The 53664-nt window shown below is 70.1% G+C and carries 31 protein-coding genes and 2 pseudogenes; 7 read left to right on the plus strand and 26 right to left on the minus strand.

Annotation, left to right across the window (positions count from 1 at the left end; translation table 11 throughout):
• Positions 1-51: 51 nt before the first annotated feature.
• Both ACJ6WD_RS36615 and ACJ6WD_RS36620 read left to right on the plus strand, forming a co-directional pair.
• Positions 52-573, plus strand: a complete 522-nt coding sequence (locus tag ACJ6WD_RS36615; protein ID WP_407617386.1) for a CGNR zinc finger domain-containing protein — start codon at positions 52-54, stop codon at positions 571-573.
• 652 nt (positions 574-1225) lie between these two features.
• Entirely contained in the window at positions 1226-1516 is a 291-nt protein-coding gene (locus tag ACJ6WD_RS36620) for a hypothetical protein (protein WP_407617387.1), read from the plus strand.
• Here the strand turns inward: ACJ6WD_RS36620 and ACJ6WD_RS36625 are convergent.
• From ACJ6WD_RS36625 to ACJ6WD_RS36665, 9 genes are all read right to left on the minus strand, one after another.
• Positions 1467-2051 (minus strand): hypothetical protein, encoded by a 585-nt coding sequence (locus ACJ6WD_RS36625; RefSeq protein ID WP_331246255.1) that lies wholly within the window; start codon positions 2049-2051, stop codon positions 1467-1469. The two genes, ACJ6WD_RS36620 and ACJ6WD_RS36625, sit on opposite strands and share 50 nt — an antisense overlap.
• 112 nt (positions 2052-2163) lie before the next feature.
• Positions 2164-2382 (minus strand): hypothetical protein, encoded by a 219-nt coding sequence (locus ACJ6WD_RS36630; protein ID WP_407617388.1) that lies wholly within the window; start codon positions 2380-2382, stop codon positions 2164-2166.
• Positions 2383-2436: 54 nt separating this feature from the next.
• Positions 2437-2709 (minus strand): hypothetical protein, encoded by a 273-nt coding sequence (locus ACJ6WD_RS36635; protein ID WP_407617389.1) that lies wholly within the window; start codon positions 2707-2709, stop codon positions 2437-2439.
• A 91-nt stretch (positions 2710-2800) separates the two neighbouring features.
• A complete protein-coding gene (locus ACJ6WD_RS36640) occupies positions 2801-3649 on the minus strand; it encodes a helix-turn-helix domain-containing protein (RefSeq protein ID WP_407617390.1) in 849 nt (282 codons plus the stop codon).
• Between the two features lie 10 nt (positions 3650-3659).
• Complete coding sequence (locus ACJ6WD_RS36645; RefSeq protein ID WP_407617391.1) at positions 3660-4193, minus strand: DUF6879 family protein; 534 nt, start codon at positions 4191-4193, stop codon at positions 3660-3662.
• Positions 4162-4428 (minus strand): hypothetical protein, encoded by a 267-nt coding sequence (locus ACJ6WD_RS36650; protein ID WP_407617392.1) that lies wholly within the window; start codon positions 4426-4428, stop codon positions 4162-4164. Before ACJ6WD_RS36650 ends, ACJ6WD_RS36645 begins: the two co-directional genes overlap by 32 nt.
• Before the next feature lie 241 nt (positions 4429-4669).
• Positions 4670-5188, minus strand: coding sequence for a hypothetical protein (locus ACJ6WD_RS36655; RefSeq protein WP_407617393.1), 519 nt, complete (start codon positions 5186-5188; stop codon positions 4670-4672).
• 676 nt (positions 5189-5864) lie between these two features.
• Positions 5865-6335: a hypothetical protein gene (locus tag ACJ6WD_RS36660; RefSeq protein WP_407617394.1), complete on the minus strand. Its 471-nt coding sequence runs from the start codon at positions 6333-6335 to the stop codon at positions 5865-5867.
• Between the two features lie 508 nt (positions 6336-6843).
• The gene (locus ACJ6WD_RS36665) at positions 6844-7710 is read right to left on the minus strand and encodes an alpha/beta fold hydrolase (protein ID WP_407617395.1); all 867 of its coding nucleotides are present in this window, start codon (positions 7708-7710) and stop codon (positions 6844-6846) included.
• A gap of 63 nt (positions 7711-7773) precedes the next feature.
• Between ACJ6WD_RS36665 and ACJ6WD_RS36670 the strand changes: the two genes are divergently transcribed.
• Together ACJ6WD_RS36670 and ACJ6WD_RS36675 are read left to right on the plus strand one after the other, a co-directional pair.
• Entirely contained in the window at positions 7774-8751 is a 978-nt protein-coding gene (locus tag ACJ6WD_RS36670) for a transposase family protein (RefSeq protein WP_407617396.1), read from the plus strand.
• Positions 8752-9090: 339 nt separating this feature from the next.
• Positions 9091-9222, plus strand: a pseudogene (locus ACJ6WD_RS36675) (aminoglycoside phosphotransferase family protein); the annotation flags it as partial.
• Positions 9223-9783: 561 nt separating this feature from the next.
• Here the strand turns inward: ACJ6WD_RS36675 and ACJ6WD_RS36680 are convergent.
• Positions 9784-10237 (minus strand): annotated as a pseudogene (locus tag ACJ6WD_RS36680) (Tn3 family transposase); the annotation flags it as partial.
• A 69-nt stretch (positions 10238-10306) separates the two neighbouring features.
• Complete coding sequence (locus ACJ6WD_RS36685) at positions 10307-10900, minus strand: helix-turn-helix domain-containing protein (RefSeq protein ID WP_331246244.1); 594 nt, start codon at positions 10898-10900, stop codon at positions 10307-10309.
• A 116-nt stretch (positions 10901-11016) separates the two neighbouring features.
• On the opposite strand from ACJ6WD_RS36685, the gene ACJ6WD_RS36690 reads away from it, so the two are divergent.
• Positions 11017-11898 (plus strand): DUF998 domain-containing protein, encoded by an 882-nt coding sequence (locus tag ACJ6WD_RS36690; protein WP_407617397.1) that lies wholly within the window; start codon positions 11017-11019, stop codon positions 11896-11898.
• A gap of 343 nt (positions 11899-12241) precedes the next feature.
• Here the strand turns inward: ACJ6WD_RS36690 and ACJ6WD_RS36695 are convergent, their stop codons facing one another.
• Genes ACJ6WD_RS36695 through ACJ6WD_RS36705 form a run of 3 tightly spaced genes read right to left on the minus strand, consistent with a single transcriptional unit; the run spans position 12242 to position 12981 of the window.
• Complete coding sequence (locus ACJ6WD_RS36695) at positions 12242-12478, minus strand: hypothetical protein (protein ID WP_407617398.1); 237 nt, start codon at positions 12476-12478, stop codon at positions 12242-12244.
• 6 nt (positions 12479-12484) lie between these two features.
• On the minus strand, positions 12485-12691 hold the full coding sequence (locus ACJ6WD_RS36700; RefSeq protein WP_407617399.1) for a hypothetical protein: 207 nt from the start codon (positions 12689-12691) through the stop codon (positions 12485-12487).
• Complete coding sequence (locus ACJ6WD_RS36705; RefSeq protein ID WP_331246241.1) at positions 12688-12981, minus strand: hypothetical protein; 294 nt, start codon at positions 12979-12981, stop codon at positions 12688-12690. Before ACJ6WD_RS36705 ends, ACJ6WD_RS36700 begins: the two co-directional genes overlap by 4 nt.
• A 263-nt stretch (positions 12982-13244) precedes the next feature.
• Between ACJ6WD_RS36705 and ACJ6WD_RS36710 the strand changes: the two genes are divergently transcribed.
• Positions 13245-13775, plus strand: a complete 531-nt coding sequence (locus ACJ6WD_RS36710; RefSeq protein ID WP_407617400.1) for a VOC family protein — start codon at positions 13245-13247, stop codon at positions 13773-13775.
• Between the two features lie 1077 nt (positions 13776-14852).
• Here ACJ6WD_RS36710 and ACJ6WD_RS36715 read toward each other — a convergent pair.
• Both ACJ6WD_RS36715 and ACJ6WD_RS36720 read right to left on the minus strand, forming a co-directional pair.
• On the minus strand, positions 14853-15596 hold the full coding sequence (locus ACJ6WD_RS36715) for a hypothetical protein (protein ID WP_407617401.1): 744 nt from the start codon (positions 15594-15596) through the stop codon (positions 14853-14855).
• Complete coding sequence (locus tag ACJ6WD_RS36720; protein ID WP_407617402.1) at positions 15593-19525, minus strand: virulence factor; 3933 nt, start codon at positions 19523-19525, stop codon at positions 15593-15595. The genes ACJ6WD_RS36715 and ACJ6WD_RS36720 overlap by 4 nt, the downstream gene beginning before the upstream one ends.
• Before the next feature lie 508 nt (positions 19526-20033).
• On the opposite strand from ACJ6WD_RS36720, the gene ACJ6WD_RS36725 reads away from it, so the two are divergent.
• Positions 20034-20960, plus strand: a complete 927-nt coding sequence (locus tag ACJ6WD_RS36725; protein ID WP_331246238.1) for a VCBS repeat-containing protein — start codon at positions 20034-20036, stop codon at positions 20958-20960.
• Positions 20961-21175: 215 nt separating this feature from the next.
• Here the strand turns inward: ACJ6WD_RS36725 and ACJ6WD_RS36730 are convergent, their stop codons facing one another.
• The 10 genes from ACJ6WD_RS36730 to ACJ6WD_RS36775 form a co-directional block, all read right to left on the minus strand.
• Complete coding sequence (locus tag ACJ6WD_RS36730; protein ID WP_331246237.1) at positions 21176-21532, minus strand: ASCH domain-containing protein; 357 nt, start codon at positions 21530-21532, stop codon at positions 21176-21178.
• A gap of 107 nt (positions 21533-21639) precedes the next feature.
• Positions 21640-22041, minus strand: a complete 402-nt coding sequence (locus ACJ6WD_RS36735; RefSeq protein ID WP_407617403.1) for a hypothetical protein — start codon at positions 22039-22041, stop codon at positions 21640-21642.
• A gap of 666 nt (positions 22042-22707) precedes the next feature.
• Positions 22708-25134: an NACHT domain-containing protein gene (locus ACJ6WD_RS36740; protein WP_407617404.1), complete on the minus strand. Its 2427-nt coding sequence runs from the start codon at positions 25132-25134 to the stop codon at positions 22708-22710.
• Between the two features lie 618 nt (positions 25135-25752).
• Entirely contained in the window at positions 25753-27036 is a 1284-nt protein-coding gene (locus tag ACJ6WD_RS36745) for an MFS transporter (protein ID WP_407617405.1), read from the minus strand.
• Between the two features lie 106 nt (positions 27037-27142).
• Positions 27143-27352 carry an MbtH family NRPS accessory protein gene (locus ACJ6WD_RS36750; RefSeq protein ID WP_331246234.1) on the minus strand — a complete coding sequence of 70 codons (210 nt, stop codon included), beginning with the start codon at positions 27350-27352 and terminating at the stop codon, positions 27143-27145.
• Between the two features lie 75 nt (positions 27353-27427).
• Entirely contained in the window at positions 27428-37855 is a 10428-nt protein-coding gene (locus tag ACJ6WD_RS36755; RefSeq protein ID WP_407617406.1) for an amino acid adenylation domain-containing protein, read from the minus strand.
• A complete protein-coding gene (locus tag ACJ6WD_RS36760; protein ID WP_407617407.1) occupies positions 37852-45699 on the minus strand; it encodes an amino acid adenylation domain-containing protein in 7848 nt (2615 codons plus the stop codon). Before ACJ6WD_RS36760 ends, ACJ6WD_RS36755 begins: the two co-directional genes overlap by 4 nt.
• A 567-nt stretch (positions 45700-46266) precedes the next feature.
• On the minus strand, positions 46267-48987 hold the full coding sequence (locus ACJ6WD_RS36765) for an AAA family ATPase (RefSeq protein WP_407617408.1): 2721 nt from the start codon (positions 48985-48987) through the stop codon (positions 46267-46269).
• Positions 48988-49170: 183 nt separating this feature from the next.
• A complete protein-coding gene (locus tag ACJ6WD_RS36770; RefSeq protein WP_407617409.1) occupies positions 49171-51903 on the minus strand; it encodes an AAA family ATPase in 2733 nt (910 codons plus the stop codon).
• A 440-nt stretch (positions 51904-52343) separates the two neighbouring features.
• A complete protein-coding gene (locus ACJ6WD_RS36775) occupies positions 52344-52823 on the minus strand; it encodes an alpha/beta fold hydrolase (RefSeq protein ID WP_407617410.1) in 480 nt (159 codons plus the stop codon).
• Between the last annotated feature and the right edge of the window lie 841 nt (positions 52824-53664).

Below are 53664 nucleotides of genomic sequence, written 5' to 3' on the forward strand. Positions count from 1 at the left end.
CCCATGCTCTCCATGATGGACATCCTTCCGGGGCAGAACCCCTGATCTCAGATGTCCGTCAAAGCGCATCAAGCCCACTCTGACGGCTGCCCCGACCCGGCGGACGTCGCCGACGTGCTCCGCGCATACGGCGAGACCGACCCCGTTGACCTCACCACCCTCGATATCGCAGAGATGCAGGCGGCGACCTCCCTGCTGCGGCCAGTCTTCGCTGCCGAGTATGTCGATGACGCCGCGGCCATCCTCAACCAGCTTTTGACGGAACACACCGGACCGCTCCGCCTGACCTCGCACAGCGGCAGCACCCCCTGGCACCCCCACCTCGACCGCGAGGACAACGCTCCCTGGAACGAGTGGCTTCTCGCCTCGTCCTGCATGGCCCTGACCGTTCTCGTCTGGGACCGTCAACGACCACCCGGCAGGATCTGCACATCCCCCACCTGCCAAAACGTCTTCATCAACCAGGGCAGCGGTCCGGAGCGTCGCTACTGCTCCCGCCGATGCGCGACCCGTGAACGAGTCGCAGCCCACCGACGCTCCCGCTCCGCCGAACAGTCAAACGAAGCCAAATAGGGCGCCAAGGTCCAGCGCAACATCGCTCAACCTTCGATGAGAATCACTCAATCTTCACTGCGACGGGTCACAGAGCGGCCGTGGCAGTCGACAAGATCTGGCAGCGCGCGGCGCCCGGCGGCGACCGCTCGGTCGTGGCCTGCACAGACGGAGTGAGCCGACCCGACCCCGGGAGATCGCTCACCCACACCTTGATGTCCGCGTCTTGCAGCAGTCCTTCGTGGAGGAGCTTGTGTACTCGCCGCACCACCCCGGGGTACCCCCGGCCCACCTGGGCCCGGGTCGGTCTCCTTCAGCAACTCCCGGCGGTGACAGGGCCGACGAGGTCCTGGCCAACACCGTGCGGCATCCGTCACCACTCGGACACAATCGATCAAGCACAGCCAAAACGATCAGAAACGGCGTCACCAGGACGCAGGGACCGCCAACTTCACGACACGCGGCCCCGCTCCCGCCTCAATCACGCCCATCCACCACGCCGGCAGCAGAATCGAACATCCTGCCCACGCGTGCCCGTGCGCCACCCGACGCCACGCCTCGCCACCACACCCCACGCATGCCGCGGCGCCCGCCCCGTTCCCACGAGGCGAGCGCCGCGTCCGTTCAGAAGTTCCGCCCCCGGCGAGAGCCCAGGCTCCGCTACCGTGCCGTCATGAGCGAGCCGTTCGCGCAAGGCGACGAACATCGGGCATGTGGCCTCTGCCCGTCGAAGCGGCTGCCGCGCGAGGCGTTCGTGGTCTACGACCGGCCCTCCTGGGAGTGCCCGTTCGACCCGGCCGACGGCCACCGCTACACCCTGGACGACCGGACGCCGGCGTGCGTGCACCCGCACAAGCTGGGCGTGGAGCCCGACCGGATCGCCCCGCCGCCGAAGGAGCCGGCCGAGCCGGAAGCTACGCCGCCGCGGCGGCGACGATGGCTGCCTTCTTTCCTCGCTCGGTGATGCCGATGCCGGCGTAGACCTCGTCGAGGACCCGGCGGCTGCATTCGGTGGTGTCGGCGTCGATCCAGTACCGCTCGTGCACCGGCCCCCACGCGGCCCGGTACGCCCGGTGCGTGAAGTCGCCGAACTGCCAGGTGCCACCGGCGAAACCGTCCTCCATGTCAGTGGCGTGGACGAAGCGGATGCCGGTGCGCTCCTGAATCCGCGACAGGACGGTGAACTGCGCGGTGAGCGCGTGGGACATGACGTCGGTCGGGACGGGCTGGGCGAGCTCGGCGGCCTTCTCGTCGCCGCCCGTCAGCTCGTAGACCGCGCTCTTGAGGGCCAGGACGCGGACGGCCTCACCGAACAGCGCGGGCGCGTCGACGACGGCGTCGTAGTCGGGGATGATCGTGTAGCCGTAGCAGTCGGTCCAATCCGAGCTGTACTTCGCGCAGCTGCTCCGCAGCCGGGCCCATTCCCCGTCGGCCTGCCAGGTGTCCAGGATCTGCCAGGCCCGGGCCGCGACGTCCTCGGGCTGGATGAGCGTGCTCACGATGGTGCCCCTCTCGATCTCGAGCGGTGCGTCCGGCCCGGCGAGCCGGCCGTGGTGCTGTGCTGCACCGCGCGCCCAGGGACTCGTCGGCCGCGCCCGGGCGCGCGGTAGTTCACGGGGCCGCAGTGGTGTGTGGCGTGAGGTCGGACAGGCGGTCCAGGTGCTGGTACAGCTCGCGAACGAGGCGGGCGCGGTCCTGGGCGCAGCGCACGGTGCCCTCCAGCCGTACGGCCAGCAGGCGCCCGGTCACCTCGAGGACGTACTCGGCGAGGACGCGGGCCGGGTGCTCGACGGGTAGCAGCGCGGCGGCGCGGCGGACGTCGCCGGCCACCGCCCGGGCGGCTCCGGTCAGTTGCAGCGCGATCTGCTCGCAGTCGGCCGCCGGCTAGCCGGCGCCGCTGTTCCACCCGAGCACGGCCTTGACCAGACCCTCGTGGGAGCCGCGGTCGAGAGGGAGTTTCCCCTCGATCAGTCCGTCGGGGTCGTGCAGAAGTGCGTGGGTGCTGGGCGTGGGGAGTGCGCTGCTCGTGGCTTCTGGGCGGGTGCCGGGAGTGTTGAGGAATCGGGCATAGCCCTGGTGGGCGCGGGCCAGCAGGGCTGGTGAGGGCACGCCGTAGCCGGGTTGGTCGGGGCCGCGGTCGTCGGCGTGGGCGTGCATCAGGTCCCGCCTCTCGGGGCTGCGTTGGGACTTGCGACGCTACGGAGGCCGTGGTGCGGGGCTCAACGAAATTGCGGGTAGTTGCGCAGATTCAGCCCAGGGTGTCGATCGCGGCCTGGATGCGCGCTCGGGCCGCGTCGCCGTAGACCGCCGACGCTCGCAAGCCGTTGAACGCCTGGGCGTAGTCGGCGAGCTCGCGGGGCTGGGTGACGTTGATCTCCGCCGTCAGCGTCTCCACCACGGCCTGGACGTCGTCGTGAAGGTAGAACGCCTCCAGCGGCCACACGGTGCGCGCTGCGGTGAACGGGATGATGCCCAGGGAGACGGAGGCCAGCGGCATCACGGCCAGGAGGTGGCGCAGCTGTCCCGCCATGACGTCGGGGTCTGCGGTGCGGTAGTGCAGGACCGACTCTTCCATCAGGACGACGAAGCGGTGGCCGCCCTCGTACAGGAAGCGGCTGCGCGCGACGCGGGCGGCCACTGCTTCGGAGACGTCGTTGGGGGTGCTCTGGAAGGTGGTGATCAGTTCCATGAGGGTGGTGGCGAACGCCGGCGTCTGGAAGAAACCGGGTGGGACGTTGGAGACGTACGCCCGGCACACTCGGGTCCGCTCGTACAGGGCGTAGAAGTCCTCTTGGACCTTGCGCATCCCGGTGCGGTGCAGCCGGCGCCACTCCAGGTACATCGAGTCGACGGCGCGGGCGGTGGCGATCAGGTCGTCGGCCTGGTCGCTCGCGCCGCAGGCCGCGCACCAGGCGCGGATGTCGGTGTCGGAGGGTGGCGCCTCGCCTTTTTGGATGCGGGTGGTCTTCGCGGGGTGCCAGCCGCACCGGGCGGCGAGTTCCTTCCCGGTGAGGCCGGCGTCCTTGCGCAGGTGCTGCAGGCGCACCGCGAGGGCTTCGCGGGCTCCCTGGGCGCTGGAAGAGGGGGAGACGGTCATCAGGTGGTGGTCAGACGGTGTACTTCTCGTGGGGGATGCCGCGTTCCCACACCGTCGCGAAGGCCGTGGCGCAGAGGTTCACGGCGGCCGGGTCCTGTGTGATCTCGAATCCGGGGTCGGCCCAGTCGCCGTCGCCGGTGAAGAAGTGGAAGACGGCCAGGTGGTCGTCGATCAGCCAGAAGTCGTTGCCCGGCAAGGGGATGTCAGAGGCCTGCCGCCTGGGGAGCCAGCGGACTTGCTCGCCCCCTTCCAGGTTCAGCGGGGTGACGGCGTGCTCCCAGCGGATGTAGGCGGTGACGGGCTCGGAGACGATGCGGGCCCGGCGCATGACGACGCCGCGGGCCAGGGTCTCCTTCACGATGCCGAGCCAGTCGGGCCAGAAGGACGCGGTGGGATCGAGGGCGATCTCCCCGGTGCGGGTGAACCGATCGATGTCCTCGACCTCGTCACCGACGCCGTACTGGTCGCGCATCTCCAGGTGCACGGCCGTGCGCTGCGCTCCTGACAGCAGTTCAGCGAAGTCCGGCACGTTGCTCTGCGACATCACATGCCTCCCTCAGAATCGGCACCATGCGGGCGGGAATGCGGATCACCGTCTCATGCGCGGGGATGCCCCTGTCGTGGCCGGGCACCCACGCGGTCTCAGCGACCTGGGACTTCAGCAGCTCTTCGGCTTCCTGGCCCTGAAGGACAAGATCCGCGCTCCCCTCCTCGACCCACACCGTCGGCGATCCACCGCCTCCCGTGCTTGGGTCAATCCCGATGAACCGTAACTTCATCGCGGCCTCCTGTGTCGAATCAATTGCGCACAGTTGCGCCCTGACCGTCCCGCGCCGACCGGGAGCGGTCAATCCCCGGACGGGCCATCGTCGGGCTGAGTTCGACGCCGGCGCCCACGCGCCGCAGGGCGCGGACACGTTGCGTGGCGGTTCGCGGGCCAAAGGCGGGCCCAAATCCGCGTGGACGGCGTCGGGCCCGCTCGGCCGGTAGCCGGAGCTACCAGGGCGCGGTGACACAGCATTACAGGGAGGGAGCGGTGCCGCGTAGCAGGTCGGGGCGGGCGTCGGCCATGGCGAAGGCCCTCGTGAGGCCGGCCACGAGGGCGTCGTCGATGCGGTAGAGCCGTGCTCGCTCGTCCCGCTGGAGGAGGGGGCCGGTGCTCTCCGGGGCGACGCGGCGCTGAACCGCCTTGATGCTCGTCAGCGTCCCGCCGATCCGGGAGGTGGGGATCGGGTCCGTCAGGTGATCGGCGAAGTACCGCTGGACGTCGTCGTACGAGGCGGCACCGCCCAGGTCGGTGATCCGGCGCAGCACCGTCCGGGCCCCGGGCATGAGCGCGGCGAGCACCTGGAACAGCAGTTGGTCACTCCAGCCGTTCCCGAGGCCGTCGATGCTCAGGTCCTGGGGAACGGGTCGGGGCTCCACGGCTGGGGCCTGCGGCCAGCCGGCCGGGGTATCGGGGCGCAGTCCGTAGGCGGCTTGGACCGCGGCAATCGCCTGCTCGTAGGTGTCCGTCGTCGTGTCGATCGTCAGCCGCACGCTTCCTCCAGGTTCTCCACCACCATCTTTGCCCACTACTGACACCCGTCGGGGCCGGCTTGTGGAGACCAGGTGGCCTTCCCAGCGACGGCGCAATGCGCTATGCCTGCCTCATCCGTTGCCCCGTTCGCACCCAAGCCCGTCACCGCGCCCGGGAGTAGTTCCAAGGAGACTCCGGAGAGCGCGCGACGGCCCTGGGACTCCTGGTCAGATTGCGCGCACGAAGCAACTCCGACCCGCAGTGCAACTCATCCATGCGCCAACCAGGACAGCAACCCGAATAGTGCAAGGAGAGCGAAAGCGAATGCCCCTCCGACGCCAGGCGACTTACGTCGCACTGCGCACCATGCTGCCATGCAGATCGAGGGAACCCAGCCAACGAAGTACAGAATCCACCCGACTCGCACTGCGGACTCGGTTCGAACAATGACGAATGCCACAAAGGCAGCCATGCAGAAAAGCGCCGAGGAGCCCCACATGTTGTCAGAAATGATCTGTCTGCGAGTCTTTTTCATTTTCAGCTCCATGCTAGATGAGCTCCTCCCGGAGTCTCCGGGAGGAGCTACCTGAAAACCCTGATCCGGAACTCGAATGCTATCCGAGCAGTAAGCTGCTCCAGCGGGAACGGCAACGGCCCTCGATAGCGAAGTTGAGAGTTTCGAATGAATGTCTCAGATTACATATTGCGGAGATAGTCGATGAGTTGGAGAATCAGGTACTCGGGAGCGGCCTTGATGGCCCACTTGACCGGGTTCCAGTTGGACAGGCTGCTGACCCAGTTCTCGAAGGCGCGAGCGCCCTTCTTCGCCGCTTTCACGGCCGCCTTCATCAGATCCGGCGACTTCTTCAGAAGGTTGATGATGTTGCCGAACTTGCCTGCAGCCCTCTCTCCCCTGTGCTGGTCGCCTCGCTCCGCCTCAGCAGCCTTCGCGAGCGCAGTCATCTCGGTGAGCTGCTCCGGAGTGATCTCGGATTCGCCGTTGGCGGCGGATGCCGGGTTCGCAGCCTTCAGCGCAGCAAGCTCCACCGCGGAGACAGAACCGGCGGTGCAGTTCACCTCGGTAGCGTTGGCGGCGGGGGCAGCGACACCGAAGGCAATACCGGCCATAGCGGTAGCGGCGGCTATGCGGATGTGGTTCTTGTTCACGTACGCTTTCTCCTTGCAGGCGGGGAGGGAAGAGGGCATACCGGGCTGCTGGAAGGCGTGGAAACTCAAGGCAGCCGAGCTCCGTTTCCCTCGGTTCTTCGCAGTCCGCGGCGTGGTCACCGCCGCGCGAACCCGACCTGAAATTAGTTCAACCTTTGAGCAAGCTCTCGGGTACTGAGTCCTGAAAGCGACCTACGGTCATGGCCCATTCGCCCAAGGCCAAGTGGCACCTAACGGCCCTTTTGAGGGGGCATATTGGCCAGACCTCGAAGGTGGAACAGCACCTCGGGCAGGCAACTCTTCACCGGACCTCAGGTCACGGGAAGGGGGTGCACCCTGTTGGAAGGCAGGCGAGAGACACCAACAGATTCCGGTAGCTGCCCTGTCGAGCGTGTTCGTAGCGCGGAGCTTGATCACCGCATTAACGACTTGGAGAGCAATAGGAGTCCCTCGCTGCGTGGAGCCCAGGTCCTGGGCGGTCGGTAGAGACCGGCGCTTGGAGGTCAGCTCACCCCGTGGGGGCGTCGGGGGCGGGCTGGCCCGGAATCTCCAGCAGGGTGGACAGATATTCGGGACGCTCCTCGACCAGAAGGTGTCCGGCCTCGGAGATTACGCCCAGCTCAGCGCCGAGTGCGGCGTGTACTGCCGGACCGAGCCGCCGCGGTGGGAGGAAGACGTCGCGCTCCCCGGTGAGGACCAGGCGGGGAATTGACCGCGCGGGCAGGGTTGCTGCGCCCGGGGCCCCGCTGGAGCGCGAATGCCGGGCGACCAGTGTCATCCAGTTCACCAATTCCTGGCGGGGTGGACGGCCAGGCGCGAGCATGGCGCGCAGGAGCCGGGTGCTGCGCGTCGGCGTGGGCCGCAGGAACCAGGCGGCCGAGGCGGCCAGCACGGCGGGGGTCAGCCTCAGCCTGGTCAGTCCGCCAGGGGAAACCAGGACGAGCCGTTCGATCCGGGGACAGTCGCTGGATAGGGCGATCGCGGCACCGAAGGAGTGGCCCATCACCGTTACCGGCTCGGACGAAGTTCTTTCGATCACCTCGTTCAGCCACGCCCCGTACCAGGACAACCGGCCACCGGAAAGACCACGTTCGCCGGAACTGAGACCGGGCTGGCCCGGGACGTCCACCAGCAGGACCCGGTAGCCGGCGGCGACCAGCGCCGTGGCCAGCGGCAGAGACGCGGCGGCGTTGAAGTTGGTGCCCGGGACGAATACGACCGTCGTCGCGCCGGCACCGGCGAGGACGATGTGGGTTGGTGCGCCCTTGGCGGTCACCGTCGTCCGTTCGTGCGGCACCGGCCATGCGGCGAGCTGGTCGAGGCACCAGCGCCGGATGAGCTCCTTGCCCGTCGTACTGCGGTAGATCGAGTCCACTGGTCGAGTATCGCGCCTCGTCCTGGCCGTGACGCGAGAAGGGCCGCACGGGTTGGGTGAGTTGTGACGCTTACCTGGGCCCGTGCGGCCTGCTCCCATCCTGCCCTGTCCGGGGTCCCGCGCGCACACTTCGGCGAGTTGCTCGAAGAATCCGCCCCCAAGTGGCATGCCGCTCGCGAGTCGGCGTTGCGCGAGCGGCATGGCGGAGACCGGAGGCGGGCCGCCGGAGCGGGGCCCAAGCAGCGGCTGGTGTTCACCGACCGGCTCCTTGTCACCCTGGTCCACCTGCGGCTGGGTCTGCCGCACGCGGCGCTCGCCCAGCTATACGGAGTGGACCGCTCCACCGTATCCGCCGCGATCCGCGAGGTCCGGCCGCTGCTGGCGGCCCGCGGCTTCGCCGTCCCCGATCGGCCAGGGCTACGGCTTCGCACACTGGAGGACCTGTTTGCCTACGCCGACGCTGAGGGCGTGGAGTTGCGCATCGACGGCACCGACGTGCAGGTCCGTCGTCCCCGCGCACACGCCCCCGGCCGGAAGGCGTTCGTGTCCGGCAAGAAGAAGCAGAACACCATCAAGACCACCACCTTCAGCGACCCACAGGGCCGCACGCTGTTCAGCGGCGTGGTCCGGCCGGGCCGCATGCACGACCAGACCGCCGTGCGAACCGAGGGCATCGCCGAGCAGTTCCACCGGCACCCGACGGTGAAGGCCGAGGTCGACGAGGGTTACCGGGGCCTGGCCAACGACTTCCCCGGCCAGGTCAGTGCCCCGCCGAAGAAGCCGAAGGACGACGCGCCGCTGGGCGAACACCACGCCTGGCGCGAGCAGCGGCGCCGCCAGTCCTCCGCCCGGATCTGCGTGGAGCACACCAACGCGGAGTACAAGCAGTGGCGGCCCCTGCAGCGGTTCACTGACCGCCGCGAGACCTACGCCGAGACCCACCTCGCGATCGCCGGCCTGGTCTCCGACCGCTCCGCCCGCAGGGCCACCCGCCGCAAGACCAGCACCGAACTGGTGCTCGCCCGGCAGGCCGCCTGCTGATCACCCACCAGCCGACCCACCAGGCCAGCACGCCCCGAACTCAATCGCCCCCAAGGTCGTAAGGACCGGGCCCGCACCGTGACGGCAGAGGTCCCGGCCGCATCTCGGGGGACAAGACGCACCAACCCAAACGACCCCCAGCAGCAGAAGTTCCGGCCCCCCGCCCGGAGTACGAGCCGCGGGCGGGACCCCAACCTCTTCCCGGAAACCACCGCCTCTGGCACCACGGGCCAGCCACACTGGGAGGGTGACTTCCTGGCTAAACCGTCGCTTCCTCCAGCTGTGGACCTATCTGCACCGCACGTTCGACAGTGCCCACCCGGCCACGAAGTGGACCAGCTCGCGATGCGTCTGTCGCTGGTAGCCGGTCCACTGCGTCTCCTCGACGGTGACTTCCCCGACCGGGCGTTCATGCAGGGGATCGCTGAGCACAACCTGAAAGAGGCGCTGTCGCTCCTGCCGTTGGTGTAGCCGGATACACAGGGCCGAGCCGAGCGCTCGTCCGAGCACACCGAGGCGCCGCGCTGGGCGGTGGCCGCGCTGTTCGCCGTCAACTCTCTGTTCTGTGTGCTGATGCAGACCAGGATCGGCTCGCGGATCGAGACCCCGCACGACGGCGGCCTGGCGTTTCGCACGGCGGGGCTGCTCTTCCTCGTCAGCTGCCCGATGATGGCACTGGCGGCGTACACCCCTGTCTGGGCGGCGGGACTAGTACTGACCGCGATCTTCGTCCACAGTCTGGGAGAGGTGTGGGAGTCATCGGCGGCCTTCGCCCTGGGCTTCGGTCTTGCCCCCGACCATGCACAGGGCCAGTACCAAGGTGTCTTCGGCCTCGGCTTCAGCGCGGGCCAGGCTCTCGCCCCGCGATCCTCACCACGGCGGTGCTCAGCCTCGGCACGACAGCTGGCTGCTGCTGGCGGTGTTCTTCGCGGCACTGGGCGCTGTCGGTCCATCTCTTGCCCGCTGGGGCATGCGGACCCGGCCGCAACCAGGCGTTGCAGCAGAAGTGACAGGATGACCGCGAGTTAGGTGTCAGAAGCCTTCTACCTCGTCGTCCTCGTCCGGCTCCAGCGCGTCCGGGTCTCGCAGCGGGCGGAGGGCGCCGGCGGACGGGACGCTGGCGGTGAAGCTGTAGCGGCCGAGCAGGTTGAGATTCTTGTGTTTGAGCGGGGAGAGCCGGGCAACATCCTCGTCGCGGATCTCGTGGCCCTCGGCCTTCAGCTGGGCGGCGGCGTCGATGTACTTCGTGGTCGTCGATGCACTTCGTGGTCCAGAGCACGATGGCGTTGAGGACCAGGCCGAGCGCGCCGAGCTGGTCCTCCATCCCGTCGCGGTACGCCTGGTGGATGGTGCCGCGCTTTCCGTGGCACACGTCCCGGGCCAGCTTGTGGCGGGACTCTTGCACGGTGAGCTGCCGGTTCATCTGACGGCGGTAGGTGTCGTCGACCGGGTCGACCACGCGCAGCAGGTGCTCGGTCTTGGCCAGACCCATCTTCGGTTGGTCAGGCGACTGCCATCGCGTCCCAGCCGTATGGAACTAGGCCGTGTTTCAGGCCTAGTAGCACCGGCTCTCGTTGTGGTGCGCCCAGCCCTGGTCGAGGAACCGGAAACCGGCAGCCACGGACGATTCCGGGTCCGCCTCACGCGCAGCCATGAGCTGGATCTGCAGTGCGAAGCGGACGTAGAAGCGGATCTCGTCGCTCGGCTCGTCGAGCCCGAACTCCTCGGTGAGCGTGGCGATCAGCGCGTCCTCGTGACGTAGCCACATCTTCTCCGCGTAGTCGATCAGGGACGGCGTCCCGTTCATCAGAGCAAGGATCTGGCTCTGCGGCTCGGTTGTCAGCGCGGCGATCTCGGCGAGGTAATGCGCCTTCAGTGCATCAGAGACCGAGGTCCCTGGCGCGCGGTCCCGCACCGCGGCGATGAGCCGCTCGTGCCGTTCACCCTCGTCACTGAAGACGAGCGCTTCCTTGTGCGGGAAGTGCGTGAAGACCGTCTTAGGTGTCACATCCGCCTTGTCGGCGATCTCGCGCACCGTCACGGCATCGAAGCCGCGGTCGAGGAAGAGTGCCGTCGCCGCATCCAGGATCGCCGTCCGCGTAGCGGCCTTCTTGCGCTCACGCCGCCCCATGGGCACTGAATCCACCATGCCCTCACTCTACCCTCGGTCGCTATCTCCATCGATTGCGAAAGGATACTCGGTATAGTTAGAGTCCGGGTGAAGTTACAGCGCTTGGGTGGCGGACGTCTCGACGGCAGACCGCCATGCCACCACCCGTCATCCCCGAGGCCGGAGCGTCCGCCTGCCGTCAGTCGGCACGAACGCCGCGCGTCAGCGCCCGGCCCTTCACCAGAAAGACGACGCCGATGACCAAAGACACGACCGTGCGCTCCACCGTGCGGCGCGCGAAGCCACCGACGAACGCGCAGGAGCACAGCAACGCGGACGGACCCCAGCCTCAACGCCGCCTGGCGGGAGCGCTGCTGATCGCCGGACCAGTGATCTTCCTGCTGGGGGAGTTCATCTCCGCCGCCGCGTGGACCGATCCCGCCTACAGCTACACCTACAACTTCATCAGCGACCTGGGTGTCCACGGGCCGTCGACCCTGTTCGGCCAGTACATGTACTCGCCGCTGGCCTGGGTGATGAACGCCGGATTCTTCCTCTTCGGGATCACCATCCTGGCCGGGGTGGCCACTTTGCGGGACCTGGCCCACAGGCGCCGGTGGGCCATGCTCGTCCCCGCTGCTCTGCTGGCTGTCGGCGGCGTGCTGCTCGCGCTGTATCCCGGATCGGGCGAGGCTCTCAAGGACGGCACCGGTGAGTACCACAGCCTGGGCGCCTTCGCCGGGTTCACCGGCGGCAACGTGCTGGCCATCGTCCTCGGACGCCGCTGGCAGCGCATCGGCGTCTCCGCCCGCATGGGCCGAGCGTTGATCACGGTCGGCGTGATCGGTCTGATCTCGATGCTGCTCTACCTCGCCATGATCGTCACTTCTGGCGACAACGTCATCGGGATCATCGGCCTCATCGAACGCGGCGCCGTCCACCCGTTCCTCATCGGCCTCGTGTGCGCCGGAGCCGCAATCTGGAAACGCAACAACACCTCCGCACCGCCGTCCATCACAGTAGGCACGGCGAGCTGACCTCGCCCCCGGCCAACACCACCGACGCAAAGCATCAGCCGTGAACTCCGCACCCCAAGGACCACGATCGTGAACAGCACCCTCACCACCCCCGCGAGCCTGGACGATCCCGCCCCCGCCGCAGCTGCGTGGGTGCGCACCTGGGGCGCAGCCCCGCAGGCCCCGGACAACTCCGTCAGCTCTGTCGAGCCCTTCGAGAATGCGACCCTGCGGCAAGTCGTCCGCATCAGCGGCGGCGGACACCACGTGCGCATCCGCATCAGTAACGAGTACGTCACCGCGCCACTGACCATCGTCGCGGTGACGGGCCCGGGCGGCGCCGGGGAAGGCGCGGGCGGTTCGCTCAGGCTGACGGGCGGGCGTTGTCGTGGTGTCGTGGCTGGGCGGGGGTCGCTTCGACGGCGAATCCGAGGAGTGCCGCGACGGCGCGTGCCAGCTGCTGAGTTTGGACAAAAGCGACTTGGTGGTCCGCCGGAGGGGTGATGGCGAGAGCTTCGGCGGTGCAGCGGACGCATGCCGCCGCGGCCTCCGCGTAGCGGCCGTCCCACTGGCTGCGGATCCCGTCGCGAACCTCGGCCATGAGCAGCTACGCATGCCCGGTCAGCAGCTCCCACCACACCGTGACCGGACTGCCGGAGGCGAAGTCGACGCGGCCGTGGAGGACTTCGCTGATGGTGGCCTGGAACGTGGCGACATCGATGGGCGCGGCTGGACGGAGTGGGGTGTCGTGCGTGGTGCGTCGTTCGGCGCGTGGCGCGCGGTGGTCGTGGTCGGGTGAGGCCGGGGCGGTCACGCAGGCCTCCCGGCGGCGTCGTGACGGGTGGCGGCGCGCAGCGTGGTCCGGGTGCGTTGTAGGGCCGCCACGGTGCGCGTCAGGCGCTGGATGTGGCGGGGCAGGGCCGCGGGGTGCTGCGGGTGGGTGGCGAGGCGGCGTCGGGCTTCGCGTTGGGCGATGTCGGCGACCTGGCGGTGGGTGGTGTGGCAGGGAACGGCGAGAGCGAGGTCGGAGATTTCGTCGAGCAGCCGCCGTACGTGGGCTTCGAGGTCCCGGGCCGGGTGAACGGGCCGATGCGAGCGCCGCATCGGCCCAGGCTGGAGCCCCCGCGTGCCGAGACGTCACCCGCGCCGGGCGGGTGGCTGGTCAGGGGGTACGCGAAGCCCCCCGGCGTCGGCCGCCTCCTGTCACCCGCGCCGATCAGGGGGTGGGTGGCAGCTGCCTCCAGCCGTGAACATGGCCCAAATTGATTTAATCTTCAAACTACTTTGGCGGCATGCTGGTCAAAGCTTCGGCGGCCGCCCAAGGCGTCCGACCCAACACCCCCAATACATAACGGAGATGACTCGACATGACGCACACCCTGCCTCTTCGCCTTCACCACCACGCCTGGATCACTGACGACCAGGAAGCCAACCGGCGCTTCTACGAGGAGGTGATCGGCCTGCCCCTGGTGGCCACGTGGACCGAGCGCGAGGTGATGTCCGGGGCCGAACGAGCCTACAGCCACGCCCTCTACGGCCTGGCTGACGGCAGTGCCCTTGCCTTCTTCCAGTTCGCCGACGCCAAGGACCAGCAGGAGTTCAGAACCAGCATCAACTCAACTCCCCTGCGCCACATCGCCTTCAAGGTCGAGGCCGAGACGCAGGAGGCCATACTCAAGCGCATCGATGGGGCCGACTATGCGGAGGCGAACGCCCACGTGATCGACCACGGCTTCTGCGTCTCGCTGTACATCACGGACCCCAACGGGCTGATATTGGAGTTCGCCGTCGACCACCCCGACGCGGACAAGATTGACGCCGAGCGGCGCGCCACAGCACACGCCGACCTCGCCCGCTGGCTCGCCGGGGACCACAGCAGCAACAACCGCTGGCGCTGAACGCAACACTGGTCGTCAGCCGAACTGCCCCCCCGCGGACTAGCTTCTGCCCGGCGGCGGCGCGTAACCCTGATAGGTGAGAGCGAATCATTTCGGTACGACTCCCACTCGGCGTTCGCCCTGTACAACCGGACCGGCATGTATGCCAAGGTGCACATCGCGGTCGACCGCACGGGCGGCTCCTGGGGCCGTCGCCATCTGCCTGGCCGGACTCGCCCAAGGGCGAAGAGAGGGTGAGGTGGGGGCCACCTGCGGGCCGTGAGGCGCCATTGACGCTGATCTCAATCTCATTCAGTCCCAGAGGTCAGGCCGCTCGGTATGGTGCTCGCGGCTGCACCGAGCGGCCTGATCCGTGAAAGATCCCCGCCGGTGTCGGCTGGCAGCGCGCGACCAGCCGTCCATAGGCAGTCCCCCGTCCTGTATGGGCAGGCGCACCAGGTCGGCTTGAAGCCGGCCTCATCGTCCTCCTGCACCCGGTCTCAGGCCCGGTCCGGGCGGCGAGGCCGCAGCGGCCGGTAGCCGGCTGGGTCGAGCTTTGCGACTGTTGCACCGTCGGCAACGGCATGCCGAACTCGCCTGGCAGCCCGGCCTACTCCACGAGTTCCTCAGGCGCCGCCACGGCGCACCGTGCGGCGTAGGTCCGCCTGGCATCTTCCTGGCCGTCCAGCGCGCGTCAATTTTCGCCGGCCCTGCCGTGGTTGTATGCCAGGTCCTCGTCGCCGGTCTCGTCGTCAGTCACCAGCGTGAGGGCACCATGAGCGCGAATTGCTCGGCGATGCGCTTCAGCATTGGGCCGGTCGTCCCCGCACGCGGGGTAGTCCGGAGGCCGGCAAGGCGGTCGAGAGCACCGGCAAGTCGTCCCCGCGCGTGCGGGGGTAGTCCGCGGGACCGCGCAGTGGGAAACGTCGCGGATGCCTTGTCGGCACCGTCCGGGCAGCCGGCCAGCCACGGCGGCCCGGAGCCCGCAGGCGTCTTGGCCGTGCCTATCCTTGTCGGCGCCGTCTCGGGACCGCCCATCAAGCTCACTGGGCCCGCACTTGGGTGAGTGCGGGCCCAGTGGTGCATGGGGTGCGAGTGTTACAACTGCTGGTCCCCTTGCCAGCTAACGGACGTGAGTTTGGCTAGACCGCCATGTGCCATGCCTTTGTAGGTCACTGTTCGGGCAGGGCCGACCTCGTGGGCGACGCGTCGTGCCAGCTCCGCGCCTTCGTGGAACAGCCGGTCCCACTCGGCGTCGTACTTGCCGTCCACCCGGTCCCGCAGGTGCAGGTTCAGTGTGGCGTTGATGGTCTTCGCCCACGTGTACAGAGCGGCGACGAGATCGTCGGACAGGGTCAGTCCGGCGGAGGGGTCGTCGGGGAAAAAGTCCCCGAACCCCTCCGCGCGCAGCGGACCGAACGCGTACTCGCCCTCCACCGTGAGGTCGACCGGGTGCGGCGGTGTGCTGTGGCTGTCGCGGTACCAGTGCAGGCGGTCGCAGCCCCAGCACGCCCACTTCGCCGATTTCTGGCGCTCGTCCCAGTAGCGCACCGCCCACGACGGCCCGAGGTGCCGTGCCAGTCGCTGGGCGATCGCCAACCCTTGCTTGGCGTGTTTGCGCAGTTCCGGGCGGGAGGCGGAGCCCTCCGGCGGGCGGGACAGCGACCAGGAGCGCAGTGCGTCGGCCAGATCCGCCGGCAGGCGCAACCGGTCGTCGTCCAACGCCATGGTGCGGGTGAAGGCGCCGAGGTCCTCGTAGGCCCAGGGGCCCTCCGCCTCGTACAGCACGGACGGCTCACCGCGGGCCTGAACGAGGAGGTAGTGCGGTTCTTCGAAGGTCATGCGGGGTTTGCTCCGATCACGTATCCGTTGTCGCCTACGCTAATAGCCACGTGCTGACTCTTGCCGTTGAAGGCGACTTCGAAGATCGTTCTGCTTTCACCTTGGGTGCCGACCCGCGTGCCCTCGGTCAGGGCCTTCTTCAGGAGGGCCGGGATGTCCTCCACTCGAACTCCCGCCTGTGCGAACTCCCCTGCGTGCCGGAAAACGGTATGTATTAGGCCTGTCTCGACGTTGCCTTTCTCCAGCCAGGCAAGGGGGACACCGGGTTTGGGGTACTCGATTATCCAGAGTGTGTCCGCCTTGCTGAAGCTCACTCCGGCGTTCTGGAGCCTTTCCAGCAGTTTGGGGTCGAGGTTGCCCCGGGCGATCTTTGCTCGCTCCGCCACACCAGCCGCGATACGGAACCCCATTCCCGCCGCACTCGTGGGGTCGCCGATCTGGGCGGCGCCCTTCTCTCCGTAGATCTTCTTCAGATCCGCGAGAACCTGTGCGGCATCCTCACCGGTCTTGATGGCCTGTTCGGCCCGTACGGCGAGCTTGGCCGCTTCGGCGAGTTTCACGGCCATCGAGGGTGGTACGAGCACCACGGCGGCCCAGGCGCAGCTGGACTTGTCACCGTGGTAGCACCGGATGGCGTCACCCAGCACGATCTCGTACAGGACGGCGCCGACCTTGTCGCCGAAGAGGTTTTGCCAGCCGAGCCGGGTGATGTCACCGAAGCTGAAGTGGTGGGTCCAGTTGTTCGTCTGGTTCTTGAGCGTCTCTGTGCCGAGGAACAACGTGTCCGGTTGCGGGCAGCCGGTTTCGGTGGCGGGGACGTCGGGATTGAGGCAGTAGTAGTAGCTGACCGTGACATCGAGGTGTAGCTCGTAGGTCACTGTGCAGCCCTGAGGCACGTAGTCGCACTGGTTGAGCTGCTTGGCCGGTCCGGCCTCTGTGACCTTGTCGACGACGTAGAAGACACGGCCGACGCCGGTTCCAGCGCCCGTCGAGACCTGCTTGTTCGCATCCTCGCGCTCGGCCTGATCGGCTGCTTGCTGCGCGGATTCCGCGTACGTCTGGGCCTCCTTGGCCACTTCTTCAGCTGCGGTGGCGTCCGCGTCCGCACGATTGGCCGCTTCACGGGCTTCATTGGCGGCCTGCTCCGCTGCGTCAGCGGCCTGACGGGCTGCCTCGGCGTCGAGGGCTGCTGCGTCGGCGGAGTCGCGGGCGTCCTGGGCGTAGCCTTCGGCTCTGCCGGCCGCCGCGTCGGCCGCTGCGGCGTCCTCGGTGGCCTGCCGGCTGTATTCGATCGTACGGGTCAGCGACTGGGCGGCTTTGGACGCGGCTTCCGCGGCGTCGGCAGAGTAGCCGAGTGCTTCGTTGGCGTAACCACGCGCTTCTGATGCGTAGTTGGCGGCGTTGGCGGCGCTTTGGTAGGCGGCCTTCGTGTCCGCGGCGGCCTTGTCGGCGAGGCTCTGGGCGAGTGCTGCTTCCTTCTTGGCGTTGTTGGCGTGTGCCTGGGCCACAGCGGCCTGTTGCTCGGCGATGGTCTTCGATCCTTGGCCGGAGAGCACTACCAGGGGGGCCGCGGAGTCGGTGGTGATGTAGGGCGAGCCCAGTTGGATGGCGTCGTTGGCCGGCTTGGCGACCTGCGCTGCCGCTTGACGGGCGTCGGCGGCGGCCTGGGCGGTGGCGTAAGCGAAGCCGGCAGCCTTTGCCGCCGCTGCCCGGGCTTTGATGGTCTCCTTCTGCGCCTCGTCAGCATGGGACTTAGCTTCCTTGGCGTGCTGCTCGGCCTCGTCGGCGTCCTTGACGGCAGCGTTGGCCTCCGCCGCGGCATGCTGGGACGCGGCGATGGCCTCCGCTGCGGCGCTGGTGGCGGTCCTTACCGCGGCGTCGGCCTTGAGCTTGTCGGCCTGGGCTGCGTCGGAGGCGGCGCGGGCCCTGGTCGCGGCGGCTTCGGCGCGAGTGGCCGCCGCATCCGCGTCCGCTGCGGCCTGTGTAGCCGCGTTGGCTTCACTTCGTGCTGACTTCGCCGCTGACTCGGCGGTATCGGCCGCGTGATCCGCAGCGTCGGCTGCCGCGCGGGCGTCGGTGGCATCGTCGTCGGCCTCGTGCGCGGCGGCGTACGCGTCCTTGGCGTCTGCCTTTGCGCGTGCCGCGTCTGCCTTCTGTTCTGCGTCCCAGGCGTCGTCCCGCTTGGCCTTGGCGTTATCGCGGGCCGCCTCCGCACCTTGACGCTTTTGGGAGGCCGTGGTGGCCGCGGTCTCGGCCTTCTTCTTGGCTTCCTCCGCCGTGGACTGGTAGCTCTGAGCGTTGCGCTTGTGCTCGGCGGCCTCCGCCTTCTTGGCGTCAGCTGTTGCCTTCTGCGCCTTGGCCGTCTTCTCCTCAGCCTCTGCGGTCAGCCGCTTGGCGCTCGCATCGGCCGCCGCCGCCTTCGCGTCCGCCTCGGCCTTGAGAGCGACTTGCAGCTTGCTTTCGGCAGTCTCCTTGTCCTTCTTCGCGTTGTCGCGATGCTGCTTCGCGGAAGCGGCGGAGGCTTTGGCCTGCTGCTCGGCGAACCGTGCCGCCTCTTTACGGAACTCCGCCTTCGACTGCGCGGCCTGCGCCAGCGCGCGCTGCGCGATCGTCGCGCTGTCGGAGGCCGAAGCGTGCGTGGCCGCTTCAGCCGTCTGCGCGGCAATCACCATCGCGTCCAGCGCGGCCGCGGTGCCATGGGTGACCTGAGCCTTTTGCTGGGCGACCAACAACCCGCGCCCACGTGGGGCTCCGTTGGTATCGGCGATGGTGTAGGCAGCCTGCTCAGCGGTGTCGCTGGTGGTGACGGCCCTCTTGGCCGCGGCTGCCTGCTGCTTGAGCAGGATCAGCTGAGACTTCGTCACCGACTGGGCATTCGCCAGGCTCTTCTTGGCCTTGTCGAACTGCGCCGCATCGGGCTGGAAGGGCTGACTGCTGCCCGCCCCGCCAGGGGACCAGTAGGACTGCCACCGGGCGACATGGTCGGCCACCCAGGAGTTGCCCAGCATGTTGCCGAGGATCTTCGCCCCGGAAGCCAGCTCCTTGGTCGCGTTGGTGTTGGCGTCCAGGATCTGGTTGCGCTGCGTGGCCTGTGAGGAGATCTCCTGCTGCCACTCCTCAGCGGCGGTGCCCAGTTCATTGCCGAGGACCTTGTTGGGATCGATCGGGTCGCGCCACGTGCAGGCGGCGAAGCGGTTCTTGAGGCTCTCGACCGCGATGCGGAACTCGGCACTGTCCGGCTGGGGCGCCGACTTGGGGAAGCCTCCCGACTCCAGGAAGATACGGGCGTCGTCGGCACCCGTCGGCGCCAACGTCCCGTGCACCAGGTGTTGGTACGCGTCGTACTCGGCGAGGGCACGGTTCCACTCGTCGGTCGGCAGGTTCGGGTTCGGTGATTCGCCGTACAGCGGGCCGCCATGGGCGGCCACCGCGTTCTTCGTCTCCTTGTCGGCGGAGGGGGTGGGGTCCTCGTAGAACTGGTCCTCTTCCTGCCAGAAGAGCCCGCTATACCACTCCCCGAGGCCGGTCTGACCGTAGAAATCCTTCTTCCCATCACCCGGGGAGCCAGGCGGCCAGTGGAAGTCGGAGTCCGTGAAACCGCCTGGCGTGTCCAGACCCTCCAGGGGCGTCTTCCACCCCTTGGCCAAGGCGGTGAGGGCCTGTATGGCCGTGTAGGCGGCGTCCTTGTCACTGCCAAAGGCTTGGCTGAGTGGGGTGTCTTGCCAGTACGCGCGGTTGGCCAGGACGTGCAGCTTGTCCGGCGGCTGGTTGAGGCCGTCCTGCGCCGTCGCGGCCATGGACGTTCCACCCAGCCGCAGTGCGTCGTTCATCAGGCACTGGTCTTGCCGCAGCTTCTCGGCCGCAGTGTCCTCGTACCAGTCGTAGGAGTTACTGACGTTGCCGATGCGGTCACCCTGCTTCGGCGTCACGGCTCCCGGCTGGACTGCCAGCCCTGACATCAGAGCCAGCGCCGTGACGGGGGTCAGCACCGGGGCGAGGCGGTTAAGTCTTCGTTTTCTGCGTCTACTTGACGAAGCCTCGGGAGGCAAATCGACTCCTTCTGTGTGCCGCCGTGCGGCGACGCGAGTGGGCATGGACCTGACATGAATCGCCTCATTTCAGTGCGTTAGAGGTGAGTTGACGGCGGGGGAGACCGGCGGGAGGCGGGCATCCGGCCACATCAACAGACTTGAACCTCACAGGCGCACCACAGGATGCACACACTAGGCACACAGCATGCACATATGACAAGATCCGTGAGGCGGCCAACCCGCACAGTGATCACCGCGACGCTCCACAAGTGACTGGCAGTCACATGAGCTGGTTGCGCAGCTCGCTCGCTATGAACTGGCGGATCCGGGCAGTCCCCACACAATCTTCGGCAGCTCATCAGGGCCGACCACCACCTGCGAGTATCCCCAGTTCACGGGAGAGCCCATGCCTACCCTCGCCAACTACCAACCCAGCAGGCTGCTTTCACAACTTGCCGTCACCTTCGTAACCACAGCCCTGATCGCCACCACAGGCAGCTCCGCATCAGCGGACACCGACCCCTCATCCAAGGCACCCGACCCCGCCCTGGTCACGAAGGCGGCCCGCGACGCAGCCCCGGCGCGCCCCCACTCGCCCCTGACATCCACCTCGCAAGCCGCGGTCTTCGGCATGTTCGCCATCGACACCCAGGGCAACCTCTACTCCTACGCGCCCGACAACTCCCAGGTCCTCGCCCCCCGCGAACTCCTCGCCACCGACTACAAGGACGTACGCACAGCCAGCAGCGCCGACGACGACGGCGACGGCATCGCCGACGACACCTGGATCTGGACAACTGACGGCGGAATGTCCAGTAGCTACGGGTACGTTGGAAGCGGCTGGAACATCTACGACACCATCCTCTCGCCAGGCAACCTCGGCGGCGCCCCCGGCTACGACGTGCTCGGCCGTGACTCAACCGGCGTCCTTTGGCTTTACTTGGGATACGGCGACGGCACCGTCACCGCCCGCCGCAAGATCGGCGCCGGCTGGGACGCCTACACACAAATCGCCGGCAAAGGCGATCTCACCGGAGACAACTGGCCCGACATCGTCGCCCGCGACACCACCGGAGCCCTATGGCTCTACCAGGGCACCGGAAACCCCGATGCCCCCTTCGCGGCACGCACGAAGATCGGGAGCGGCTGGAACGCTTACGACGCCCTGGTCGCCACAGGCGACATGGACCTCGACGGCAAAGCCGACTTCATCGCCCGCCAACCCAACGGCGACCTCTACTTCTACAAGGGCACCGGAAACGCGGCAGCCCCCTACGAGCAGAAGCGCAACATCGGCTATGGCTACCAGACCTACCGCGTGATGTTCTCCTGACCAGCCATACGCGGCGCCCTGCGTCAACCTGCGGCAGACGCGCAGTGCCGCGGCTGCCGGACCCTGACCGGATCGGATTCCCGAGGCGAGGAGCACCACCTTCCCGCCCTCGACCTGCACCCGGCCGACGACGGCCTCGAGCGGGTGGCGCTCGGGGAGGTATCAGTCCTGCTCGTCGCCGAGAGCCTCGGTGAGGCGGGGGCAGGGCCGGCGCCTCACGACTCGACGAGTTCGATTCCGATGGCGAGCGCGCCGAGCGCTTCCTTCTCCGGGGGGTAGATGCTCCGGATGTTGGCGAGCTGCTGCTCGCGGCTGGACGTGGGGTTGATGTTCGCTGGCCCCTCGCCGTCGAGCAGTGCCTCGAAGTCGGGGTACTCGGCGACTCGCGTCACGCGCACTTCGCATGTCTCCTCGGTGTCCTTGATCCGGAAGCGGATCAGGTGGCCAGCCGCGAGGTCTTCGAGGTGCGGGTATCGGACGCGCACCTCGATGCTCTTCCGGCCAGCTGCGACGAGATCGAAGTAGCGCCGGAACAGGTTCAGCTCGTGGACGTGGGGCGTGGTGTCGGTCATGGTGCGGTGATGCTCCTTGTCGCCGGCGGTCATGAGGCGGCCGAGTTCGCCGGCCGAGTACGAGCGGAAGAAGTGCCGCGGGTCGCTCAGCAGCACATCGGCCATGCTCAGCAGGCCCCGGCGTACTCGGGCAACGAGCCTGCCCACATGCGGGTGTCGAGCGTCCAGGGGGCGGCGCCATCCGGCAAGGGGGCGCGGCCGTCGCGGATCAGGGACTTGCTGAGCTTGGCGCCGGTGTCGGTGACCATCTGCGGGCAGAACAGACGGGCGGGGAGCTGTCCGCTCGCTCCGAGCCCGGCGGCCTGCATGGCGCAGTCGACGAGCTGCGAGCCGAACACCCAGTCGCCGCCCTTGACCATGACGTGAAGCCGGTCCCGTTCCTCGGCGAGCAGGACTTCCTTGACGAGGTTGCGGTAAAGCGTCGCCAGGTCGAGGTACCCGCCACCGGAGGGGCGGACGGCGACCTCGTAGGGCCCGTGGTGGAGGCACACCGCCGGGTGGACGGACAACGTCGCACGCTCGTGCGGGACGTGTAGCGACTTCGGCCGGCACCGACAACCTGACGACGCACAACGTCGCGCCGATCGGTCCTGCCGGTCGCTGACGGAGGGCACGAACTCCTGGCCGAGGCGGCGCCCCAGCCTCAGTCAGGGGCGCTACGAAGAGCAGGGAGCCGCAGTCAGCTCGTCCGCAGGCGAGGGAAGAAACGCCGCCGCAGCCTGTCGCCGACTTCACCTGCGACATTCACCGCCACAGCCACCCGCCGCTCGGCCTCCGACACCCCGGGCAGCGCAGCGTCGACGGCGGCCGCGACCACGCTGCGCTGCGCACGACGGTCGAGCTGCCGGCTCTCGCATCGCGGACAGTCCCGACCCACGCCGAGCAGCACGCCGTCGTCGCACGGTGGCTCCGCGCAGTCCTGCCGGCGCGGCGGTGCCCGACCGATCAGCCAGCCGACCGGGTCCGCGATCGGACTGCCCAGCCGCAGATGCTCACCCAGGCGCTGGCAGCCGCCGGACGGTCAGCGGCCGTGCTTGTCGGACGTGCATCGGGCGAGTTGCCCGCCGGGGCATCCTGGTCGTCTCCCCGGTCGACGTCAGCGAGCTCGACCACATCCTCCGTGAGGGGGCCAGGGGCTTGGCCGCCTCACGGGGCACGACGTCCTGGCCGTGTGGTTACCGGCGATGGGACTGTTGGGTGGTGGCGTTTGGGCTCAAGGTTTTGTGGCGGGTGATCAGGAGGTTTTGTTGGAGGCGAGCATGGCGGAATTGGTAGACGGCGCCGGTCTGTCGTAGTACGCCGCGATGGTAGGCGTCGGTGAGGAATGCCTGAACGCGCCAGGGCAAGTGCCCCGCGACTGGTAGCCATCCGCGTACCAGTACCAGCCAGTGCATCCAGGCGCTGGTGGCACGCACGCTCACGAATCCTGCCAGAACTGCGGCTGCAAGCCCGTACGGCAGGCTGTACGCGGCAGCGACCAGGGGGCCGACCGCCAGTCCTACCACGAGCCCTTTACGGATGGCGTTTCGCCGGTCCCGGGCCAGCGACTCCGCCGCACCGACCACATCGGCCGAATGGGCGGGTGCCTCAAGCCCGAACGCGAGCGCGGCTACGAGAGCAAACACGAGACCCACCCCCGACAAGATCACGAACGCATCTTCGAGCACATCCGTTTTCCCGAACGAGAGCCCGTCCGCGGCCATGGCAGCGGCGCCCTTCCCGAGCCCGAAGATCCCGCTGACGAACCCGTTCGCAAGCCCCAGCAGCAGCCCGACGAGCATCCCCGCCATGAACCTGCCGGAGATGAACCGGACCCGGCCACGGATCTGCAGGCGCGTGCCGGCCGGTTGAGGTCCCACGCTGCGCAATCCGACGAGTCCCGCCACAAGACCGGCCGTGAGTCCGAGTGTCAAGCCCACCCTGAGTCCACCGGGAAGGTCTCCCAGGAGCCCGGCGGTGAGCTGGGCTGCGACCGCATCCACCCACCAGCCTCCTCTCCCATCCCCCACGAGCGTGCTGACGACTGTGAAGGAGAGTCCGCTTGCGACTGCGGTCCCGAACCCGACCCCGAGGGCAAGGGCGGGCCTGCGCAGACGTCTGATGTGGAGCCATCTGCCGAGTCCGGCCGTCAGGGCGACTGCGACCCCACTGCTCAGCATGGCCAGAAGCCCGTCCATCGCCCCTATCGCAAGCACGCGAACCTGCCCTTGCACGTCGCCGTCGGCTGTGAAGAAAGACGGCACCGCTTCTGTGCGCTCATACGTGAGTCCGAGCGCCAGAGTCACCAGCAGTGCGTCTACCACGGCGAGGATGAGGGTGCGTTTCCACCGCGGGATGGTGTCACGCAGTTGCCACCAGGCCAGATCGACCGTGCCTGCCTTGCGGAGGTGGTCGGCGAGGTGGGTGAGGTAGTGGCGTGCGCGGTCTTCGGGCCAGCGCGGCGGGTGGTCCGGCCGGCCGGAGTGGTAGACGGCGGGCAGGAACTCTTCCAGCAGATGGTCCTGTAGGGCAGTCCCGGTGGGGAAGCGGTCGGTGTCGAGCAGTTCGGCGGGCTCCTGGCGAGGGTTGTCGCTGTAGATGGTGCGGGCCAGGAAAACCATCAGGGGGTTGGTCAGCACGCGGCGCAGCGCGGCTGGGCCCGGCTCGTGCGGTGCGGTGTTCATCTTCTCCAGGACCGGGTCCCAGACGCCGGTGCGGCGCCCGGCCACGGTGCGAGGCAGGTAGCCGGCCAGGTCCGCCACCGTCAACTCGTCGATTTCCACCACGGCGGCCGCGGTCAGCACGTCCACCTCGTGCACCGCGGCGGTGAATTCCGGTGTCCGGCTTGTGATCACCATCGGGGTGTCCGGGGCAGCGTTGAGCGCGCGCAGTGCGTCTTTGTGCAGCCCGGTATGGATCTCGTCGAAGCCGTCCAGGATGGGCAGCACCCGGCCGGCCTCGACGAGCGCGCGGGCCCGGGTAGGACCGCCCCGTTCGGTGCGAGCGGCCAAGCCGGGGTGGTCTCGGGTGAGCTGCTCGGCCAGCCAGAGGCTCAGCGATCTGGTCGTCGGGTCCCAGGTCCCGGCGTTCACGACGACCGGCACCCGCCGGCCCGGCCGGTGTTTGTCCAGCAGGTCCAGTGCCAGACGGCCGGCCAGCACGGTCTTCCCGGCGCCGGCGGGGCCGAGGATGACCAGCCGACCGGAGATGACGGACCGGTAGATCTCACTCAATTGCTCGATGCGCCCGGCCAGCGCCAAGGGCTCACCGGTGTCACCAGCCTGGAGACGACGGATGTTGGCAGGGTGATCGGCCAGTTCTCCAACCGGGTGCCAGCGCACCGGTAATGCCACCGGATCATGGACACGGCGCTGCTCTTCTTCCCGCTCCCACAACGTCCTGACGCCTTCGGCCAGGCCCTCGGCCCACGCGTCCAGATCGGACGGCCCGCCGCGGGGCCCCCGCGCACTCCACCGGCGTTGCCGGGGAGCGGGCCCGGTGGTGATGTTGACACCGCCGGTAATTGAGCCGGCCTGGACCACCGATCCGTATACCCGGCCGCTGACGTCGTTGTGTGCAGCCGCGGGTGGCCGCGTCGAGCCACCGTCGTTGTGGTCCCCCATGGCCCAATGGTGGCACGAGGCCCACGACAGGAACCGAAAATGCCGTGCTTACCTTGCCGGGACTGGTGATGGGCCGAGGTAGGCGCGGTCTCGGGCCCTGGCACGTCGAAGCCCGCCCGCCCCTGTGCCAAGTAGTTCCACCATCGACAACGACGTGGCGCAGAGGCGTCTGGAGGCGACGTCAGCCGGCCAGTTGGCCCGCCCACGTCCTACGGCTCACGCGCCGGCTGGGCATGAGCCGTGCACAGGTGGCGCTGCCCGTGATGGACCGCTCTGAGGGCTTTCCCGGCATCCGGTGGTAGAGACCAAGATCCGGACCAGGCACGGACCAACGCGCCGCCGACGGCGGCCCCGTCCGTCGTTTCAGCAGGTCAGCACTACGCCGACGCTGTACCACCAGCCGACGAAGAACCTTCTGGTGTCGTACTCGCCGAAGAGGCTCGGGTTCTTCTAGAGGACCGTGGGCAGGCGCCTGGCCCGGACTTCTGCCCGTCATGCGCCTCTCCGGGCCGGGTCGGGAACGGCTGCCGGGTCCGCCTTCGCCGCTCTCGCCACCGTGGACATGGCCCGCGTCCTCTCCGTGCTGGGCGGCGGAGAGGGATCGGCGGTCCTGAGCCATCAGTCCGGGCGGGGCTGCGCCGTCGCCCGCGCACCGCCGTCGTTCGCTTCGGGTCCCTGGGGGGAACGTCGGGTGTCCATCTCGTGCCAGACGGGGAAGGTGAACGGGAACATCGTGGCGACGAGGTAGGTACAACCGAAGACGAGCAGAGCGGGTGCCAGTCCCACGTGGTCGAGCAGGACGCCCGCGGCCAGTTGGCCGACCGGAATGGCCGCCAGCGCGCAGGCGACGATGAGGCTGAGGGTTCTGCCCTGCAGTCGGGACGGAATCCGGTCGTAGACCACGGCCATCATGACGGGGGTGAGCATCCCCGAACCGAGGCCGCAGATCACCAGTGCGGGCAGCAGGAACGCCGGCGGAGGGCCGACGGCCAGCAGGAGGAAGCGGGGGGCACCGACGACGGCGAAGCAGAGGGCGAAGACCGCTCTGCGCGACCACCGGTGGCCGGTCCAGCCGTAGAGCGTCGCACCCGTCAGCGCGCCGACACCGGACGCCGTGATCAATGCGCCGAGCAGGGTACTGCTGTGCAGCACGCGCGCACCGTAGGCGGGGTAGAGGACACCGTTCAACCCGCCGTCCATGGCGTTGGTGACCAGCAGCATGGCGGTCAGCGCCAACAGCAGCCGGTCGTGCCGCAGAAACCGGAAGCCGTCGCGGAGGTGCCGCATATACCCGTTGTCGGAGAAGGTCGCGGTGGGGGGCGGGGCGGTGGGCGGACGTGGGACGAGGGTCAGGACGAGGCCGGCGGACAGCAGGAGGGCGGCTGCGTCAACGTACAACACCGGTACCGGACCGATGGTCGCGATGAGGGCGCCGGCCAGTGGCGCACCGAGCATCGTGCCGATTCGCCTGCCGCCTTCGAAGGAGCCCGTTCCGCGTTCCACCGAGGTCCCGGCCAGCGCGATCGCTTCGGCCACGAGCACCTGCTTGGCGGTGTCGGCGGGGCCGCGGGTCAGCCCCATGGCGAAGGTCAGGGCTACCGCGGCGGGCAGTGACAGGCCCAGCGTCGCGTGCGCGACCGGAATGGCGGCGACCGCCATGGCTGTGAGCCCGTCCGCGCCGATGCTCGCCCGGCGGGCACCGACGCGGTCCACGACCGGTCCGCCGAAGACGGCCGAAACCAGCAGTCCGAGCGTCTCCGACGCGGCGACGAGCGCTGTCTGGGTACCGCTGCCACTCACCCGCAGGACGAACCAGGGGATGGCCAACAGCGTCATGGCGAGCCCGAGCGCCGAGATGCCCGATACGCCGACGAGTGCCACAAGGGGGGCCCGTCTGTTCACGGCTGCTCCGTTTCCGTGGTGTTCGGCCCTGTGGGCGGAAGCCCGCACCGGCGTGCGGTGCGGGCTCCCGTCCTCGGCCGGGTCGGCGGTCACTGGTGCCGCGAGGTCACCCGGCGGCGTCCATGGCCAGACGGAGGCTCAGCGGCCGCATGTCGCTCCAGACCTGGTCGATATGGCTCAGGCACTCCTCCTGGGTGCCGCGCACGCCGATCTCCTTCCAGCCGCCGGGGATCTGCCGGTTCACCGCCCAGATCGAGTACTGCTCCTCGTCGTTGACCACGACGGTCCATTCCTGGGTGCCCTTGTCCTCGCTCATGTGCGGTCTCCTCGTGACGGTGAATCGTGTGAAGGTGAATCGGTGGGTGGGTGGTGGGCCGGGTGGGGTTTCCGGTCATAGCCCTTCGAGAGCCGTGGCCATCAGGGCGGCCAGTTCAGCGGCGTGTGGCGGGTCCACCAGGGTCTGGTGGTTGCCGGGGATGCCGATCGTGTGAACCGAGCCTTCGGTGCGGACGGTCCACTCCTCGGGGTCGATGAGCGGGGTGCGCAGCACCGGGTGCTGTTCGGCCACCGCGAAGACGTGGAGGTCGGTGCGGACCTGCCCGGTGGCGCGGTGCAGGGCGGCTGCCCGTTCGTTGGCGGCGGCCACCCGGACCATGCGCCGCATGGCTGCGGTCTCGGCGCCGCGCGGGAGCCGGCCGTCCTCGTGTCCCTTGCGGAGCAGGGCCGCGATGGCCTCTTCCTCGTCGAGCCCACGCAGGTCTTCGGCGTCCAGGCCGGCGGCGATGCCGAGCTGGAGGAGTCCGGTGGCCCCGCCGATGTTCTCCTCCTGCGGCCGGACGGACCCGCGTGCGGGGGCCCGGGTGTCCATCAGGCCCAGAAATGCGACCTGTTCGCCCTCGGCCTCCAGCCGTGCTGCGATCTCGAAGGCGACCCGGCCGCCGAACGACCACCCGGCCAGTAGGTACGGTCCGTGCGGGGCGGCCGATCGCAGCTCGGAGAGGTAGCGGTCGACCATGTCGGGCACCTGGTCCAGCGGCGGCTCGTCGGTGTTGTAGCCCACCGACTCGATGCCGTACACCTTCCGCCGGCTCCCCAGGCCCCGGGCCAGTTCGAGGTAGCAGCAGACATCGCCGCCCTGCGGGTGAACCAGGAACAGCGGCGGCTGTGCGGGGTCGCCGTCGGCGAGCGGCACCAGCAGCCGGTCCCCGGCGCCGGCCGGCAGGGCCTCGCACATCAGCTCTACCGTCGGCTTGCGGAAGACCACGTGGAGCGGGAGCGCGACGTCCATTTCCCGGCGAATCGCCTCGATGAGGGCGAACGCCTTGAGGGAGTGCCCGCCGAGGGCGAAGAAGTCGTCTCGCACGCCGACCGGCGTGACCCCCAGGACGTGTTCCCAGATGCGGGCCATCCGAAGTTCGGTCCGGTCGCGGGGGGCCCGCAGAGGGCCGCGGTTCCCTGGCAGGTCGGGGGCGGGCAGTGCCTTGCGGTCGAGTTTGCCGTTGACGGTCAGCGGCAGCTCCTCCAGGTCCACGAAGCGGGTGGGCACCATGTAGCCCGGCAACCGTTCGTGCAGGGCCTCGGTCGGCTGGACCGGTTCGAGGTGGCCCGGGTCCCGCACGACGTAGCCGACGAGCACGGCGTCCACCCCCTCGCCGTGGACCGCGGCCGCCGCCTCCGCCACGCCCTCGCAGTACGCCAGCGCCGCCTCGATTTCGCCGAGTTCGATGCGGTGGCCTCGGATCTTGACCTGGTCGTCCCCGCGGCCGCGGTACTCGAGGGCACCGTCCGCACGCCACCGGACCAGGTCGCCGGTAGCGTAGAGGCGGGTACCGGTGCCGAACGGATCGGGGACGAAGCGCCGCGCGGTCAGCCCGGGCCGTCCCGCATAGCCGCGGACGACGCCCTCGCCTCCGATGTACAACTCGCCCTCGACGCCCACCGGAACGGGCTGCATCCGCTCGTCGAGCACGTACACGCGCGTGTTGGTCAGCGGATGCCCGATCGGTACGGCACCCACGTCAGGTCCGGCGTCCGGTGTGCCGTGCAGAGGGTGGGCGGTGGACCAGATCGTCGTCTCCGTGGGCCCGTAGACGTTCCAGACCGAGCCGACGCGCTCGCGCAGTCGACGGGCGAGCGCGGGTGGCAGCGCCTCCCCGCCGGTCAGGGCCCGTACGCCGGGGCCGCCCTTCCAGCCGGCCTCGGTGAGCAGGTACCAGGTCGCCGGTGTCGCCTGCACCACCGTCACCCCCGCGTCGTCGAGGCGCTCGGTGAGCAGGGAACCGTCGCGCGCGGTGTCCCGGTCCACGACGTGGACCGTCGCGCCGCGGGTCAGCGGCACCAGCAGCTCCAGTACCGAGATGTCGAACGAGGCCGTCGTCAGGGCGGCGACGGTATCCGTCGTGGTCAGCTCCAGCCGCTCGGCCATGTCCAGGGCGAAGTTCTCCAGTCCCCGGTGCGGGACCATGACGCCCTTGGGGACACCGGTCGAGCCGGAGGTGTAGATCACGTAGGCGAGGTGGTCGGCGCCGAGGCCGAGGACGGGAGTGGTCTCGGGCTGCTTCGAGATCGACGCCCGCTCCGCCGCGACGTCCACGACGCGCACGCCCTCGGCGGCCGGGACCCGATCGCGTGCGGCTCCGGAGGTCAGGACCACCCGCACCGCGCTGTCGCCGACCATGAAGGCGTTGCGCTCCCTCGGATGGTCCGGGTCGATCGGGACGTATGCGCCGCCGGCCTTGAGGACCGCCAGCAGGCAGAGCGGCAGGTCGATCGAGCGCTCCAGGCACACGCCGACTCTGATGTCCGGTCCCACCCCCATGGAGCGGAGGTGGTGGGCGAGTTGGTTGGCGCGACGGCCCAGGGCGTCGTAGGTCAGCGACTGCCGTGCGTCGCTGACCGCGACGGCGTGTGGCGAGCGCTCGCACCGGTCGGCTATCAGCTCGTGGAGGCGGGTGCTCCGGGGGAGGGCACGGCTGGTGCGGTTCCGCCCGACGGTCACCCGGTGCCGCTCGGTCGGGTCCAGCAGTGGTAGTTCCGCGACCGCCCGGCCGGGGTCGGCCGCGGCGCACGTCAGGACCCGCTCGAAGGAGCGGATCAGGCGCAGGATGGTGGCCCGGTCGAAGATGTCGGTGGCGTACACGGCCCGGCCGACGAGCCCGCCGGGTTCCTCGGACAGGTAGAGGCTCAGGTCGAACTTGGCGGCCCCACCGCCCAGTTCGACCGGTTCCGCGTCGAGGCCGGGCAGTTCGACGGGAGAGGCGGTGTCGTCGTTGAGCACCAGCATCACCTGGAACAGCGGATTGCGGCTCAGGTCGCGTTCCGGCCGGACCGCTTCCACCAGGCGTTCGAAGGGCACGTCCTGGTGGGCGTAGGCGGCCAGGGCGGTGTCCCGGGCCCGTGCCACCAGCTCGGTGAAGGTCGGGTCGCCGGACAGGTCACCGCGCAGCACCAGGGTGTTCACGAAGAACCCGATCAACGGCTCCAGTTCCGCGTGGTTACGGCCGGCGATCGGGGCGCCGACCGCGACGTCGTCGGTGCCGGCCCAGCGTCCGAGCAGCGTCTGGAAGCCCGCCAGCAGGACCATGAACAGCGTCGCGCCGTTCTCCTTGCCGATGTCCCGGAGCCGGTCGAGCACCGGCCCGGGGAGGGTGAAGTCGACGTGGTCGCCACGGCCGGAGGGGGCCGGCGGGCGTGGCCGGTCGGTCGGCAGCTCCAGGGGGGCGAGGCCGGTCAGGCGGTCGCGCCAGTAGGCGAGGTCCCCCTCCGGTGCCGCTCCGGTCATCCGTCCTCGCTGCCAGCTCGCGAAGTCGCGGTAGGTGACGGCGAGATGGGGCGGGGCGGGTCGGCGTCCGGCCGTCAGGTCCCGGTAGTGCGCGAACACCTCGTCCCACAGCAGGCGGGCCGACCAGCCGTCGAAGACGGCGTGGTGGACGACGACCACCAGCAGATGGTCCTCGGTGGCGAGGCGGATCAGCCGGGATCGGATCAGCGGCGCGGTGCAGAGGTCGAAAGGGGCCTTGGCGTCCTGCTCGGCGAGCTCCCCGGCGCGCCGCTGGGCCTGGGCGTGAGGCAGGTGGGAGAGGTCGGTGCAGGCCGGGGCGAAGGCGTTGACGGGGGCGACGACCTGGCACAGGCCCCCGCCGCCGAGGCTCGGCCCGCGGTTGATGAAGCTCGAGCGCAGCACGTCGTGGCGGGCGACGACGGCATGCAGCGCGGCGATGACGGCGTCCTGGTCCAGTGGACCGCGGAACCGGACCGCGGAGGGCATGTTGTAGTCGGGGCGGCCCGGCTGGAGCTGGTCGAGCAGCCACAGCCTCTGTTGGCCGAAGGAGACGGGGGCGGTGTCGGTCTCCCGGTGCCCGATCGCCCCGCCGGCGCGGGCGGTGTCGTCGAGTGCCCGGGCGAACGCGGTGATCGTGGGGTACGTGAAGACCATCTGCAGGGGGATTTCCCGGCCGAGTCGGTGCCGCAGCCGCGCGGCCACCTGTGTGGCACGCAGGGAGTGGCCGCCCAGCTCGAAGAAGTCGTCGTGCGTCCCGACGCGTTCGCGGCCCAGTACCTCCTCCCAGACGGACGCGATGGTGCGCTCGACGGCGTCGGCGGGAGCGCGGTAGGCGCGGCGCTGCTGCTCGATGTTGGGCGCCGGCAGGGCCTTGCGGTCGACCTTGCCGTTGGGAGTGAGCGGCAACGCGCCCAGCTCCACCACGGCCGAGGGCACCATCGCGGCGGGCAGAGTCGCACGCAGGAAGTCCAGCAGGGCGGACCTGCGGTGCTCCGGGGAGGGCTGTCGCCCGTCGAGAGAGCGCCACACCACGTAGCTCACCAACGTGCGCTCCAGTCCCTCGCCGCGGGCCGCAGCGACGGCCTGGGCGACGTCGGGGTGGCGCGCCAACACGGCCTCCAGCTCGCCGAGTTCGATCCGGTGCCCGCGGACCTTGACCTGGTTGTCGCGTCGGCCGTGGAACTCCAGGGTGCCGTCGGCCCGCCAGCGGGCCAGGTCGCCGGTGCGGTACATCCGCTCCCCCGGCGGCCCGAACGGGTCGGGTACGTAGTGCTCGGCGGTGCGCCGCGGGTCATGGAGGTATCCGCGAGTCACCCCGGGCCCGGCGATGCACAGTTCTCCCACCGCTCCCGGCGGCAGCACCTCCAGGTGCTCGCCCAGGACGTAGCACCGGGCGTTGGGGATCGGCTGCCCGATGGGGATTCGGCCGTCCTCGACGTCCCGGTCGGTCACCGAACGGAAGGCCGAAGTGTTGGTGCATTCGGTCGGCCCGTACTGGTTGACCAGGACGAACTCCGCGCCCAGACGGCGGGCTCGGCGTGCGTGGGCGGGGGTCAGCGCCTCGCCGGTCGTCATCACCAGGCGCAGCGCGGACCCCGGTGGCCGTACAGCGGTGGCGCCGAGGGCGTCGAGCATCGAGGGGACGATCGAGAGTACGGCGGTGACCTGCTGTTCCTCGATGGCGGCCAGCAGCGCGTGGGGGTCCTTGGCTTCGTCGGGAGGCATCATCACGACCCGCGCGCCGACGGACAGCGGTGCGAACAGGTCGCGCACCGAAGGGTCGAAGGTCAGCGCGGTGCGGGCGAGGACGACGTCGTGCTCGTCGATCTCGAAGGTGCGGGTGAGGTAGGTGAGGTAGTTGACCACTCCGCGGTGCGGCACGGCAACGCCCTTGGGACGACCGGTGGAGCCAGAGGTGTAGATCGCGTAGGCGAGGTCGGCCGAGGAGGCGGCCGACGGCAGGTTTTCGCCGGACTGGGCAGCGATGCGGGACCGCTCCCGGTCCAGGTCCAACACGGGTACGCCGCTGAGCCCGGCCGGGGTCGCCGTACCGGAGCCCTGGGTCAGGGCGAGCCGTGCCCGGCTGTCCGCCAGGATGAGCGCGATGCGGTCGGCGGGGTAACCAGGGTCCACGGGGACGTACGCGCCGCCCGCCTTGAGTACGGCCAGTACGGCGACCACCGCTTCCGGCGTGGCGTCCAGCACGACCGCGACGGTGTGCCCGGGCCCGACCCCTCTCGCGCGCAGGCACCGGGCGAGGCGGTTGGCTCGGGCGTTCAGCTCCGCGTAGGTGAGCTGCCGGGTGCCGCAGGTGACGGCGATGGCGTGCGGGCGCCGGCGGACCTGGTCCTCGACGAGTTCGTGCAGCAGGCGGTCACGGGGGAAGTTGGCGGTGGTCGTAGGGGCGTCGAGTACCTGGTGCCGCTCGGCCGGGCTCAGCAGCTCCAGCTGGGAGAGCGGCCGCGTCGGGTCGGAGGCGGCACTGGTGAGCAGCCTGACGTAATGCTCCGCCAGGCGCTCCACGGTGGCGCGGTCGAACAGGTCGGTGGCGTAGTGGATGGTCGCCGTCAGGCCGTCGGGGCGCTCGGTCAGCGCCAGGCTCAGGTCGAACTTCGAGGTGCCGTTGTCCACCTCCAGCTGTTCCACGACCAGGCCGTCGATCCGCAGGGCGTCCGGCAGGTCCGGGTGGAGCTGGAAGAGGACGTCGAAGAGGGGGTTGCGGCTGGGGTCGCGGTCCGGTTGCAGTTCCTCGACCAACGTGTCGAACGGCAGGTCCTGGTGGGCGTAGGCGGTCAGGGCGGTGTCCCGGCTGCGGGCGAGCAGTTCGGTGAAGGCGGGGTCGCCGGACAGGTCGGTGCGCAGCACCAGGGTGTTGACGAAGAAGCCGATCAACGACTCCAGCTCGGCACGGTTGCGGCCGGCGATCGGGGTGCCGACGGCGATGTCGTGCCGGCCGGTGTAGCGGGCGAGGACGGCCTGGAATCCGGCGAGCAGGGTCATGAACAGCGTGGCGCCCTTGCGCCGCCCCAACGCGACCAGGCTCGTGTGGAGTTCGGCGGGAAGGCGGAAGGAGACCACGTCACCCGCTCCGGAGCGCACCGGCGGGCGAGGGCGGTCGGCGGGCAGTTCCAACTGGGGGACGTCGGCGAGCCGGTGGCGCCAGTGGTCGAGTTGGTCGGCGAGTGCGCCGGCGGCCATCCGGTCCCGTTGCCAGGACGCGATGTCGCCGTACTGGAGCGGGAGTTCGGGGAGTTGTAACCGGGTCCCGCGAGCGGCTGCGGCGTACCCGGCCGCCAGTTCGTCCCACAGCACCGGTATCGACCAGCCGTCGGCGACCGTGTGGTGCAGTACCAGAGCCAGCATGTGTTCGTGCTCGGTGACGCGGATCAGCCGGGCGCGGATCAGTGGCGCCTCCGAAAGGTCGAACGGGGTCGCGGCGTCGGTGGTCGCCAGATCGTGCGCGCGGGCCCGGGCCTCGCCCTCGGGCAGATCGCTCAGGTCGGTGACCACGGGGACGAAGGCGGTGACGGGTTCGACGATCTGGACGGGCAGGTCGCCGTCGTGTTCGTAGCGGGACCGCAGGACCTCGTGGCGGCGTACCACCTCGGTCAGCGCGTGGAGCAGAGCCCGGTCGTCGAGCCGGCCGCGGAGTCGGGTGACGACGGGGATGGTGTAGTCGGCCCGGCCGGGCCGGAGCCGGTCGAGGAACCACAGCCGCTGCTGGCCGTAGGACAGCGGCGCGGGGGTGTCGGCCGTCCGGCGGGCGATGGTGGTCGCGGCGGTGGCCCGGCCGCCGTCGATGGCTGCCGCGAAACCGCTGAGCGTGGGGTTTTCGAAGAGGGTCCGCAGCGGGACGTCGGTGCCGGCACGGGTGTTGAGGCGGGAGATGGCGCGGGTGGCCTTGAGGGAGTGCCCGCCCAGGGTGAAGAAGTTGTCCAGCCGCCCGATGCGGTCGGTACCCAGCACGGCGGACCAGATCTCGGCCACGAGTTCCTCGGTGGCCGTCACCGGAGGCTGATGCACCACGGCGGACTCCGCCACCGGCGGCGCCGGCAACGCCCGGCGATCAAGCTTCCCGTTCGGCGTCAACGGAAGCACATCCAGGACCACAAAAGCACCAGGCACCATGTAATCGGGCAACGCGACCGCAAGGCCGCCACGCACCGCATCCGGATCCACCGTGGCACCCACAACACCGACCACGTACGCCACCAGACGCCGGTCACCGTCCCCGTCCTCATGCACCACGACCACGGCCTGCGACACCCCCGGGCACCGCACCAACACCGCCTCGATCTCCCCCAGTTCGATACGGAAACCACGGATCTTGACCTGACCGTCGACGCGCCCCACGAACTCCACGTTCCCGTCGGCCCGCCTGCGCACCAGGTCTCCCGTGCGGTACATCCGCGTCCCCGGAGGCCCGAAGGGGTCGGGAAGAAATCGTTGGGCCGTCGCGGCGCCGGAACCGAGATAGCCACGGGCCACCCCGGCGCCCGCCACGCACAACTCCCCCACGGCGCCGAGCGGCACCGGCTCCAACCCCGAGCCCAGGACATACAGCCGGGTGTTGTCCATCGGGCTGCCGATCGGCACCCGCCCGTCGGCCAGGGACGCGGTGTCCGCCTTCCAGCGGGTGGCGAACGTGGTGGTCTCGGTCGGGCCGTAGACATGGGTCACCACGGTGTCCGGGCAGGTCTCGACGGCCCGTCGAAACGCGGTGAGGGAGGCCGCTTCGCCGCCGGTCCACACCTCCCGCAGCCCGGCGAGGATCTCCACCCGCTCCTCCACCACCAGGTTGAAGAGGGCCGTGGTCAGGAAGACGGAGGTGATCCGGTGCTCCCGGACCAGTCGTTGGAGTGCCGCGGTGTCCAGGTGGCCGGGCGGTGCCAGGACGACCCGTCCCCCCGAGAGCAGGGGAACCCACATTTCGTAGGTGAACGCGTCGAAGGAGTGCGGCGAGTGCGCGAGGACGGTGCGGTGCGCCGGCCCCCACCCGGAGTCCAGGGCCAGCGCCGCGACGTTGGCGTGGGTGACGACTATGCCCTTGGGGACACCGGTGGTCCCCGAGGTGAACATCACGTACGCCGCCTGCTCGGGCGGGCACGGTGTCCGCGGCGCGGTCGGACCGCCAGGAGCGCCGGCCGCCGCGACGTCGATCACCGGCACTGGGCAGGCGCCGACGACCGGGTGCGCGGACGAGGCGCAGTCGGTTATCAGCAGTGCGGCATCGACCTGTTCGAGCAGGCCGCGCAGTCGTTCGGCCGGGAACCGGCCGTTGAGCGGCACATAGGTGCCACCGGCCTTGAGGACGGCCAGGACGGCCACCACGAGGTCGGCGGTCCTCTCCAGCAGCAGGCCCACCGCGCTCTCCGTCCGGACCCCGGCGGCCGCCAACCGTCCCGCGAGCCGGTCGGCGCGGGCGTCGAGCTCGGCGTAAGTCCAGCAGGTTCCCGCACACTCGACCGCGACCGCGTCCGGAGTGCGCAGCACCTGAGCGGTGAACAGGTCGGGCAGGGAGGCCGACGGCAGCTCCCGGGCCGTGTCGTTCCACCGGGCGAGGACCTGCTCCTGCTCCGCCGGGTCGAGCAGGCCGACATCGGAGACCGGGCGGCCCGGGTCGGCCGCGACCTGTGCGAGGAACCGCAGGTAGTGTCCGATCAGCCGCTGCGCGGTGTCGTGGTCGAACAGGTCGCGGTCGAACGTGACCGAGCCGGTGACCTGCAAGCCCGTGTCCGTCACGAAGACGGTGAGGTCGAACAGGGACACCTGGAAGTCCACGTCGACGTGTTCGGCGTCGATCCCGGGCAGGTCGAGTGTCGCGGTCTCGTCCTCGGCCGCTGCGAACATCACCTGGACCAGCGGATTGCGGTTCGGCGACCGCTCCGGGCGCAGTCGCTCGACGAGCCGGTCGAAGGGCACTTCCTGATGCCCGTACGCCTCCACGGTGACCTGCCGCACCCGGCCGAGCAGGTCGACGAACGACGGGTCGCCGGACAGGTCGGTGCGCAGCACCAGGGTGTTGGCGAAGAACCCGATCAGGTCCTCCACCTCTTCCCGGTCCCGCCCTGCGATCGGCGTGCCGACGGCGACGTCGTGCCGGCCGGTGTAGCGGGCGAGGACGGCCTGGAACCCGGCGAGCAGGGTCATGAACATCGTCGCGCCGCACCGCTCGGCCAGCGTGCGCAGTCCCGTCGCCAGCTCGGCGTCCAGGGCGAACTCCACGCTCCCTCCCCGCCCGGTGCGCCGCGCGGGCCGCGGACGGTCCGTGGGCAGCTCCAGCGGGACGAGGTCGGCCAACCGCTCCTCCCAGAAACGCAGTTGTCCGTCGAGCTCGCCGTGCGCGGAGCGCTCGCGCTGCCAGTGCGCGTAGTCCTCGTACCGGACAGGCAGGTCGGGGTGCTCCGGCGGCCGGCCGTGGAGCAACGACCGGTAACCGTTTCCCAGTTCCTTCCACAGCAGCGCCATGGACCAGCCGTCCGTGGCGATGTGGTGCACGACGAGGACGAGGAGGTGATGTTCGTCTTCGATGCGCAGAAGGCTTGCCCGGAGCAGCGGGCCGGCGCTCAGGTCGAAGCGCGTCCGGGCCGCCTCGCGGGCCAGCTCCGCCGCCCGCCGTTCCCGCTGCGCGGACGGCAGTTCCCGCAGATCCACGATCGGCAGCGGAACGGTCTGCGCGGGCAGCACCACGGGGTGGGGCCGTCCGTCGCGTTCCTCGAAAACCGTGCGTAGCGCGAGGTGCCGCCGTACGACCTCGGTCAGGCTCTGTTGGAAGGCGTCGGCGTCGAGGGGGCCGCGCAGCCGTAGCACCGTGGGGACGGCGTAGCCGGGGGCGCCGTCGAGCAGGTGGTCGACCAGCCACATGCGTTCCTGTGCGAAGGAGGCGACGGGCTCGGCGGAGCGACCGCGGGCGATCCGAGCGGGAGCGGAGCCGGCGGTTGCGCCTTCCCGGGCCGCGCGGATGCGGCGTTCGAGGAGTTGACGCGCGGCCGCGCGGTGGTCTCCCGGGGCGGACTGTTCCGGTTGCTGGGCGCTCACGCGGTCTCTCCTTGGCTCTCGAAGGAACGGCCTCCGTCGCTCTCGACGGAGGCGGCTTCGTGCTCGTCACCCGACGCGAGGATGTCGTCGAGCAGAAGGGTCTCGATGGCCGCCGCGAGATCGGCGACGGTGGGGTGGTCGAAGAGGATGTGCAGCGGCAGTGCCGCGTCCAGCCTGGTGTTGAGGCGGGAGATGGCGCGGGTGGCCTTGAGGGAGTGCCCGCCCAGGGTGAAGAAGTTGTCCAGCCGCCCGATGCGGTCGGTACCCAGCACGGCGGACCAGATCTCGGCGACGAGTTCCTCGGTGGCCGTCACCGGAGGCTGATGGACCACGGTGGACTCCGCCACCGGAGGCGCGGGCAACGCCCGGCGATCGAGCTTCCCGTTCGGCGTCAGCGGAAGCACATCCAGGACCACAAAAGCACCAGGCACCATGTAATCGGGCAACGCGACCGCAAGGTCGCCACGCACCGCATCCGGATCCACCGTGGCACCCACAGCACCGACGACGTACGCCACCAGACGCCGGTCACCGTCCCCGTCCTCATGCACCACGACCACGGCCTGCGACACCCCCGGGCACCGCACCAACACCGCCTCGATCTCCCCCAGTTCGATACGGAAACCACGGATCTTGACCTGGTCGTCGGTGCGTCCGAGGTATTCGACGGCGCCGTCGGTGCGCCAGCGGGCCAGGTCTCCCGTGCGGTACATCCGCGTCCCCGGAGGCCCGAAGGGGTCGGGAAGGAAACGGTCCGCGGTCAGTCCACCGCGGCCGGCGTAGCCGCGGGCCAGGCCCGCTCCCGCCAGGTACAGCTCGCCCGTGGCCCCCACCGGCAGCGGCGACAGCTGCGGATCGAGTACGTACAGACGGGTGTTCCAAATGGGCCGGCCGATCGGGACGGTGGCGGAACCGGGCCGGCACTTCCAACTGGTCACGTCGACCGCGGCTTCGGTCGGCCCGTACAAGTTGTGCAGCGGGACGTCGAGCACCCGCCAGAAGTCCTTCTGGAGACGGACGGGCAGCGCCTCGCCGCTGCAGACGACCCGCCGCAGCGAACGGCAGTCGGCCGCCGACGGCTCGTCGACGAAGGCGCGCAGCATCGAGGGCACGAAGTGCACGGTGGTGACGGCCTCGTGCCGGATGACACGGGCGAGGTAGGCCGGGTCCTGGTGTCCCTGGGGCCGGGCCACCACCAGCGTCGCGCCGTACAGCAGCGGCCAGAGGAATTCCCACACGGAGACGTCGAACCCGAACGGCGTCTTCTGCAACACCCGGTCCGTCCCGTCCAGTTGGTACGTCTCCTGCATCCATGCCAGGCGGTTCACGATCGCGCCGTGCGTCACCACCACGCCCTTGGGACGACCGGTGGAGCCCGAGGTGTAGATGACGTAGGCGGGGTGTTGCGGCAGCAGCGGGACCGTGCGGTCGCCCTCGGCGGGGTCGCGGGGGCTGAGGCGGTCGAGTTCTCCCAGGAGGGCCGGTTCATCGAGCACGAGCCGCGGCGTCGCCGCGCGCTGCGGCATGGACGGGTCGGTGTCGGTGCTCGTCAGCAGAAGGTGCGGCGTCGCGTCCTCGGTCAGGTACGCGATCCGGCCGGCAGGCAGGTCAGGGTCGACGGGCAGGTACGCGGCCCCCGACTTCAGGACGGCCAGGATGGCGACGACCATCTGCGTGGAGCGCCGCAGTGCCAGTGCCACGGTCTTCTCCGGCCCGGCGCCCCGCGCGATCAGGAGATGCGCCAGGCGGTTGGCTCGCGCGTGGAGTTCCTCGTACGAGAGCGCGTCGCCTTCGAAGACGATGGCCGTGCGATCCGGAGTCCGTCGGGCCTGCACCGCCAACAGCTCGGGCAGGGTGGCGTCCGGCACCGGATGGTCGGTGGCGTTCCACTCCCCCAGCACCCGGTCGCGCTCCTGGTCCGAGAGCAACTCGATCCGGCCGACCGCAGTGGTGGGGGCCTCGACGACGACGGACAGCAGGCGTTCCAGCGATCGGGCGATCGCAGCCGCCGCCTCGGATGCGATCGCGTCGGCGCGGTGGTCCACGTGGAGTCGCAGCCGCCTACCGGGGACCGCGATCAGGTTGACGGTGTAGTGGGTCGCGTCCGTCGCCTTGATGTCCGTCAGCCGAAGGCCGCCGGTCAGGTCCGCCAGCTTCGCCCGGTCCAGGGGATAGTTCTCGAAGACGACCGTGGTGTCGAAGAGCGTGCCGAGGCCGGACTCGCGCTGGATGTCCGCCATACCCAGGTGCTGGTGGTCCAACAGGAGGGCCTGTTCGTCCTGGAGACGGGCCACCGCCTCGATGAGCGGTTCGTGGGGCCGGACGGCGAAGCGCACCGGGAGCGTGTTGATGAGCAGGCCGACCATGGTCTCCACCCCGGGGATGTCCGGCGTGCGTCCGGATACCGTCCCGCCGAAGACCACGTCGTCGTGCCCGGTCAGTCGGGCCAGGAGGACGGCCCACACGCCCTGCACGACGCTGTTCAGCGTCACTCCGGCGCTCCGGGCCCGCGCCACCAGTCGCGCTGTCAGCTCTTCGGTGAGCTCCGCGGTCACGCGCTCGGGCACCGCCTGGAGCCGGTTGCGGTCGACAGCGGCCAGGATGGTCGGCTCGTCCAGGCCGCCGAGCGCCCGCCGCCAGGCGTCGAGGGCCGCGGTCCGGTCCTGCCGGGCCAGCCAGGCCAGATAGGCGCGATAGGGAACCTCCGCGTGGGCGGTCGGTGTGCCACCACCCTCCGCGCCGTGATCGCGGTAGGCCGTGCACAGTTCCTCCAGCAGCACCGCGGTCGACCAGCCGTCCGACAGGATGTGGTGGTTGGTCATGACGAGGTGGTGGCGCCGGGCGCCCATCCGGACGAGGGTGAAGCGCAGCAGCGGTGGGCGGGCCAGGTCGAATCGCCGGGCGCGGTCCGCAGCCAGCAACTCCTCCAGCGCGGTCCGGCGCTGCTCCTCGCCGAGCGCATGGAAGTCCAGCTCCTCCATGGGGATTTCGCAGGCGCCGAGGACCACCTGTACCGGCTCGGAGACTCCGTGGTCCGTGAATCCGGCCCGCAGGCCGGAGTGCCGTTGGAGCAGCCGGCGGCAGGCGCGGCGCAGCGCCACGGTGTCGAGCGGGCCGTCCAGGGTGAGGATCAGCTGCCCCGTATAGGCGTCCACGTCCCGCTCGTCGTAGGAGGAGTGGAAGAAGATTCCCTCCTGCAGGGGGGAGAGGGGCAGGATGTCCTCGATGCCGGGGACGCTGCCCACCAGGTGGTCCAGCTCGGCCCGGCTGACGCGGGCCAGCGGGAAGTCCTCCGGTGTGTGCCGGACGACGTCCCGGCGTGCGGCCGCGGTCACCACGAGCTCCAGGGCCCGCCTCCAGGCGGTGGCCAGTTCTCCGACCTCGGCCTCGGACAGCACCGCATCCGGCCAGCTCCAGGTGGCGGTGAGCTCGGCGTGGTCGGCGTGGTCGCGGACGAGCGCGTTGACCTCCAGGCAGTGTTCCAGGGGCATGCCGGGGTCGGTGTCGGCGCGCAGCTGCTCGGCGTCGGGGGCGATGGCCCAGTCGCCGTCGTGGTGGGCGGTGAACCTGCCGAGGTAGTTGAAGAGGATCTGCGGGCGGGCACGCCCCGTCAGCTCGGCCTGTGTGCGCGGGTTCGAGTAGCGCAGCAACCCGTACCCCCAGCCGCCCCGCGGCAGTTCGCCGAAGGTGGCCGCCACCTGTTCCACCGCCCGTGCCAGGACGGCCTCGTCCTCCCATGCCCGGGCCGCATCGATCCCGCCGAGGTCCAGGCGGACCGGGAACTGGCTGGTGAACCAGCCGACGGTTCGGGAGACGTCGAGCCGGCCGGTACCGGCGTCGCGGCCGTGCCCTTCCAGGTCGAGCAACAACGGCGTGGAGCCGGTCAGTCCGCGTCGGGCACGCCAGTGGTCGGCGGCGAGGGCGAGCGCGGTGAGCAGGATCTCGTTGACTCCGGTGCCGAAGGCGGCGGGGACGGTCGAGAGCAGCGGACGCACCAGCTCCGAGGGCACGGACAGCGTCAGGTGGCGGGCCGTGCCGGCGGTGTCGCGTACCGGGTCGAGCAGGCGCTCACCCAGTACGGGTTCGCAGGCGTCGAGTACCCCACGCCACCAGGGCAGTTGTCCGGTGATGTCCGGCGACTGGGCCAGCCGGGCCAGGTCGTGTGCCCACGTGCGGAAGGATGTGCCGACCGCGGGAAGTTCGGGCCGCCGGCCAGCCGTCACGGCCTCCCAGGCGGTGGCGAGGTCCGGCAGCAGGATGCGCCAGGACACCCCGTCGACGACAAGGTGGTGCACAGCCAGCAGCAGGCGCCCGGGGCGCTCGGTTCCCGCATCGCACCACACCGCCTGGAGCATCACCCCGGCGGCCGGGTCGAGCCGCCCGAGCGCGGTATCGCGGGCTTCGGCGATCATGGCGTGCGCCGTCGCCTCGTCGGCCCGGGAGATGTCGATCCGGGAGAACAGCCGAGCCGCGTCCACCGATGCGGGCGGCTGCACGGTGCCCGACCACGAGGTGGCCGGGTCGTCCTCGAAGGTCATCCGCATCCGCAGTGCGTCGTGGTGATCGAGAAGTGTCCGGACGGCGGCGGTGAGGCACTCTTGATCCGCTTCTGCGGGAGTCTGCAGCAGCACCGACTGGCTGAACCTGTTCACCGGGCCGCCGGTCTCCCGAAGCCAGTGCATGATCGGAGTCGGCGGGAACTCACCGTTCGCGGCGCCGTGTTCCTCGCCCGTCGGCCGGTCGCCCTCCTCACTCTCGCGCAGCGCGGCCGCCAGCGCGGCGGGCGTCTTGTGAGCGAAGACGTCGCGCAGCGCGATCTCCAGGCCCGTCTCGCGCACCCGGCTGACCAGGGCGATGGCGGTGATACTGTCTCCACCCAGCGTGAAGAACGCGTCGTCGGCGCCGACCGCGGGCAGCCCGAGCACCTCGGCGAAGAGCCGGCACAGGGCCGCTTCGCGCGCCGTGCGGGGATCGCGGCCGACCGCTTCGGGACGTTCGGGCTCCGGCAGCGCCGCGCGGTCGACCTTCCCGCCTGCGGTCAGCGGAAGGCGGTCGAGGGCGACGTAGGCGTGCGGAACCATGTAGCCGGGCAGGGCCTCGCCCAAGTGGGCGCGCAGCGCATCGTCGTGCACCCCGTGGCCGTGTCGCGCCACCACGTACGCGACCAGGCTGCGGCCTGTGCCCGGGGTCTGCCGGGCCACCACCGTCGCCTGGGCGACGTCCGGATGGCGCAGCAGCTCCGTCTCGATCTCGCCGGGTTCGATGCGATGCCCGTTGATCTTGACCTGGTGATCCACCCGCCCCAGGAACTCCAGCTCGCCTTCGGGCGTCCAGCGCACCAGGTCCCCTGTCCGGTACATCCGCTCCCCCGGCCTCCCCCACGGGTCCGGGACGAACCGGTCCGCCGTCAGACCACCGCGGCCCAAGTAGCCGCGGGCCAGCCCGGCACCGGCGACGCACAGTTCGCCCGGCCGGCCGGGGGGCAGCAGTCGGAGCTGCGGATCGACCACGTAGACCCGGTGGTTGGCCATCGGTCGGCCGATGGACGGCGACAGTCCTCCAGATGGGGCCAGGCACTGCTTCATCGTCACCGACACGGTGGTCTCGGTGGGTCCGTAGGAGTTCCAGAACTCTCGTCCCTCCACCGCCCAGCGGTCCACCAGCTCGCCGGAAGGCGCCTCCCCGCCGACGGACACCAGCCGCAACGCCGGCAGTTCGCGCGGGGTGAGCAACGGCATCAGGGCCGGCGGCAGGTCGGCGACGGTGACGTTCTGGGCGACCAGCAGGGACTGCAGTCGTTCGGCGTCCACCCGCTCCTCGTCGGTGGCCAGCACGAGCGTCGCTCCGGAGGCCAGGGCACCGAACATCTCCAGGACCGAGACGTCGAAGGTCAGCGCGGCGAAGCCGAGGAACCGGTCCGTCGCGGCTATGCGGTACGCCCTGACGTTCTGGGTGACGAAGTCGACGGCCGCCCGGTGCTCCACCAGTACACCCTTGGGGCGGCCGGTGCTCCCTGAGGTGTACAGCAGGTAGGCGCCCTGGCCCGGCACGACGGTCGGGACGGGAGCGGGCGCCGCGCCGCCCCGGCCGTCGGGCACCCGGCCGACGGGCATCTGGGACACCGCGAGCGACGACAGTCTCCCCTCGCTCTCCGGTCCGCTCACCACCAGCCCGACGCCGGCGTCCCGGGCGATGAACTCCAATCGGCGCCCCGGCAGTCCGGGGTCCATCGGGACGTAGACACACCCCGCCTTGAGCACCGCCAGCGTGGCGGAGACCAGAGCCGCGGAGCGACGCAGACAGATACCCACCCGCTGTTCACGGGTGGTCACGGCCCGCAGTCGCCGGGCCAGTTCGTCCGCCCACGTGTCGAGTTCCCGGTAGCTGATCTCGTCGCCGCCACAGCGGACCGCCACCGCCTCGGGGGTGCGTCGGGCCTGCTCCTCGACGAGCTCGTGCAGACAGCGGCCCACGGGCGGGAGCACGGCTCCGGCCCCCGACTCCAGCAGACCGGACACGTCTTCCGGGGACAGCAGGGCGAGCTCACCGATGGGGGTGTCCGGATGCGCCGTGGCCAGATCCTCCACGAACCTCACGAAGTGGCCCTGCTGCACCGAGAGTTCGTCCGACCCGCAGCGCGCCGCGTCGATCTCGAAGCCGAAGGCGACGGCGCCGTCCTCGCCACGGTCGTAGACGTTGACGGCGAGGTCGTCGATCGGACCGGTGGACAGGTTGTGCGCGAAGGTGCGACATCCAGCGAAGGTCACGTCGTAGTCGAACGCCATGATGTTGACCGCGACGCCGAACAGCTTCCCGTCGACCGCAGACATCCCCAGGTCGCGCTGGAGGTCCTCGATCCGGTAGCGCTGGTGGGGCAGGGCCTCGCGCAGGGCCCGGGACGTGGTCCGGATCAGCTCGTCCACGCACATCCCCGCCCGCACGGACACCCGCAGGGGAACCACGTTGGCGAACATCCCGGGCACGTTGTGGGCCTCGGGCGTGCGCTGCCGTCCGGTCACCGCCAGTCCCACGACCACGTCCTGGGCGCCGCTGACCCGGTGCAGATACGCCGCCGTCGCCGCGAGCGCGGCGGTCTTCCACGTCGTACCGGCCCGCTGGGCGGCGGCCCGCAGGCCCTCCGTGCCCCGCGCCGACACACTGCTGTGGCAGCGCACGACGTCACCGGTCCTGGCATGGCGGAGGGGGGCGAATCCGGTCGGCTCGGGCCGGTCCGCCATGCGCGCGAGCCAGAACGCCCGGTCCTGCGCGAACTCCTCCGACGCCCGGTAGGCGGCCTCCTCCGCACGCATCCGGCTCAACGGAGGGTCGCCGCCCGGCCACAGCGGTGCCCCCTCGGCCAGCGCCGTGTACGCCTCGGCGACGCGGCGCGCAGTGAGCGCCATGCCCACCCCGTCCATGACGAGGTGGTGGTAGCGGTGCATCCAGAAGTACCGCTGGTCACCGACCCTGAGCAGGGCGTGTCTGAAGAGAGGCCCGGTACGCAGATCCATCGGCCGGGCCATCTGGGCCCGCATCCACTCCTCGGCGACCACCGGTGCGTCCGGGTGCGAGCGGAAGTCGGCAGTGGCCGGCTCCCACACGGGTGGATCGGCGGCGACCTGTCTGACGTCCTCGCCCCCGGCGTCGAACCGGACGCGCAGCGACTCGGTGTGCGCCACTACGTGCCGCAGCGCCGTTTCGAACAGCTCCAGGTCCACGTCGCCACGGATGTCGAGGTATTCACCCAGGTCGTAGGCGACGCCCGTCGGGTCAAGCTGCTGCGCGACCCACACTCCGTTCTGGGCGGACGACAGCGGAAGGCCGGCGGGCTCGGCGGCAGCCATGGCGTATCCCAACCTCTCGTGGTAGTTGCGACAAGAGCAGCCGACATCGCGGAAGTCGCCATCCCCCTCAGGCGTGGCCCCGACCTCCGTCCGTGGCCCACAGGCACGCAGGAGGCCGGTCCATGACTCGCGATGCGGTCCGGATCCTGCGGAACAGGGCGTCCGTCCGGTCAGCTGTGGGCACAACTCTGTGCACAGGGAAGGCCACTGGCACCAGTCAGATGACTGGGCACCTGCTCTGCGGTGTCCGGTGCCCCAACACCGCGCCCGGGGCTCGTCGCTCCGGCCCGGACGGCACGTCGCAACGCGGGCCGGCACCGTGACACGTGTACGCCACACCGGCCGCTCGCTCTGCCGCTGTGCCCTGACGGACTCGGCGTCCCACCGGTAGTTCGACTGGTGGGACGACTGGCGTTGTCGGCGATGGTGGCCTGTGGTCCCGCTGCTGCCCTAGTGTGACGCAGGTCCACGAACAGCGTTCTTTGGCAGGGGAGTTGACACCATTCAGCCACGACGCTCATCCCGCGGTGACCGCTGTGCTCCTCGCCGCGACCGGCCGGGAGTCTCCTACTGCTCCGGCGGCAGGGCGTCGTGCAGCTGGCCGCGCGAGGTGATGCCGAGTTTGGGGAAGATGCGGTAGAGATGCGAGCCGACCGTGCGATGCGACAGGTACAGCTGCTGGCCGATGTCGCGGTTGGACAGCCCCTTGGCGGCCAGCCTGGCGATCTGCCATTCCTGCGGCGACAGGCGGGACGCCCCGCGTACCGACGCGACCCTGTCCTTCACTCCCGAGCTCCGTAGTTCGCGGGCGGCACGCTCGGCCCACGCGTCGGCCCCCAGCACCGTGAAGACACTGTGGGCTGCCCGCAACGGGGCCCGCGACTCGGTGACTCGGCGGCGGCGCCGCAACCAGGTACCGAAGGCCAGGTCCAGCCTGGCCCGATACCACGGTAACGCCGCCCGGCTCAGTGCGAACGCCCTGGCGAAAGCGGCTTCGGCATCCAGGTCGTTCGCCAGCAGCGCCTCGGCGAACCGCACGGCCCGCACCGCGCCCCCTCCCGGCGAGCGGCCCAGCGCAGGGCTGAGCCGGTCCAGGATCTCCCGTGCCTCGGCCTGGTGGCCGCCGCCGACGGCCGCCTCGGCCAGGTAGTCCAGCCCCCAGAACTGCAGGACCGGGTGGTGGGCGTGGTCCGTCTCATCCGTCGTCCGGCGCAGTTCGAGGAAGGCGTCGGAGTAGTTCTCCCGGCCGAGCTCGGTGAAGCCCTTGGACAGCTGGACGCTGTTCAGCATGGCCTGGTTGCCGGCTGTGACCGCGACCCGCTCCACCGGGGCCAGCAGTTCCCGCGCACGCGCGGCCTGACCGCGCAGGCCCGCCAAGTGGGCCGACGCGAGTGCCGCGCTGTCCTCCCAGATCGGCTGTCTGGTCTCGGCGGCCAGCCGGCTGACCTCGTCGACAGTGGTCTCGGTCAAGTCCCAGCGTCCCAGGTAGAACGCCGAGAACGTCTGGGTCGCCAGCATCGCCGTCAATAACCCCAGCCGGCCCTGAGCACGCAGCCTGTCGACGGCGGGCCGGCAGAATAGGAGACACCGCTCGAACTCCCCGGAGACGAAGGCCGCGCGGGCGAGGAGCATCTGGGTCCCCGGGTCGGAGAGGTCGCCCTCCGATGCCCACCAGGCCAGCTCCTCGACCACCGTGCCGTGCCGCTCCAGGCCGCCCGCAGCCGCCCAGGCGCAGAGCAGCCGCGGATCACGGTCGGAATGCCGGAGCCGGCCGCCGGCGGCCAGCCGATCGGTCAGGGCCAGCAGGTCGGCGCGGATCTGCCGGCCGGGTTCGACCCACCAGCAGCGGGTCGCCGTCCCCGACAGCAGGTCGGCGGCGATCTCGGGCTCCCCGTTGTCCAGCGCCTGTCTGGCCGACGCGGCCAATTGCCGCACGATCTCGGAGTCGCTGGTGACCCCGTCGACGAACGCTCCCTGTAACCAGGCAAGTGTGCCTCGGTCGGCCGGGTCCAGCATGGCCGCCTGGATCCGCTCCATGTAGCGGTGCACGGTCCGGGGACGGCCGAGCTGGAAGGCGACCTCGGCGGCCCGCAGCAGCCGGTGGCCCCTGCCCGTCTCGGTCTGCGACAGGTCGGCGGAACGTTCCAGCCAGGTCGCGGCCGACGAGGGGGCGCCGCGCTGCAGGGCCCGGTCGGCCGCCTGGTCCAGCAGGCGGGCCAGGTCCTCGTCCGGTCCGTCGGAGGCGGCCGCGAGGTGCCAGGCGTACCGGTCGGGGAAGCCGGTGAGTACCTGCGCCAGCGATTGGTGAGCGCGCCGTCGTTCCGTCTCGGATGCCGTCTGCAACACGGCGGAGCGCACCAGCGGGTGGCGGAAGGTCACCGTCGTGCCGTCGGTTGCGGCCAGGTGCAGGCGCACGGCCTGCTCGGCGTCGCGGGCCTCAACGTCGGAGCCGGTGAGGTTCGCCGCGGCGGCCACGGCCTCGGCCAGCAGCTCACCATCGTTCACGGCGGCCAACAGCAGGAGCAGTCGGGGCCGTTCGTCCAGCTCGGCCAGGCGGGCCGCGAAGGCGGTCTCCAGGCGGGCGGTCAGCGGCAGCGCGCCGCCCTGTATCCCCTGAGACCGCAGAGCGACCGGTAGTTCCAGCAGGGCCAGCGGGTTACCCGCCGCCTCGTCCAGCACCTTGTCCTCCAGGTCGGGCGGGAGGTCGACACGTCTCCGCAGCAGGGTCCGCGATGCGTCCGGACCGAGGGCGTCCAGGCCCTGGCCGGTCACCGCCCGGTGCGGCCGACTCGCGGCCAGGAGGACGAGCGGCTCGGAGTCCAGGCGTCTGGCCACGAACTCGATGACGTCGCGGCTGGCGGCGTCCAGCCAGTGAAGATCGTCCACGAGGAGCAGGAGCGGTCGCTGCTCGGCCGCCTCGGCGAGCAACTCCAGCGCGGCCAGCGCCACCAGGAACAACTCGACCGGGGCCTGTGAGAGGCCGAAGACTCCGCGCAGCGCCTCCTGGTGGACCGGCTCCAGTCGGTCCAGGCAGGCCCGGACGGGATAGAGCAGGCTGTGCAGTCCGGCGAAGGACAGGTGCCGCTCGGACTCCGCGCCCCGAGCCGACAGCACGGCCAGTCCCCGCGCCCTGGCCTCGTCGGCCGCCGCCGCCAACAGCGCCGTCTTACCGATGCCTGGTTCCCCGACGAAGACACGGGAGCGGCCCCGGGCCGCGATGGCGTCGAGGAAACCGACGATCGTGGCGAGCTCCGTCTCACGCCCCACCAGGACCGTTCCCTCGTCCACGCCCTGCCCCTCACCGTAGGCGACGCTCACCCGGCCGTGGCGGAACGGCCGGAAGCGAGCCTAACCGATCAAGGTAGCACTGCCTCGTGTCTCCCCGCCCCCGGTCGCATTGCGGTGCGGACGGCCTCGACAGCGGACTGCGGGGGTGCCGGATCAGCCCGGCGCGCGAAGGCTCAACCGCGCTCAGAACGGGGCCAGGCGGGAGGCGAGTTGGGCCCGGGAGGTGATGTCGAGCTTGGGAAAGATCCGGTAGAGGTGCCAACCGACGGTACGGGGCGACAGGTAGAGGCGTTCGCCGATCTCCCGGTTGGACAAACCCTCGGTTGCCAGGCGGGCGATCTGCAACTCGTGCGGAGACAGCACCGCGTGCGCCGCCGGGGCCACCGACAGGGCCCGCTCCCCCGCGGCCCGCAGCTCGGCCCTCGCCTGCTCGGCCCATGCGGTGGCGCCGATCAGCTCCAGAGTTGCCCGGGCGGAACGCAACAGCGTGCGCGACTCGGCCACCCGGCGACGGCGGCGCAACCACGTCCCGTAGGCCAGCTCCAGCTTGGACCGGACCAGCGGCCAGCGTGACAGGTCCTCCGCGAGCGCGGTCCGGAACAGATGCTCGGCATCCTGCTCTTCCGCCAGTACGGCACGGGCGTAGAGCAGATGGGTGTGCAGGAGCGGGGACGGCGTGAGCGACGCGATCCTCTCCAGGTCCGCGAGCACCCCTCGGGCCCGCTCCTCGTGACCGGAGTGCACGGCGGCCTCGGCGAACAGCAACACCCCGTCGAAGCTCGCACGCTGGTGGTAGTTCGGGGAGTCGGGGTCGAAGAGACTGCACAGCTCGTCATAGGCCATGGCATGCCGTCCGGTGGCCACGAACGCCGCCCCCTTGGCCAACTGGACGCAGGCCAGCAGGTGGACGAGGCGGCCACGGTGGGCGGTGGTCGCGACGGAGGCGGCCAGCCCCAGCGCTTCGTCCACCTCACCGCGCAGTCCGCGGATGACCGCCTCCAGCACCAGTGCCCCGTTGCTCCAGATCGCGCGCGCGGACTCTCCGGCCGTACGGTGTGCCTCCTCGGAGACCGTCGCGGCCCGCTCCCAGTCTCCCGTACACAGCAGATGACCGATCTGAAGGATCAGCGTGTGCGACAACAGCCCGAGCCGCCCCTGTTCACGGAGCTTCAGTTCGGCCCGGCCGAGCAGGCCCACTGCGCGGACGGGGTCCCCGATCGCGTGGGCGGCCATACCGAGCATCCGTAACCCCTCGACGTCGGCGTAGGCCGCCGAGGCCGTGCCGGACAACCAGTCGTGCACGACGCGTCCGCGAAGTACCGGTTCCGCCACGGCGAGGATCGCGAGACGGCGCGGGTCGTTCTCGGTCCCTTCCAACGACTCCACTGCCGAGACCACCACGGCCCTGGCGTCCGGGCCGGCATCGGCCCACCAGCACCGCAGGGCCGCGCTCAACAGCAACCTCAACGCCAGTTGGACGTCGCCCTCGTCCGCCGATTCCCGCGCGGTCTCGCACAGCTGCGGCACCCGGAGCGCGTCGTCGGGCCCCCCGTTGTCGGAGAGCTCCCTGAGCCACTCCAGCCGGGCTCGATCGAGCGTGGTCAGGCCGGACCGCTCGGCGGCGCGCAGCAGCCGTTCGACCTGATCGGCCCTGCCGAGGCCGAACGCGTGCTCGCAGGCCAGCAGGAGCCGACGACCGCGTTTGGCGTGGTCGCTGGTCAGCTGCGCGGACCGTTCCAACTCCCAGGCCGCCATGGCCGTACCACCGCGGCGCAGCGAGATCGCGCGATTGGCCACCAGCTCGTCGGCTATGTCGTCGTCGGGGCCGATGATGGACTGCGCCAGGTGCCAGGTCCGGCGGTAGGGCTCGTCCGCCAGCACTTCGGCCAGCGCCGCGTTCGCCGACAGCCGCCGGGTCAACGTCTCCGACATCTGCACAGCCGAACGCACCAGCGGATGGTGGAACAGCAGGCGTAAGCCCTCCAGCCGCAGCAGCCGGGCCGCCACCGCCGCATCCAGCGCCTCCACCGTGAGCGTCCGTCCGGCCAGCACCGACGCCGCCGCCAGGATCTCCGACAGGTCATCGGCGTGGTCGACGGCCGCGACCAGCAACACGTCCCTGCTGTCGGCCGGCAGCTCTGCGGCCCGGCCGGCGAAGGCACGCTCCAGGCGCGCGGTGAGCGGCAGAAAGCCCGGTGTCGCCTGCTGTGCCGCCTCCCGCTGGTCCCGCCACGCGACCGGCAGCTCGACCAGCGCGAGCGGGTTGCCCCTGGCCTCCCTCAGGATCCGTTCCCGCACGGGCAGGCTCAGATCGCCGGCCTCCTGGGCCAGCACGTGCCGGGCGGTGGAGTCGTCCAATCCGGCCAGGTCGAGGTCGGCCGCCCCGAGCGAGGCGAACGGGCCGGCATGCCCTTTGTGCAGCGCCGCGACCACCAGGATCGGGTCCCTGCTCACCCGCCGGGCCACGAACGCCAGCGCCTCCTGCGTCGGGGCGTCCAGCCACTGCGCGTCGTCGAGGGCCAGGAGCAGCGGGGCGTCCTCGGCGGCCTCCGCCAACAGGTTCAGGACGGCGAACGCGACCATGGAGACCTCGGGTACCGGGCCGTCCACCACACCGAAGGCCGACTGCAACGCGGTACGTTGGGGAGCGGGCAGCCGCCCGACGCCGGCCATCACCGGCCGCAGCAGCTGGTGCAGTCCGGCGAAGGGCACCCTGGCCTCCGCCTCGACCCCGGTGGTCTCCAGGGCGACCGCTCCGGACTCTTCCGCGGCCGCCACGGCGGCTCGCAGGAGGGTGGTCTTGCCGATGCCGGGCTCACCGAGAACGGTCACCACACCGCCCGTACCGGGAAGCCGTCCGATCATCTCCCGGAGCATGCGCAGTTCGTCGTCGCGTCCGTGGAGTTGCGTCGTCACCACTGATCCACCCACTGAGTCTTCCGTCTCGTAGCGTGCCCGGGAGGGAGAGCCGGCACCGGCACCACCGCCCTCCAGCCGGAGGAAGGGCGCGTCCTGTGAGTCACGGCCCGCGCGGAACCCGACGGCGGCAGGAAGCCCCGCTCCGGGGCGAACTCCGTACCACCCGTGCAGCGGCACCTCCAGCTGCACGGTGGCCGGTCGACCCCGGCCCTGCTCCACGACGGTCCGCGCGCCGGGCAGTTGTCCGGCCTCCCTCCCGGCCCGTATGGCCCTCCGAGGAGCTTCCTTCTCCCCTGTCCGTCATCCGGACCCTAGTGACGGGAGTGCACGGTGAGCCTGAGTCGAACGACTGAACTGAACGGCGACGGCCGTGGTCGTCCGAGCGGGCGCCCACGCACGACAACCGGCCGCTGCCGGATGTCCTGGCGCCGCGGCGGTCACCTCCGCGCCAGTTCCAGGATCAGCGCGGCGATGTCCTGCGGAGCCTCCTCCGCCATGAAGTGGCCGGCCCGGGGGGTGAAGTGCTGCAGGTCGGTGGTCCACGGCCGCCAGATCGCGGCGGCGTTGAACCCGAGCTGCCGGCCCCAGTCCTGCTGGACGACCGTCACCGGCATGGTGAGCCGGTTGCCGATGTCGAGGTCGGCCCGGTCGTGTCCGATGTCGACGGTCGCGGTGGCGCGGTAGTCGGCGACGATCGAGGCGATGGCGTCCCGGCATGCGCGCAGGTACTCGGCGCGTACGTCTGCCGGGGTCGCTCCGGGGCGCGTGGACCAGACGTCGAGGAAGTGTCCGAAGACGCGTCGGGGCTGCCCGCGATCAGCTGGTGGACGGCCCTGAAGAGCAGGCTCTGACCTGGCATTGAGCGCCCGCCCTGGACCTACTGGATGCTCCTGGAAGGGGGTTACAACCTGTGCCATGCGGTTCCACGACCGACGGTCCGTCGTGCAGAGGTACCTGTCGGCGACAACGCGCATTGCCAGCCGACTCGGCACGCGTGCTAAGGCTGAGCCAGAAGCAGGTGAAGACCCACTGGCGGATCGTCGTCACGTCGCCCGCCGGGTTCAAGAGCCTGGCGCAGAGCGCTCCCAAGCCCCTTTTGTGCGCAACACGCCAGCCTCTACCGCTCCAGCCGCAGAGACGAGAGGTACCGCGACGGCACCGATACGGGCACCGTCCTCAGCACTGGCATACTGCGGATGGCCGCCTTCCCCAACGGCGCCGAGAGCCCTTCCCGGCTTTCGGTGATTGACGCCAAGATCCGAACCACGCACGGACCAACTCCCGCCCGACGGTCGCCTCGGCCGCCATCACAGCAGGCGAGCACCGCTCTGAGCGCTGTACCACCAGCAGACGAAGAACCTCCTGGTCGGATGGTCCGCTTGCTGGTGCGGACATTCCATGCCGAAGCGGCATTCGTCCCTAGTGACCACTGCGCCCTCGCTTCTGACGCCGATCACCGAGCGTGCACGTGGCAAGGGTGGCTCCCGGACCTCAATTCCGGCCGTGGTCGGGGAGCTTCCTGGGGAGAACCTGGGGAGAATCACAGCGGCTGGGGAGCACGTGGGGAGAATCAGCCGCATAAGACAGCGTGAGACCGAAAGACAGCGAAAGGACCATTCGCGCAGGTCAGCGACCTACGTAGCGCCAACACCGCAGTTCAAGGGCGGTGCCTGGGCAACTCCGTCGTGAAGTTCACCGGGTCCGCACAAGGACGCAAGGCACTGGTGGCCGAGGTCATCGTGGGCGAGCTGGCCCGAC

Origin of the sequence: Streptomyces sp. VTCC 41912, assembly GCF_045799175.1 — a bacterium.
GTDB classification, from domain to species: Bacteria; Actinomycetota; Actinomycetes; order Streptomycetales; family Streptomycetaceae; genus Streptomyces; species Streptomyces albulus_C.

Coding starts and splice junctions, on each gene's coding strand:
- ACJ6WD_RS36615 (WP_407617386.1), top strand. CDS start 52: ATGTCCGTCAAAGCGCATCAAGCCCACTCTGACGGCTGCCCCGACCCG.
- ACJ6WD_RS36620 (WP_407617387.1), top strand. CDS start 1,226: ATGAGCGAGCCGTTCGCGCAAGGCGACGAACATCGGGCATGTGGCCTC.
- ACJ6WD_RS36635 (WP_407617389.1), bottom strand. CDS start 2,709: ATGCACGCCCACGCCGACGACCGCGGCCCCGACCAACCCGGCTACGGC.
- ACJ6WD_RS36640 (WP_407617390.1), bottom strand. CDS start 3,649: ATGACCGTCTCCCCCTCTTCCAGCGCCCAGGGAGCCCGCGAAGCCCTC.
- ACJ6WD_RS36645 (WP_407617391.1), bottom strand. CDS start 4,193: ATGTCGCAGAGCAACGTGCCGGACTTCGCTGAACTGCTGTCAGGAGCG.
- ACJ6WD_RS36650 (WP_407617392.1), bottom strand. CDS start 4,428: ATGAAGTTACGGTTCATCGGGATTGACCCAAGCACGGGAGGCGGTGGA.
- ACJ6WD_RS36685 (WP_331246244.1), bottom strand. CDS start 10,900: ATGGTGGATTCAGTGCCCATGGGGCGGCGTGAGCGCAAGAAGGCCGCT.
- ACJ6WD_RS36690 (WP_407617397.1), top strand. CDS start 11,017: ATGCCACCACCCGTCATCCCCGAGGCCGGAGCGTCCGCCTGCCGTCAG.
- ACJ6WD_RS36695 (WP_407617398.1), bottom strand. CDS start 12,478: ATGGCCGAGGTTCGCGACGGGATCCGCAGCCAGTGGGACGGCCGCTAC.
- ACJ6WD_RS36705 (WP_331246241.1), bottom strand. CDS start 12,981: ATGCGGCGCTCGCATCGGCCCGTTCACCCGGCCCGGGACCTCGAAGCC.
- ACJ6WD_RS36710 (WP_407617400.1), top strand. CDS start 13,245: ATGACGCACACCCTGCCTCTTCGCCTTCACCACCACGCCTGGATCACT.
- ACJ6WD_RS36715 (WP_407617401.1), bottom strand. CDS start 15,596: ATGACCTTCGAAGAACCGCACTACCTCCTCGTTCAGGCCCGCGGTGAG.
- ACJ6WD_RS36725 (WP_331246238.1), top strand. CDS start 20,034: ATGCCTACCCTCGCCAACTACCAACCCAGCAGGCTGCTTTCACAACTT.
- ACJ6WD_RS36730 (WP_331246237.1), bottom strand. CDS start 21,532: ATGACCGACACCACGCCCCACGTCCACGAGCTGAACCTGTTCCGGCGC.
- ACJ6WD_RS36740 (WP_407617404.1), bottom strand. CDS start 25,134: ATGGGGGACCACAACGACGGTGGCTCGACGCGGCCACCCGCGGCTGCA.
- ACJ6WD_RS36750 (WP_331246234.1), bottom strand. CDS start 27,352: ATGAGCGAGGACAAGGGCACCCAGGAATGGACCGTCGTGGTCAACGAC.
- ACJ6WD_RS36760 (WP_407617407.1), bottom strand. CDS start 45,699: ATGGCTGCCGCCGAGCCCGCCGGCCTTCCGCTGTCGTCCGCCCAGAAC.
- ACJ6WD_RS36775 (WP_407617410.1), bottom strand. CDS start 52,823: ATGGCACAGGTTGTAACCCCCTTCCAGGAGCATCCAGTAGGTCCAGGG.